At 68.6% G+C, this 55,107-nt stretch carries 59 protein-coding genes (2 of these 59 cut by a window edge); 46 read left to right on the plus strand and 13 right to left on the minus strand.

The window, feature by feature from the left end:
* From KTR66_RS11095 to KTR66_RS11190, 20 genes are all read left to right on the plus strand, one after another.
* A protein-coding gene (locus KTR66_RS11095; RefSeq protein WP_213612658.1) for an NADH-quinone oxidoreductase subunit D crosses the window boundary here: on the plus strand, window positions 1–625 show its 3' portion. It extends 608 nt beyond the left edge of the window; 625 of the gene's 1,233 nt are visible here — the last part of the coding sequence; the start codon falls outside the window, past its left edge; its stop codon occupies window positions 623–625.
* On the plus strand, window positions 622–777 hold the full coding sequence (locus tag KTR66_RS11100; RefSeq protein WP_213612659.1) for a hypothetical protein: 156 nt from the start codon (window positions 622–624) through the stop codon (window positions 775–777). The genes KTR66_RS11095 and KTR66_RS11100 overlap by 4 nt, the downstream gene beginning before the upstream one ends.
* 5 nt (window positions 778–782) lie before the next feature.
* Complete coding sequence (locus KTR66_RS11105; RefSeq protein ID WP_213612660.1) at window positions 783–1,385, plus strand: NAD(P)H-dependent oxidoreductase subunit E; 603 nt, start codon at window positions 783–785, stop codon at window positions 1,383–1,385.
* 3 nt (window positions 1,386–1,388) lie between these two features.
* Window positions 1,389–2,702 carry an NADH-quinone oxidoreductase subunit NuoF gene (gene nuoF / locus KTR66_RS11110; protein ID WP_213612661.1) on the plus strand — a complete coding sequence of 438 codons (1,314 nt, stop codon included), beginning with the start codon at window positions 1,389–1,391 and terminating at the stop codon, window positions 2,700–2,702.
* A 4-nt stretch (window positions 2,703–2,706) separates the two neighbouring features.
* Entirely contained in the window at window positions 2,707–4,728 is a 2,022-nt protein-coding gene (gene nuoG, locus KTR66_RS11115) for an NADH-quinone oxidoreductase subunit NuoG (protein ID WP_213612662.1), read from the plus strand.
* A 4-nt stretch (window positions 4,729–4,732) separates the two neighbouring features.
* On the plus strand, window positions 4,733–5,743 hold the full coding sequence (gene nuoH / locus KTR66_RS11120; RefSeq protein ID WP_213612663.1) for an NADH-quinone oxidoreductase subunit NuoH: 1,011 nt from the start codon (window positions 4,733–4,735) through the stop codon (window positions 5,741–5,743).
* On the plus strand, window positions 5,740–6,228 hold the full coding sequence (gene nuoI / locus KTR66_RS11125; RefSeq protein ID WP_213612664.1) for an NADH-quinone oxidoreductase subunit NuoI: 489 nt from the start codon (window positions 5,740–5,742) through the stop codon (window positions 6,226–6,228). The genes nuoH and nuoI overlap by 4 nt, the downstream gene beginning before the upstream one ends.
* The gene (locus tag KTR66_RS11130; protein ID WP_213612665.1) at window positions 6,225–6,905 is read left to right on the plus strand and encodes an NADH-quinone oxidoreductase subunit J; all 681 of its coding nucleotides are present in this window, start codon (window positions 6,225–6,227) and stop codon (window positions 6,903–6,905) included. Before nuoI ends, KTR66_RS11130 begins: the two co-directional genes overlap by 4 nt.
* A complete protein-coding gene (gene nuoK / locus KTR66_RS11135) occupies window positions 6,905–7,216 on the plus strand; it encodes an NADH-quinone oxidoreductase subunit NuoK (RefSeq protein WP_213612666.1) in 312 nt (103 codons plus the stop codon). The genes KTR66_RS11130 and nuoK overlap by 1 nt, the downstream gene beginning before the upstream one ends.
* A 4-nt stretch (window positions 7,217–7,220) precedes the next feature.
* Window positions 7,221–9,131, plus strand: coding sequence for an NADH-quinone oxidoreductase subunit L (gene nuoL, locus KTR66_RS11140; protein WP_213612667.1), 1,911 nt, complete (start codon window positions 7,221–7,223; stop codon window positions 9,129–9,131).
* A gap of 3 nt (window positions 9,132–9,134) precedes the next feature.
* A complete protein-coding gene (locus KTR66_RS11145; protein WP_213612668.1) occupies window positions 9,135–10,640 on the plus strand; it encodes an NADH-quinone oxidoreductase subunit M in 1,506 nt (501 codons plus the stop codon).
* A complete protein-coding gene (gene nuoN, locus KTR66_RS11150) occupies window positions 10,640–12,061 on the plus strand; it encodes an NADH-quinone oxidoreductase subunit NuoN (protein WP_213612669.1) in 1,422 nt (473 codons plus the stop codon). The genes KTR66_RS11145 and nuoN overlap by 1 nt, the downstream gene beginning before the upstream one ends.
* Window positions 12,058–12,792: a biotin--[acetyl-CoA-carboxylase] ligase gene (locus tag KTR66_RS11155; RefSeq protein WP_213612670.1), complete on the plus strand. Its 735-nt coding sequence runs from the start codon at window positions 12,058–12,060 to the stop codon at window positions 12,790–12,792. Before nuoN ends, KTR66_RS11155 begins: the two co-directional genes overlap by 4 nt.
* Entirely contained in the window at window positions 12,776–13,570 is a 795-nt protein-coding gene (locus KTR66_RS11160) for a type III pantothenate kinase (RefSeq protein WP_213612671.1), read from the plus strand. Before KTR66_RS11155 ends, KTR66_RS11160 begins: the two co-directional genes overlap by 17 nt.
* Window positions 13,571–13,584: 14 nt before the next feature.
* Entirely contained in the window at window positions 13,585–15,219 is a 1,635-nt protein-coding gene (locus KTR66_RS11165) for a ribonuclease J (RefSeq protein WP_213612672.1), read from the plus strand.
* 1 nt (window position 15,220) lies between these two features.
* The gene (locus tag KTR66_RS11170; RefSeq protein ID WP_213612673.1) at window positions 15,221–15,484 is read left to right on the plus strand and encodes a DUF1467 family protein; all 264 of its coding nucleotides are present in this window, start codon (window positions 15,221–15,223) and stop codon (window positions 15,482–15,484) included.
* 388 nt (window positions 15,485–15,872) lie between these two features.
* Window positions 15,873–17,186, plus strand: a complete 1,314-nt coding sequence (gene proS, locus KTR66_RS11175) for a proline--tRNA ligase (protein ID WP_213612674.1) — start codon at window positions 15,873–15,875, stop codon at window positions 17,184–17,186.
* Window positions 17,186–18,436 carry a lipoprotein-releasing ABC transporter permease subunit gene (locus KTR66_RS11180; protein WP_213612675.1) on the plus strand — a complete coding sequence of 417 codons (1,251 nt, stop codon included), beginning with the start codon at window positions 17,186–17,188 and terminating at the stop codon, window positions 18,434–18,436. Before proS ends, KTR66_RS11180 begins: the two co-directional genes overlap by 1 nt.
* Window positions 18,429–19,109 carry an ABC transporter ATP-binding protein gene (locus KTR66_RS11185; RefSeq protein WP_213612676.1) on the plus strand — a complete coding sequence of 227 codons (681 nt, stop codon included), beginning with the start codon at window positions 18,429–18,431 and terminating at the stop codon, window positions 19,107–19,109. Before KTR66_RS11180 ends, KTR66_RS11185 begins: the two co-directional genes overlap by 8 nt.
* A 49-nt stretch (window positions 19,110–19,158) precedes the next feature.
* Complete coding sequence (locus tag KTR66_RS11190; RefSeq protein WP_213612677.1) at window positions 19,159–20,295, plus strand: CaiB/BaiF CoA-transferase family protein; 1,137 nt, start codon at window positions 19,159–19,161, stop codon at window positions 20,293–20,295.
* Here KTR66_RS11190 and KTR66_RS11195 read toward each other — a convergent pair.
* Window positions 20,292–20,924: a GntR family transcriptional regulator gene (locus KTR66_RS11195; RefSeq protein WP_213612678.1), complete on the minus strand. Its 633-nt coding sequence runs from the start codon at window positions 20,922–20,924 to the stop codon at window positions 20,292–20,294. The genes KTR66_RS11190 and KTR66_RS11195 overlap by 4 nt on opposite strands.
* A 127-nt stretch (window positions 20,925–21,051) precedes the next feature.
* Between KTR66_RS11195 and KTR66_RS11200 the strand changes: the two genes are divergently transcribed.
* The 9 genes from KTR66_RS11200 to dnaE all read left to right on the plus strand — a co-directional run bounded on the left by KTR66_RS11200 (window position 21,052) and on the right by dnaE (window position 31,139).
* Complete coding sequence (locus tag KTR66_RS11200; RefSeq protein ID WP_213612679.1) at window positions 21,052–21,768, plus strand: TenA family transcriptional regulator; 717 nt, start codon at window positions 21,052–21,054, stop codon at window positions 21,766–21,768.
* A complete protein-coding gene (locus tag KTR66_RS11205) occupies window positions 21,768–22,064 on the plus strand; it encodes a 2Fe-2S iron-sulfur cluster-binding protein (RefSeq protein WP_213612680.1) in 297 nt (98 codons plus the stop codon). The genes KTR66_RS11200 and KTR66_RS11205 overlap by 1 nt, the downstream gene beginning before the upstream one ends.
* On the plus strand, window positions 22,064–22,363 hold the full coding sequence (locus KTR66_RS11210; RefSeq protein ID WP_213612681.1) for a ferredoxin: 300 nt from the start codon (window positions 22,064–22,066) through the stop codon (window positions 22,361–22,363). The genes KTR66_RS11205 and KTR66_RS11210 overlap by 1 nt, the downstream gene beginning before the upstream one ends.
* Window positions 22,360–22,689: a 2Fe-2S iron-sulfur cluster-binding protein gene (locus KTR66_RS11215; protein ID WP_213612682.1), complete on the plus strand. Its 330-nt coding sequence runs from the start codon at window positions 22,360–22,362 to the stop codon at window positions 22,687–22,689. Before KTR66_RS11210 ends, KTR66_RS11215 begins: the two co-directional genes overlap by 4 nt.
* Window positions 22,686–23,165: a heme-binding protein gene (locus KTR66_RS11220; RefSeq protein WP_213612683.1), complete on the plus strand. Its 480-nt coding sequence runs from the start codon at window positions 22,686–22,688 to the stop codon at window positions 23,163–23,165. The genes KTR66_RS11215 and KTR66_RS11220 overlap by 4 nt, the downstream gene beginning before the upstream one ends.
* Before the next feature lie 70 nt (window positions 23,166–23,235).
* Window positions 23,236–24,675 carry an NAD-dependent succinate-semialdehyde dehydrogenase gene (locus KTR66_RS11225; protein ID WP_213612684.1) on the plus strand — a complete coding sequence of 480 codons (1,440 nt, stop codon included), beginning with the start codon at window positions 23,236–23,238 and terminating at the stop codon, window positions 24,673–24,675.
* A gap of 110 nt (window positions 24,676–24,785) precedes the next feature.
* Window positions 24,786–26,471: a hypothetical protein gene (locus KTR66_RS11230; protein WP_213612685.1), complete on the plus strand. Its 1,686-nt coding sequence runs from the start codon at window positions 24,786–24,788 to the stop codon at window positions 26,469–26,471.
* Window positions 26,472–26,535: 64 nt separating this feature from the next.
* The gene (locus KTR66_RS11235; protein WP_213612686.1) at window positions 26,536–27,699 is read left to right on the plus strand and encodes a glycosyltransferase family 2 protein; all 1,164 of its coding nucleotides are present in this window, start codon (window positions 26,536–26,538) and stop codon (window positions 27,697–27,699) included.
* Window positions 27,700–27,719: 20 nt separating this feature from the next.
* Window positions 27,720–31,139 (plus strand): DNA polymerase III subunit alpha, encoded by a 3,420-nt coding sequence (dnaE, locus tag KTR66_RS11240; RefSeq protein WP_213612687.1) that lies wholly within the window; start codon window positions 27,720–27,722, stop codon window positions 31,137–31,139.
* A gap of 7 nt (window positions 31,140–31,146) precedes the next feature.
* On the opposite strand, the gene nhaA is transcribed toward dnaE, so the two are convergent.
* Complete coding sequence (nhaA, locus tag KTR66_RS11245) at window positions 31,147–32,328, minus strand: Na+/H+ antiporter NhaA (RefSeq protein ID WP_213612688.1); 1,182 nt, start codon at window positions 32,326–32,328, stop codon at window positions 31,147–31,149.
* 63 nt (window positions 32,329–32,391) lie between these two features.
* The gene (locus KTR66_RS11250; RefSeq protein ID WP_213612689.1) at window positions 32,392–32,922 is read right to left on the minus strand and encodes a TIGR00645 family protein; all 531 of its coding nucleotides are present in this window, start codon (window positions 32,920–32,922) and stop codon (window positions 32,392–32,394) included.
* Between the two features lie 44 nt (window positions 32,923–32,966).
* Here KTR66_RS11250 and KTR66_RS11255 point away from each other — a divergent pair, with 44 nt between their 5' ends.
* From KTR66_RS11255 to KTR66_RS11295, 9 genes are all read left to right on the plus strand, one after another.
* Window positions 32,967–33,317: a RidA family protein gene (locus tag KTR66_RS11255; RefSeq protein WP_213612690.1), complete on the plus strand. Its 351-nt coding sequence runs from the start codon at window positions 32,967–32,969 to the stop codon at window positions 33,315–33,317.
* On the plus strand, window positions 33,317–34,240 hold the full coding sequence (locus KTR66_RS11260) for a potassium channel family protein (protein WP_213612691.1): 924 nt from the start codon (window positions 33,317–33,319) through the stop codon (window positions 34,238–34,240). The genes KTR66_RS11255 and KTR66_RS11260 overlap by 1 nt, the downstream gene beginning before the upstream one ends.
* A 70-nt stretch (window positions 34,241–34,310) precedes the next feature.
* Window positions 34,311–35,333, plus strand: a complete 1,023-nt coding sequence (locus KTR66_RS11265; protein ID WP_371819093.1) for an NAD-dependent epimerase/dehydratase family protein — start codon at window positions 34,311–34,313, stop codon at window positions 35,331–35,333.
* Between the two features lie 64 nt (window positions 35,334–35,397).
* Window positions 35,398–36,552, plus strand: coding sequence for a DegT/DnrJ/EryC1/StrS family aminotransferase (locus KTR66_RS11270; protein WP_371819094.1), 1,155 nt, complete (start codon window positions 35,398–35,400; stop codon window positions 36,550–36,552).
* An 8-nt stretch (window positions 36,553–36,560) separates the two neighbouring features.
* Window positions 36,561–36,893, plus strand: coding sequence for a YnfA family protein (locus KTR66_RS11275; protein ID WP_213612693.1), 333 nt, complete (start codon window positions 36,561–36,563; stop codon window positions 36,891–36,893).
* A gap of 66 nt (window positions 36,894–36,959) precedes the next feature.
* Entirely contained in the window at window positions 36,960–38,276 is a 1,317-nt protein-coding gene (locus KTR66_RS11280; protein ID WP_213612694.1) for an alkaline phosphatase, read from the plus strand.
* A gap of 67 nt (window positions 38,277–38,343) precedes the next feature.
* A complete protein-coding gene (locus KTR66_RS11285; RefSeq protein WP_213612695.1) occupies window positions 38,344–39,111 on the plus strand; it encodes a hypothetical protein in 768 nt (255 codons plus the stop codon).
* Window positions 39,112–39,241: 130 nt separating this feature from the next.
* Window positions 39,242–40,192 (plus strand): tripartite tricarboxylate transporter substrate binding protein, encoded by a 951-nt coding sequence (locus tag KTR66_RS11290; protein ID WP_213612696.1) that lies wholly within the window; start codon window positions 39,242–39,244, stop codon window positions 40,190–40,192.
* A 60-nt stretch (window positions 40,193–40,252) separates the two neighbouring features.
* Entirely contained in the window at window positions 40,253–40,729 is a 477-nt protein-coding gene (locus tag KTR66_RS11295; protein ID WP_213612697.1) for an MOSC domain-containing protein, read from the plus strand.
* Window positions 40,730–40,792: 63 nt separating this feature from the next.
* Here the strand turns inward: KTR66_RS11295 and KTR66_RS11300 are convergent, their stop codons facing one another.
* Window positions 40,793–41,185 (minus strand): metallopeptidase family protein, encoded by a 393-nt coding sequence (locus KTR66_RS11300; RefSeq protein WP_213612698.1) that lies wholly within the window; start codon window positions 41,183–41,185, stop codon window positions 40,793–40,795.
* Window positions 41,186–41,226: 41 nt separating this feature from the next.
* On the opposite strand from KTR66_RS11300, the gene KTR66_RS11305 reads away from it, so the two are divergent.
* Genes KTR66_RS11305 through panC form a run of 6 tightly spaced genes read left to right on the plus strand, consistent with a single transcriptional unit; the run spans window position 41,227 to window position 45,159 of the window.
* Window positions 41,227–41,514 (plus strand): 4a-hydroxytetrahydrobiopterin dehydratase, encoded by a 288-nt coding sequence (locus KTR66_RS11305; protein ID WP_213612699.1) that lies wholly within the window; start codon window positions 41,227–41,229, stop codon window positions 41,512–41,514.
* Window positions 41,511–41,978, plus strand: coding sequence for an MmcB family DNA repair protein (locus tag KTR66_RS11310; RefSeq protein WP_371819095.1), 468 nt, complete (start codon window positions 41,511–41,513; stop codon window positions 41,976–41,978). Before KTR66_RS11305 ends, KTR66_RS11310 begins: the two co-directional genes overlap by 4 nt.
* 58 nt (window positions 41,979–42,036) lie before the next feature.
* Entirely contained in the window at window positions 42,037–42,345 is a 309-nt protein-coding gene (locus KTR66_RS11315; RefSeq protein WP_213612700.1) for a c-type cytochrome, read from the plus strand.
* Entirely contained in the window at window positions 42,342–42,902 is a 561-nt protein-coding gene (locus KTR66_RS11320; RefSeq protein ID WP_213612701.1) for a glutathione S-transferase family protein, read from the plus strand. The genes KTR66_RS11315 and KTR66_RS11320 overlap by 4 nt, the downstream gene beginning before the upstream one ends.
* 2 nt (window positions 42,903–42,904) lie before the next feature.
* Window positions 42,905–44,323 carry a M20 family metallopeptidase gene (locus tag KTR66_RS11325; protein WP_213612702.1) on the plus strand — a complete coding sequence of 473 codons (1,419 nt, stop codon included), beginning with the start codon at window positions 42,905–42,907 and terminating at the stop codon, window positions 44,321–44,323.
* Window positions 44,323–45,159, plus strand: coding sequence for a pantoate--beta-alanine ligase (panC, locus tag KTR66_RS11330; RefSeq protein ID WP_213612703.1), 837 nt, complete (start codon window positions 44,323–44,325; stop codon window positions 45,157–45,159). Before KTR66_RS11325 ends, panC begins: the two co-directional genes overlap by 1 nt.
* Before the next feature lie 12 nt (window positions 45,160–45,171).
* On the opposite strand, the gene KTR66_RS11335 is transcribed toward panC, so the two are convergent.
* Genes KTR66_RS11335 through recG form a run of 9 tightly spaced genes read right to left on the minus strand, consistent with a single transcriptional unit; the run spans window position 45,172 to window position 54,578 of the window.
* Window positions 45,172–45,798 carry a histidine phosphatase family protein gene (locus KTR66_RS11335; protein ID WP_213612704.1) on the minus strand — a complete coding sequence of 209 codons (627 nt, stop codon included), beginning with the start codon at window positions 45,796–45,798 and terminating at the stop codon, window positions 45,172–45,174.
* On the minus strand, window positions 45,795–46,559 hold the full coding sequence (locus KTR66_RS11340) for a TorF family putative porin (protein WP_213612705.1): 765 nt from the start codon (window positions 46,557–46,559) through the stop codon (window positions 45,795–45,797). The genes KTR66_RS11335 and KTR66_RS11340 overlap by 4 nt, the downstream gene beginning before the upstream one ends.
* Entirely contained in the window at window positions 46,560–47,543 is a 984-nt protein-coding gene (locus KTR66_RS11345) for a tripartite tricarboxylate transporter substrate binding protein (RefSeq protein ID WP_213612706.1), read from the minus strand.
* A gap of 37 nt (window positions 47,544–47,580) precedes the next feature.
* Window positions 47,581–48,021, minus strand: coding sequence for an NUDIX hydrolase (locus tag KTR66_RS11350; RefSeq protein WP_213612707.1), 441 nt, complete (start codon window positions 48,019–48,021; stop codon window positions 47,581–47,583).
* Window positions 48,018–49,010, minus strand: a complete 993-nt coding sequence (locus KTR66_RS11355; RefSeq protein ID WP_249732034.1) for a DUF4340 domain-containing protein — start codon at window positions 49,008–49,010, stop codon at window positions 48,018–48,020. Before KTR66_RS11355 ends, KTR66_RS11350 begins: the two co-directional genes overlap by 4 nt.
* A complete protein-coding gene (locus tag KTR66_RS11360) occupies window positions 49,007–50,938 on the minus strand; it encodes a Gldg family protein (RefSeq protein ID WP_213612708.1) in 1,932 nt (643 codons plus the stop codon). The genes KTR66_RS11355 and KTR66_RS11360 overlap by 4 nt, the downstream gene beginning before the upstream one ends.
* Window positions 50,939–50,942: 4 nt before the next feature.
* Window positions 50,943–51,674, minus strand: coding sequence for an ABC transporter permease subunit (locus KTR66_RS11365; protein ID WP_213612709.1), 732 nt, complete (start codon window positions 51,672–51,674; stop codon window positions 50,943–50,945).
* A complete protein-coding gene (locus KTR66_RS11370; protein ID WP_371819097.1) occupies window positions 51,671–52,432 on the minus strand; it encodes an ABC transporter ATP-binding protein in 762 nt (253 codons plus the stop codon). The genes KTR66_RS11365 and KTR66_RS11370 overlap by 4 nt, the downstream gene beginning before the upstream one ends.
* Window positions 52,433–52,487: 55 nt before the next feature.
* Complete coding sequence (gene recG / locus KTR66_RS11375; RefSeq protein ID WP_213612710.1) at window positions 52,488–54,578, minus strand: ATP-dependent DNA helicase RecG; 2,091 nt, start codon at window positions 54,576–54,578, stop codon at window positions 52,488–52,490.
* 19 nt (window positions 54,579–54,597) lie between these two features.
* Between recG and KTR66_RS11380 the strand changes: the two genes are divergently transcribed.
* Both KTR66_RS11380 and mfd read left to right on the plus strand, forming a co-directional pair.
* Window positions 54,598–54,903 carry a succinate dehydrogenase assembly factor 2 gene (locus tag KTR66_RS11380; protein WP_371819098.1) on the plus strand — a complete coding sequence of 102 codons (306 nt, stop codon included), beginning with the start codon at window positions 54,598–54,600 and terminating at the stop codon, window positions 54,901–54,903.
* A protein-coding gene (mfd, locus tag KTR66_RS11385; protein ID WP_213612712.1) for a transcription-repair coupling factor crosses the window boundary here: on the plus strand, window positions 54,900–55,107 show its beginning. Its footprint extends 3,233 nt past the window's final position; only the first 208 of its 3,441 coding nucleotides appear in the window; the start codon lies at window positions 54,900–54,902; its stop codon lies off the right edge, out of view. The genes KTR66_RS11380 and mfd overlap by 4 nt, the downstream gene beginning before the upstream one ends.

Consider the following 55,107-nt stretch of genomic DNA (forward strand, 5'->3'; position numbering starts at 1 on the left):
CGAGCTGGAAGGGCTGCTGACCAACAACCGCATCTTCAAGCAGCGCACGGTGGATATCGGCGTGATGACGGCCGAGCAGGCGATGGAATGGGGCTTCTCCGGCCCCTGCCTGCGCGCCTCGGGCGTCGCCTGGGATCTGCGCAAGTCGCAGCCCTATGACGTCTATGACCGCATGGAATTCGACGTGCCGGTCGGCCGCAATGGCGATTGCTACGATCGCTATCTGCTACGCATGCAGGAGATGCGGCAGTCGCTGCGCATCATCCGGCAATGCCTGGACCAGATGAAGCCCGGCCCCATCAAGGTGCTGGACAACAAGATCGTCCCGCCGACGCGCGGGCAGATGAAGCGCTCGATGGAAGCGCTCATCCACCACTTCAAGCTCTACACCGAGGGCTATCACGTGCCCGCCGGCAGCACCTACACGGTGACCGAGGCGCCCAAGGGCGAGTTCGGCGTGTATCTGGTCGCCGACGGGACCAACAAGCCGTATCGCTGCAAGATCCGCGCCCCTGGCTACGCGCATCTCCAGGCGATGGAGGTGCTGAGCAAGGGCCACATGCTGGCCGATGCGGTGGCCATCATCGGCAGCCTCGACATCGTCTTCGGCGAGATCGACCGGTGAGCGACAACGCCCTGATCAGCTTCATCGGCTTCTATGTGCCGGCGCTGGTCGCGGGCGTCCTGTTCCGTTGGCTGAAGCCCGCCTGGGGCTGGACGCCGCTTTGGCTGGCGGTGATCCTCACCGCGGCCGTTTTCTTCGTGCAGAAGCTGTAAGCCCCATGAGCGAGCCGACCTCCTTCGAATTCGACGCCGAGAGCGAAGCGCAGATCGCCAAGATCCTGCCGCGCTATCCGGCCGGCAAGCAGGCCAGCGCCGTCATGCCGCTGCTCTATGTCGCGCAGAAGCAGATGGGGCGGCAGACCGGCTCGGCCTGGGTGCCGCGCGTGGCCATGGATGTGATCGCGGCCCGCCTCGGCATGGCGCCGATGCGCGTCTATGAGGTCGCGACCTTCTACTTCATGTACAACACCAAGCCGATCGGGCGCTTCCACCTGCAGGTCTGCGGCACCACGCCCTGCTGGCTGCGCGGCTCGGATGACGTGCTGCGCGCCTGCAAGGATGCGGGCGCGCTCAAGGGCTATGGCGACACCAGCGCCGACGGCAACTTCACGCTGACGGAAGTCGAATGCCTGGGCGGCTGCGTGAACGCGCCGATCCTGCAGGTGGATGACGACTATTACGAGGACATGGACTACGACAGCACGGTGAAGCTGATCGAGGCGCTGAAGCGCGGCGAGCGGCCCAAGCCCGGCTCGATGATCGGGCGGCAGACCAGCGCGCCCATCGGTGGCCCGCAGGTGCTGAACGGGGCGGAGGACTGAACCATGGCGCTCTCCGACAAGGATCGCATCTTCACCAACCTCTATGGCACGCAGCCCTGGAATCTGGCTGCGGCGCGCATGCGCGGCGACTGGGACGGCACGAAGGACCTGCTCATCCGCGGACGCGATGCGCTGATCGAGGAAGTGAAGAATTCCGGCCTGCGCGGCCGCGGCGGCGCCGGCTTCCCGACCGGCATGAAGTGGTCCTTCATGCCCAAGGCGCCCGTCGAGGGCCGGCCCTCCTACCTCGTCGTGAACGGCGATGAGAGCGAGCCCGGCACTTGCAAGGACCGCGACATCATCCGCCACGATCCTCATAAGCTGGTCGAGGGCTGCCTGATTGCAGGCTTCGCCATGGGGGCGGTGGCCGCCTACATCTATGTGCGCGGCGAGTACTACAACGAGATCCAGGTGCTGCAGGCCGCGATCGACGAGGCCTATGACGCGGGGCTGATCGGCAAGAATGCCTGTGGCTCGGGCTATGATTTCGACGTCTTCGTGCATCGCGGCGCCGGCGCCTATATCTGCGGCGAAGAGACGGCGCTGATCGAGAGCCTCGAGGGCAAGAAGGGCATGCCGCGGTTGAAGCCGCCATTCCCCGCTGCCGTCGGCCTCTATGGCTGCCCGACGACCGTGAACAATGTTGAGACCATCGCGGTGGTGCCCACCATCCTGCGGCGCGGCGCCTCCTGGTTCTCCAGCTTCGGGCGGCCGAAGAATTCGGGCACCAAGATCTTCTGCCTGCAGGGCCACGTGAACAAGCCGTGCAATGTGGAAGCCGAGATGAGCATCCCGCTGCGCGAACTGATCGACCGTTATGCCGGCGGCGTGCGCGGCGGCTGGGACAATCTGCTGGCGGTGATTCCGGGCGGCTCCTCCACGCCGATGATCCCGAAGAGCGTCTGCGACGACGTGCTGATGGATTTCGACGCGCTGCGCGAGCACAAGACCGGCCTCGGCACCGCCGGCGTGATCGTGATGGACAAGTCCACCGACCTGATCAAGGCGATCCAGCGCCTCTCCGCCTTCTACAAGCATGAGAGCTGCGGCCAGTGCACGCCCTGCCGCGAGGGCATGGGCTGGGTGAACCGCGTGATGCTCCGCATGGTGGAAGGCCGCGCCGAGATCGAGGAGATCGACGTGCTCGAGCAGGTGACGCGGCAGATCGAGGGCCACACCATCTGCGCGCTGGCCGATGGCGGCGTCTGGCCGGTGCAGGGGCTGATCCGCCACTTCCGTCCGCTGATGGAAGAGCGCATCGCCGCCTACAAGGCGCGCAACAACCTGCCCCAGGGCTTGAACATGGCTGCGGAGTAAGGCGATGGCCAAGGTCACCATCGACGGCATCGAGGTCGAGGTCCCGAACGGGTCCTCCGTGCTGCAGGCCTGCGAGGCCGCGGGCAAGGAAATCCCGCGCTTCTGCTACCATGAGCGCCTCTCGGTCGCCGGCAATTGCCGCATGTGCCTGGTGGAGGTGGAGAAGGCGCCGAAGCCCGTCGCCTCCTGCGCCTATCCGGTCATGGATGGCATGAAGGTCTTCACCGACACGCCGGTGGTGCGCAATGCGCGGCGCGGCGTGATGGAATTCCTGCTGATCAACCATCCGCTCGATTGCCCGATCTGCGACCAGGGCGGCGAATGCGACCTGCAGGACCAGGCCATGTCCTACGGCAAGGATGGCAGCCGGTATCACGAGCAGAAGCGCTCGGTGAAGGACAAGTATGTCGGCCCGCTGATCAAGACGGTGATGAACCGCTGCATCCATTGCACGCGCTGCATCCGCTTCGCCGCCGAAGTGGCCGGCGTGCCGGAGATGGGTGCGACGGGCCGCGGCGAGAACATGGAAGTCGGCACCTATGTCGAGAAGGCGCTGACCAGCGAGCTTTCCGGCAATCTGATCGACCTCTGCCCTGTCGGCGCGCTGACCAGCCGGCCCTATGCCTTCGTCTCCCGCCCCTGGGAGCTGTCGAAGACGGACAGCGTGGATGTGCTGGACGCGACCGGGGCCGCCATCCGCGTGGATGTGCGCGGCGGCGAGGTGCTGCGCATGCTGCCGCGCGTGAATGATGATGTGAACGAGGAGTGGCTGGGCGACCGCTCGCGCTTCTCCTTCGATGGGCTCAAGCGCAAGCGGCTGGACCGGCCCTGGGTGCGGCGCGACGGCGTGCTGAAGCCGGCGAGCTGGGCCGAGGCGTTTGGCGCGATCGTGCAGAATGTGCGCGGCCAGCGCATCGGCGCCATCGCGGGCGACACGATGGATGCGGAGAGCCTCTTCGCGCTGAAGGCGATGCTGGCCGCCATGGGCAGCACGAACCTGGATGCGCGGCAGGATGGCGCGAAGCTCGATGCCTCGCGGCCGGACTACTATCTGTTCAATTCCAGCATCGCCGGGATTGAGGAGGCAGATGCCATCCTCATCATCGGCAGCAATCCGCGCGTCGAAGCGCCGGTCATCAATGCCCGCATCCGCAAGCGCTGGACGCTAGGCGGGATGCGGGTCGGCGTGATCGGCGAGGCGGTGGACCTGACCTATCCCGCCACGCATCTGGGCACGGGCCCGGCGGATTTCGCGGCCGGCGCGGAGTTCCTGAAGGGTGCCGCCAAGCCCATGGTGATCCTGGGCCGTGGCGCGCTGGCGCGGGAGGATGGCGCGGCCGTGCTCTCCTCCGCCTGGGAGATCGCCAAGGCGGCCGAGGCGCTGCGCGAGGATTGGCACGGCTTCAACCTGCTGCACCAGTTCGGTGGCCAGGTGGCGGCCCTCGACCTCGGCTTCGTTCCGGGGGAACGGGGCCTCGACATGGCCGGCATGCTGGCGGGTGGCGTGGATGCGCTCTGGCTTCTGGGGGCGGATGGCTTCGATGTGTCGCGCATCAAGCCCGGCACCTTCGTGATCTATCAGGGCCATCATGGCGAGGCCGCGGCCGCGCGGGCCGATGTGATCCTGCCGGGGGCCGCCTATACCGAGAAGGACGGCACCTACGTCAACACGGAAGGCCGCGTGCAGCGGGGCCGCATGGCCGTGCCGCCGCCGGGCGAGGCGCGGGAGGATTGGCGCATCATCCGCGCCGCCTCGCAATTCCTGGGCGTGACGCTGCCCTTCGACACGCTGGAGGCGCTGCGGGCCGAGATGGCGGCCGCACACCCGGTCTTCGCGCGGCTGGACCAGGCGCCGCTGCCGGGCTGCACCGATGATGCAGGGCCGGAAGTGACGGGCGGGCTGAGTGCGGCGCCCTTCGGCCTGCCGATCCGCAACTATTGGCAGGTGGACCCCATCACGCGGGCCAGCTCCACCATGGCGGAATGCGCGGCCACCTATCTGCGCCCGGCGCTGGCGGCGGAGTGAGGGCATGACGGATTTACTCAACTCCCCGATCGGCGTGCTGGCGCTCACCGTGGCGCAGGCGCTGGCGCTTCTGGTGCCGATCCTGGTCGCGGTCGCCTACCTCACCTGGGCCGAGCGCAAGGTGCTGGGTGCCATGCAGATGCGGCGCGGACCGAACGTGGTCGGCCCCTTTGGCCTGCTGCAGCCCTTCGCCGATGCGTTGAAGATGCTGATGAAGGAGACGATCATTCCTTCCGGCGCCTCTCGCGGGCTGTTCATCCTGGCGCCGATGCTCACCTTCATCCTGGCCATGATGGCCTGGGCGGTGATCCCGGTGAATGACGGCTGGGCGATCGCCGACATCAATGTCGGCATCCTCTACCTCTTCGCCATCTCCTCGCTGGGTGTCTACGGCATCATCATCGCGGGCTGGGCGTCCAATTCGAAATACGCCTTCCTCGGCGCGCTGCGCTCGGCGGCGCAGATGGTCTCCTATGAAGTCTCGATGGGCTTCGTGATCGTGACCGTGCTGCTCTGCGTCGGCTCGCTGAACCTGACGGAGATCGTCCGCGCGCAGGAGAACCTCTGGTTCGCCATCCCGCTCTTTCCGATGTTCGTCATCTTTTTCATCAGCACGCTGGCCGAGACCAACCGTGCCCCCTTCGACCTGCCCGAGGGCGAGAGCGAGCTGGTGGCGGGCTTCTTCGTCGAATACAGCTCGATGAGCTTCGCGCTGTTCTTCCTCGGCGAATACGCGAACATGATCCTCATGTCCGCGCTGACCACCATCCTCTTCCTGGGGGGCTGGTATCCGCCGCTCGACATCGCGCCGCTGAACTGGATCCCGGGCCCCGTGTGGTTCGCGCTGAAGGTGGCGGCGCTGCTCTTCGTCTTCATCTGGGTGCGCGCGACCTTCCCCCGCTATCGCTATGACCAGCTGATGCGGCTGGGCTGGAAGGTTTTTCTTCCGTTCAGCCTGGTCTGGCTCGTGCTCACAGCCGCGTTCCTCAAGCTGACAGGGTTGCTGCCCGCATGACCTCTCTGGACCGCTTTGCGCGCTCGTTTCTGCTGGCCGAGCTGGTCTCGGGCATGGCGCAGACCCTGCGGCAATTCTTCAGCCGCAAGGTCACGCTGAACTACCCCTACGAGAAGACGCCGCTCTCGCCGCGCTTCAAGGGCGAGCACGCGCTGCGCCGCTATCCCAATGGCGAGGAGCGCTGCATCGCCTGCAAGCTCTGCGAGGCGGTCTGCCCCGCCCAGGCCATCACCATCGAGGCCGAACCGCGCGAGGACGGCTCCCGCCGCACCACGCGCTACGACATCGACATGACGAAGTGCATCTATTGCGGCATGTGCGAGGAAGCCTGCCCGGTGGACGCCATCGTCGAGGGGCCAAACGCGGAATTCGCGACCGAAACCCGCGAGGAGCTGATGTACGACAAGGACCGCCTGCTCGCGAATGGCGACCGGTGGGAGAGCCTTCTCGCCAAGCGTCTCGAACTGGATGCGCCCTACCGATGATCGCCGGCCTCGCCTTCTACCTCTTCGCCTTCATCCTCATCGCCTCGGCGGTGATGGTGGTGACGTCGCGCAACCCCGTCTATTCGGTGCTCTACCTCATCCTCGCCTTCTTCAACGCGGCAGCGCTCTTCCTGATCGCGGGCGCGGAGTTCCTGGCGATGATCCTGGTCATCGTCTATGTCGGCGCGGTCGCGGTGCTGTTCCTGTTTGTCGTGATGATGCTCGACATCGGCTTCGCGCAGATGCGGGAGGGCTTCCAGCGCTATCTGCCGGTGGGCGCCGTGATCGGCGGCATCCTCTTCCTGGAGCTTCTGCTGGTGCTGGGCGCCTGGCGCTTCGCGGCCGATGTGGGTGACCTGCGGCTCTCGCCGACGCCCGCCGGTGTCTCCAACACGGAGGCGCTGGGGCGCGTCATCTACACGGACTACATCTACCTCTTCCAGGCTTCGGGCCTGATCCTGCTGGTGGCCATGATCGGCGCGATCGTGCTGACGCTGCGCGACAAGCCGCAGGCGAAGCGCCAGAACATCGCCGAGCAGATCGCCCGCTCCTCCGAGGTGGTGATGGCGCAGCCGGCCATCGGTGCCGGCATCAACCGCGCGGAGATCCTGCGGCCGCTGCCGCCGCCCGTCGCGGAGAAGCCCAAGCCCGTGGCGCATGACGGGGGGCACCACTGATGCTGACCATCGGCCTCGCGCATTACCTCACGGTGGGCGCCATTCTCTTCGTGCTGGGCGTGCTCGGCATCTTCCTGAACCGCAAGAACGTCATCGTGATCCTGATGAGCGTGGAGCTCATCCTGCTCGCGGTGAATTTGAATTTCGTGGCCTTCTCGGCCCGGCTCGATGATCTCACCGGCCAGGTCTTCGCCATGTTCATCCTGACCGTCGCCGCCGCCGAGGCGGCGATCGGCCTGGCCATTGTCGTCATCTACTTCCGAAACCGGGGCAGCATCGAGGTCGATGACGTCTCGGCCCTGAAAGGCTGACCCGATGTTCGTCGGAGCCATCTTCTTCCCCCTGCTGGGCGCCTGCATCAGCGGCTTCTTCGGCCGCTGGATCGGCGACCGCGCGGCCATGTGGTCCACCGTGCTCTGCATGGCGCTGGCCGCCATCTGCGGCAGCATGGCCTTCTTCCAGGTGGCGCTCGGCGGCCAGCCGGCCACCGTCACCCTCTTCACCTGGATGGATGTGGGCGAGCTCGAATTCGCCTGGGCGCTGCGCTACGATACGCTGAGCGCGATCATGGTCGGCATGGTGACGCTGATCTCCACGCTGATCCATCTCTACAGCATCGGCTACATGTCCCACGACGCGACGCCGAGCCGCTTCTTCGCCTACCTCTCCCTCTTCACCTTCATGATGCTGATGCTGGTGACGGCGGACAACCTCGTGCAGCTCTTCTTCGGCTGGGAGGGCGTGGGCCTCGCGAGCTACCTGCTCATCGGCTACTGGTATGAGAAGGACAGCGCCAATGCGGCGGCGATGAAGGCCTTCATCGTGAACCGCGTGGGCGACGTCTTCTTCATGCTCGGCATGGCGCTGACCTTCCTGATCTTCGGCAGCCTCGAGTTCAACACGATCTTCGCCGCCGCCGCCTCCAAGGTGGACGAGACCTTCCTCGGCCTGCCGGCGCTGGAGCTGATCGGCGTGCTGCTCTTCCTCGGCGCCTGCGGCAAGTCGGCGCAGCTTGGCCTGCACACCTGGCTGCCGGACGCGATGGAGGGGCCCACGCCCGTCTCCGCGCTGATCCATGCGGCGACGATGGTGACGGCGGGCGTCTTCCTGATCTGCCGCATGTCGCCGGTGATGGAGTACGCGCCGGTGGCGCTCGCCATCGTGACGGTGGTGGGCGCCTCGACCGCGCTGTTTGCCGCGACGATCGGCTGCGTGCAGAACGACATCAAGCGCATCATCGCCTACTCGACCTGCTCGCAGCTCGGCTACATGTTCTTCGCCGCCGGCGTGGGTCTCTATCAGGCCGCGATGTTCCACCTCTTCACCCACGCCTTCTTCAAGGCGCTGCTCTTCCTGGGCGCCGGCAGCGTGATCCATGCCATGTCGGACGAGCAGGACATCCGGAAGATGGGCGGCATCTGGAAGAAGATCCCGGTCACCTATCTGGTGATGTGGATCGGTTCGCTCGCCCTGGCGGGCATCCCGATCTTCGCCGGCTACTACTCGAAGGATGCGATCCTGGAAGGCGCCATCGCGGCGCATAGCGGGGTTGGCGCCTATGCCTTCGCCTGCGGTGTGATCGCCGCCTTCCTCACGGCCTTCTACTCCTGGCGCCTGCTGATCCTGACCTTCCACGGCAAGCCGCGGGCGGATCACCACACCATGGAGCATGTGCATGAAAGCCCGCTCGTCATGCTCGTGCCGCTGGTCGTGCTCTCAGTCGGTGCCATCACCACGGGCTTCGTCTTCGCGCCCTATTTCATCGGCGACAACGCGACGGCCTTCTGGAACGGCGCCATCTTCAACCTGCCGGCCAAGCACATGATGGAGGCGCTGCACCACGCGCCGCATTGGGTGCCGACGCTCGCGAAGACGGTTGCCATCAGCGGCATCGCGCTGGCTGTGGTCATCTATGGCTTCATGCCGCAGCTGCCCGGCCGCGTCGCCGCCATGGCCCCGCGCGCCTATCAGTTCCTGCTGAACAAGTGGTATTTCGACGAGCTGTATGACCGCATTTTCGTCCAGCCGGCGCGCCGCATGGCGGTCCAGCTCTGGCAGGTGGGCGATGTGCGGATCATCGACGGCATGCCCAATGGCGCGGCCAGCATGGCAGCGACCACCGCGCGTGGCGTGGTGCGGCTGCAGACGGGGAGGGTGGCGAACTACGCCTTCGCCATGATCATCGGCCTCGTCCTCTTCGTCTCACTCTATCTGATGGGGCGCTGAGCGATGGGCTTCCCGCTTCTCTCCCTGATCACCTTCCTGCCCCTGCTGGGTGCGGCCATCATCATGTGCGTGCGCGGCGAGGAACAGGTCGTCGCCAGCAATGCGCGCTGGACGGCGCTCTGGACCAGCCTCATCACCTTCGGCCTCTCGCTCATTCTCTGGGCACAGTTCGACAAGACGAGCGTGGATTTCCAGTTCGTCGAGCAGCTCTCCTGGCTGCCGGAGTTCGGCGTCTCCTACATCATGGGCGTGGACGGCATCTCCGTGCTGTTCATCCTGCTTTCCACCCTGCTGACGCCCATCTGCGTCCTCGCCTCATGGGAGAGTGTGCAGAACCGTGTGCGCGAATACATGGTCGCCTTCCTCATCCTCGAGACGATGATGGTGGGCATGTTCGCGGCGCTGGACTTCATGCTCTTCTACATCTTCTTCGAGGCCGTGCTGATCCCGATGTTCCTGATCATCGGCATCTGGGGCGGTGCGCGGCGGGTCTACGCCTCCTACAAGTTCTTCCTCTACACGCTGCTCGGCTCGGTGCTGATGCTGCTGGCCATCATCGCGCTCTGGTACCAGGCGGGCACGACGAACATCGCGGAGCTGGCGGAGTACGACATTCCGTTCAACATGCAGGTCTGGCTGTTCCTGGCCTTCTTCGCCTCCTTCGCGGTCAAGGTGCCGATGTGGCCGGTCCATACCTGGCTGCCGGACGCCCACGTGGAAGCGCCGACGGCGGGCTCGGTCATCCTGGCCGGCGTGCTGCTGAAGATGGGCGCCTATGGCTTCCTGCGCTTCAGCCTGCCGCTGCTGCCCGAAGCCAGCTTCTACTTCGCGCCCTTCATCTATGTGCTGAGCATCGTGGCGGTGGTCTACACCAGCCTCGTCGCACTCGCGCAGACCGACATGAAGAAGCTGATCGCCTATTCCTCGGTCGCGCATATGGGCATCGTCACGCTCGGTATTTTTACCTTCAACCAGCAGGGCATCGAGGGCGCGCTCTTCACCATGCTCTCGCACGGCGTGGTCTCCGGCGCGCTCTTCCTCTGCGTGGGCGTGCTCTATGACCGCGTGCACAGCCGTGAGATCGCGCGCTATGGCGGCGTGGCGAAGATCATGCCGGCCTATGCGCTGATCTTCATGCTCTTCACCATGGCCTCGGTCGCGCTGCCGGGCACGGCGGGCTTCCCGGGCGAGTTCCTGGTGATCCTGGGCGCCTGGGCGGTGAACCCCTGGGTCGCCTTTGGCGCCGCACTCGGCATGATCCTGGGCGCGGCCTATATGCTGTTCCTGTATCGCCGCGTGGCCTTCGGCCGGATCATCCGGGACGACCTGAAGTCCCTGCTCGATCTCAGCCCGCGCGAATATGCCATCTTCGCGCCGCTCATCGCGCTGACGCTCTGGATGGGCATCTACCCGCAATCCTTCCTCTCCTTCTTCTCGGTGACGGTGGCGGAGCTGGTGCAGGAGCACCAGGCCGCGATCGGCGCCGCTTCGCGTCTGGCAGGCCTCTGATGAACTGGACCCTCGCCCTCCCGGAACTGGCGCTGGCGCTTTCGGGCCTCGCGATCCTCGTCTTCGGCGTGATCCCCAAGCGCGACACGACCTTCCCCTGCACCATGCTGGTGCTGGGCGCCTTCCTGCTGGCCGGCGTGCTGGTGCTGGCCCAGGGCGAGGGCACGGCCTTCGCCGGGCAGTACGTGGCCGATGCCTTCTCGGGCTTCATGAAGCTGCTGGCGCTGGCCGCCGCGGCCCTCGGCCTGCTGCTGGCGCTGGACTGGAACGAGAAGGAGCGCCTCTCGCGCTTCGAATTCCCGGTGCTCGTCCTCTTCGCCACGCTCGGCATGATGGTCATGATCTCGGCGAATGACCTGATGAGCCTTTATCTCGGGCTCGAGCTGCTCTCCCTGCCGCTCTACGTGCTCGCCTCCTTCGACCGGGACAATGGCCGCTCGGCCGAGGCGGGGCTCAAGTATTTCGTGCTGGGCGCGCTGGCCTCGGGCCTGATGCTCTACGGCGCCTCGCTGGTCTATGGCTTCGCGGGCACCACGAATTTCGATCGCCTGGCCGATGCGCTCTCGAGCCCGCAGGATGTGTCGAACGGCGTGGTGGTGGGCATCATCTTCATCATCGCCGCCATGGCCTTCAAGATCGCGGCCGTGCCCTTCCACATGTGGACGCCCGATGTTTATGAGGGCGCGCCCACGCCGGTGACGGCCTTCTTCGCCTCCGCGCCCAAGGTGGCCGCCGTGGCGCTGCTGGTCCGCATCCTGGCCGGGCCCTTCAGCGATGTGGTCGGCCAGTGGCAGCAGGTGATCGTGCTGGCCTCGCTCGGCTCCATGATCCTCGGCGCCTTCGCCGCGATCGGGCAGACCAACATCAAGCGGCTGATGGCCTATTCCTCCATCGGCCATGTCGGCTTCACCCTGATGGGCCTGGCCGTCGGCGGCGAGAGCGGTCTGCGCGGCGTGCTGGTCTACATGGCCATCTACATCGCCATGAACATCGGTGCCTTCGCCGTGCTCATCGCCATGCGGCGCGATGGCCGCGCGGTGGAGGGCGTGGAGGACCTGGCGGGCCTGGGCCGGAGCGACCCCGGCATGGCGCTGGCCATGGCGATCTTCATGTTCTCCATGGCGGGTATTCCGCCGCTGGCCGGCTTCTTCGCCAAGCTCTACGTCCTGCTGCCCGCGATCGAGCAGGGCTTCTGGCTGCTGGCGGTGGTGGCCGTGCTCTGCTCGGTGGTTTCAGCCTATTACTATCTGCGCATCGTGAAGGTGATGTATTTCGACGCGGCGAAGCCGGGCTTCGATGCGCGCCCCACCGGCGTTTCGGTGGTGCTGGCCGGCACGGGCGCCTTCACGCTCTTCTTTTTCCTGTTCCCCGCGCCGCTCCTCGCGGCCGCGCGGCAGGCGGTGGCGGCGCTGATCGGGTGACGGGCGGCTTTCGCCTCGAAATCCACGATCTTCTCCCCAGCACGCAGAGTCTCCTCACCGAGAAGGCGGGGCAGGGGGAACCTGCCGGGCTCGCCATCCTGGCCCGCCGGCAGAGCGCGGGCAGGGGCCGGGCGGGCCGGCCCTGGCTCTCCGACCCGGGCAATTTGCACATCTCCATCCTGCTGCGGCCGGGCGGGCCTGCCCGGGACATCGCGGGCTATGCCCTTCTGGCCGCCGTCGCGCTGCATGACGCCGCCTGCCACCACGCGCCCGGCCGGGCGCTGCGGCTGAAATGGCCCAACGACCTGATGGGGGAGGGGGCCAAGCTCGCCGGCATCCTTTCCGAGGCGGCATTGGATGACCAAGCCAGGGTCGCCCATCTGATCTTCGGCATCGGCGTGAACCTGGCCCATGCGCCGCCGGTGCCGGGGAGGGAGGTGACCTGCCTTGGCCCCATTCCGCCCGAGGGATTCGCCGCGACCCTGCTGGACCGCCTGGCGCATTGGCTGGCGCTGCGGGAGGCCCAAGGCTTCGCCCCCATCCGCGCTGCCTGGATGGAGCGTGGCCCTCAGCGCGGCTCTCACATGACGTTGCGGCAAGGCGACAATCCCGTCACGGGAAGCTACGAAGGGCTCGCCGAGGATGGCGGGCTCATTCTCGCCACGGCCGGAGGCCCGCATGTCTTCCATGTGGGCGAGGTGATGGAACGACCCGATGCTTCTCGCGATTGACGCCGGCAACACCAATGTCGTCTTCGCCGTGCATGACGGCACGGAGTGGCGCGGCCGCTGGCGGATCGCGACGGACCCCAATCGCACCAGCGACGAATACGCCGTCTGGCTGCTGGCGCTGATGCAGCATGCGGGGCTGCGCCCGGCCGATGTGCAGCGCTGCGTCATCGGCACCGTCGTGCCGGTCGCGCTCTACAACCTCCGCCGACTCTGTCGCGACTGGTTCGGCAATGAGCCGCTGGTGGCGCGTTCGGTCCTGGACTGGGGCTTCCAGATCAAGGTGGATCAGCCGCAGGAGGTGGGCGCGGACCGCCTGCTGAACGCACTGGCGGCGCATCACCATTACCAGGGGCCGCTCATCGTCATTGATTTCGGCACGGCCACCACCTTCGACGTGGTGGATGGCACGGGCGCCTATCTGGGCGGCGTGATCGCGCCTGGCATCAATCTCTCCATCGAGGCGCTGCACCGCGCCGCGGCCCGTCTGCCCCGCATCGGCATCGGACGGCCGCAGGCGGCGATCGGCCGCAACACGGTCTCCGCCATGCAATCGGGCATCTTCTGGGGTTATGTCGGCATGATGGAAGGCATCGTCTCGCGCATCCGCGCCGAGGTGGAACTGCCGCGCATGAAGGTCATCGCGACCGGCGGCCTGGCTCCCCTGCTGGCCGAGGGCACCACCCTGATCGAACGCATCGACCCTGACATCACGCTGGAGGGGCTTCGCCTGTTGGCGGAACGCAACCCCAGCCCCATCTCTCAAAAAGACCTTTTGTGAAATCAACAGACACCATGGACGACTTTGCCTTCATCCCGCTCGGTGGCACCGGCGAGATCGGGATGAACCTCAATGTGTACCGCTGCGACGGGAAATATCTCGCCGTGGATTGCGGCATCGGCTTCGGCGGGGCGGAAAACCCGGCCGTGGATGTGATGGTGCCCGACCCGGCCTGGCTGTCCGAACGCAGCAAGGATCTGGTGGCGCTGGTCATCACCCATGCGCATGAGGACCATATCGGGGCCGTGGCCCATCTCTGGCCGAGCCTGAAATGCCCGGTCATCGCCGGGCCCTTCGCCAGCAACGTGCTGCGCCGCAAGCTGGCCGAGGCGGGCCTGGGCCAGGATGTGAAGATCATCACGCACGGGTTGCCAGGGACGCATGAGGTCGGGCCCTTCGGCCTCGAATTCATCCGCGTCACGCATTCCGTGCCGGAAGCCTGCGCGCTGGCCATCCGCACGCGGCATGGCCTCGTCGTGCACACGGGCGATTGGAAGCTCGACCCCCAGCCGCTGATCGGCCCGCCCACGGACGAGGCCGCCTTCGCGCGCCTGGGCGCCGAGGGCGTGCTGGCCATGGTGTGCGACAGCACCAATGCCATGGTGGAGGGCCATTCGGGCAGCGAAGCCGAGGTTCGCCGCAACCTCAAGGCGCTGATCGGCGGGCTGCGCGGGCGCGTGGCCGTCACCTGCTTCTCCACCAACCTGGCGCGCATCGAATCCATCGCGCTGGCCGGTCAGGCGGCGGGGCGGGAGGTGGCGCTGTTCGGCCGCTCGCTGCGCAACGCCGTGCAGTCGGCGCGGGATTGCGGCTACCTCTCCTCCGTGCGGGACTTCATCAGCGAGGAGGAGGCGGACCGCCTGCCGGATGATGAACTCCTCATCATCTGCACCGGCAGCCAGGGCGAGGAGCGCAGCGCGCTCGCCAAGATCGCGGCCGATACCCACCCCAACATCTCGCTGGGGGAGGGGGATACCGTCATCTTCTCCTCGCGCATGATCCCGGGGAATGAGCGCGGCATCCTGCATGTCCAGGATGAGCTGACGCGGGCCGGCTGCCGGGTGATGACGGCCGATGACCACGCCGTCCATGTCTCGGGCCACCCGGCGCGGGATGAACTGAAGAAGCTCTACGCCCTGGTGAAGCCCAAGGTGGCCATCCCGGTGCATGGCGAATGGCGGCACCTCTCGCAGCACGCCGACCTCGCGCAGGAATGCGGCGCCGAGCCGATCCTGGTCGAGGATGGGGATGTGGTGCGCCTCGGCCCGGGCAAGCCGAAGATCGCCGAGAGCGTGCCGACCGGGCGCCTCGCGGTGGATGGGCCACGCCTGCTGCCCATGGAGGGCGGTGTGATCGGGGCACGCAAGCGCATGCTGTTCAACGGCATCGTGGTTGCCAGCCTGGCGGTGGATGAGGCCGGGCGCGTCATCGGCCGCCCGCGCGTCTCCGCACCTGGGCTCTTCGAGGCGGAGGGGCCGGAATCGGGGCAGCTCGAGGATGAATTGGCGCGCGGCGTCGGCGAATTGCCAAAGGGCCTGCGCCGCGAGGACGACGCCCTGACCGAGGCCGCGCGCGCCGTGCTGCGAAAGGCCGTGGGGCGGCGGCTGAAGAAGCGGCCCAATGTCGAAATCCACCTCTTAAGAGTCTGATATGGGCTGGTTTCTCGGTTTCGTCGTCTATGCGCTGATCTGGTGGACGGCGCTGTTCTGCGTCCTGCCCATCGGCGTGCGGCCGGATGCCAAGGGCGATGTGGAGGCGGGCGGCTGGCGCGGCACGCCGACGAAACTGCATCTCGGCCGGAAGCTGATCGGGACCACGATTCTCTCGGCCGTGCTCTGGCTGGGGGTCTATGCGCTGGTCGAGAGCAACTGGATCAGCTTCCGGGACCCCTGGCTCTCGATCCCCGATCGGTGACCTGCACAAAGAAAAGGCGACTGTCCGGGTTTCCCTGGACCGCCGCCTGCGTTTTGAGCATCCGTTGGCCGGACGCTCGTTTTTTCGCCGTCTACAGCACCGATTGGCGTTGAGGCTTCCCGGCCTTTTGCGGCAATCTTCACTTCAGAGAGAGGATTTTCCTCTTTCTGCCGTGTGACTGGCGTTTCCTCCCTAAACTTGGGCCGCTCCCGTTCGGGGGTGGCCCTTTCTTTTTCTTAAGCCATTTCGTTCACACCTATCAAGACATTTTCGAGCCTTCCGGACATGTTGCGGCGCAGCATTGTTGCGCGTCCGTGCGGGCGGTTTCGGCCAAACCCGTTCTCGGTTAGGTTCCGCGCCGACCCCCGACCGGTAAGGAATTCTGGCCTTGCGTCTCACCCGCGCCTTTCTGCCCACCCTCAAGGAAACCCCGGCCGAGGCGCAGATCGTCTCGCACCGGCTGATGCTGCGCGCGGGGCTGATCCGGCAGACCTCGGCCGGCATCTATGCCTGGCTGCCGGCGGGCTGGCGCGTGCTGCAGCGCGTGACGCAGATCGTGCGCGAAGAGCAGGACCGCGCCGGCGCCCAGGAAGTGCTGATGCCGACCATCCAGTCGGCCGAGCTCTGGCAGCGCTCCGGCCGCTATGAGGATTACGGCAAGGAGATGCTGCGCCTGAAGGACCGGCATGAGCGCGACATGCTCTTCGGGCCGACCAATGAGGAGATGATCACGGACATCTTCCGCGGCTATGCCACCAGCTACCGCGACCTGCCGCGCAACCTCTATCACATCCAGTGGAAGTTCCGGGACGAGGTGCGCCCGCGCTTCGGCGTGATGCGTGGCCGCGAATTCCTGATGAAGGACGCCTATTCCTTCGACATGACGGTGGAGGGCGCCCAGCATTCCTACCGCCAGATGATGCTGGCCTATCTGCGCACCTTCCAGCGCATGGGGCTGAAGGCCGTGCCGATGCGCGCGGATACCGGCCCCATCGGCGGCAATCTCAGCCACGAATTCATCATCCTGGCCGAGACGGGCGAGAGCACCGTCTTCTACGACAGCGAATTCGAAAGCCGCGACTGGGCGGATGCGAGCCTCGGCTATGACGATGTGCCGGCTCTGCAGGGCTTCTTCGACCAGGTCACTTCCATGTACGCGGCGACCGAGGAGATGCATGACCCGGCCGCCTGGGAGGGCGTGCCTGAGGCGCGCCGGCGCGAGGGCAAAGGCATCGAGGTCGGCCACATCTTCTATTTCGGCCAGAAGTATTCCGCGACGATGGGCCTCTCCGTCGCGGGGCCCGATGGCGCGAATGTGGTGCCGGAGATGGGCAGCTACGGCATCGGCGTCTCGCGCCTCGTCGCCGCGCTGATCGAGGCGAACCACGACGATGCCGGGATCAAGTGGCCGGATGCGGTCGCACCCTGGAAGCTCGCCATCCTGAACCTGAAGGTGGGCGATGCGGCGTGTGACGCGCTCTGCGAAAAGCTCTACGCCGCCTTCCCCGACCAGGCCGTGTATGACGACCGCGCCGAGCGCGCCGGCGTGAAGTTCAACGATGCCGACCTGATGGGCTTCCCCTGGCAGGCCATCATCGGGCCCCGCGGCGCGGCCGCCGGGAAGGTGGAGCTGAAGCGCCGCATGACGGGTGAGCGCGTGGAGTTGTCTCTCGAGGACGCGCTCGCGAAGCTCAACGCTTGATGTTCAACGCCTTCGAACGCACCGTCGCCGCGCGCTATCTCATGTCGCGCAAGAGCGACCGCTTCACCTCGGTGATCGCGGGCTTCTCGCTCATCGGCATCATGCTGGGCGTGGCGACGCTCATCATCGTCATGTCGGTCATGGGCGGCTTCCGGCAGGAATTGCTCGGGCGCATCCTGGGCCTGAACGGGCATCTCGGCGTCTATGCGGCCGATCGCGGCAATCTGCGCGATTTCGACGCCATCGCCGCCACCATCCGCCGCCTGCCCAATGTCGTCTCCGCGACCCCCATCGTGGAGGGCCAGGTGCTGCTGACCGGCGCGGGGGCGACGGCCACGGGCGGCCTCGCGCGCGGCATCCGGCCGGATGATCTCCGCGCGCGACCTATCATCGCGCAGAACATCCGCGCCGGCTCGCTCGCGAATTTCGAAGGGGAGGATGCGGTTGCCATCGGCACGCGCCTCGCTTTCCGGCTGGGGCTGTCCATCGGCGACAAGATCACGCTGGTGAGCCCGCAGGGGCGTGCGACGGTGATCGGCACCATCCCGCGGCTGCGCGCCTATACCGTTGCCGCGATCTTTGAAGTCGGCATGAACGAGTATGACAGCACCTATGTCTTCATGCCGCTGAGCGCCGCGCAGATCTATTTCCAGACGGGCGATGCGGCCTCCCAGGTCGAAGTGTTCGTGGCGGATCCGACGCGCGTGCGGGCCGTGAACCGCGAGATCCGAGCCGCACTCAGCCAGCCGGTCCGCATTCTCGACTGGCAGGACGCCAATTCCAGCTTCTTCGCGGCGGTGCAGGTGGAGCGGAACGTGATGTTCCTGATCCTGACCCTCATCATCATCGTCGCCGCCTTCAACATCATCTCCTCCCTCATCATGCTGGTGAAGGACAAGGGGCGGGACATCGCGGTGCTGCGCACCATGGGCGCCACGCGCGGCGCCATCATGCGCATCTTCCTGATGTGTGGCGCCTGGATCGGCGTGGTCGGCACGCTGGCGGGCTTCCTCGTCGGCGTCGTCTTCTGCCTGAACATCGAGAGCATCCGGCAATTCATCCAGATGCTGAGCGGCACCGAGCTGTTCAGCGCCGAGATCTACTTCCTCACGCAACTCCCCGCCGTGCTGAACTGGACCGAGGTGGCGCAGGTGGTGGCGCTGGCCCTCTCACTCGCGCTGCTGGCGACGATTTATCCGAGCTGGCGCGCGGCGAAGACGGACCCTGTCGAGATGCTGCGCAATGAGTAGCCCGCCGCTGGAGCTGCGCGCCGTCGAGCGGCGCTACAAGACCGAGGCCGGCGCGCTCACGGTGCTGCGCGGCGCGGACCTGACCTTGCAGGCTGGCGAGATCGTGGCGCTCGTCGCCCCCTCGGGCACGGGCAAGTCCACGCTGCTGCATGTGACCGGCCTGCTGGAGCGCCCGGATGGCGGCGAGGTCTTCGTCGAAGGGGCGGCTGCCGGCACGCTCAGCGATGATGCGCGCACGGCGATCCGCCGCAACACCATCGGCTTCGTCTACCAGTTCCATCACCTCCTCCCCGAATTCACGGCGGAGGAGAATGTGATGCTGCCCCAGCTCGCCGCCGGCACGCCGCGCGGCACGGCCAAGGCGCGGGCGGCGGAGATCCTGGGCCAGTTCGGCCTGGCCGCGCGGCTGCAGCACCGGCCGGGCAAGCTCTCGGGTGGCGAGCAGCAGCGTGTCGCCATCGCCCGCGCGCTGGCCAATGCGCCGCGCCTGCTGCTGGCGGATGAGCCGACCGGCAATCTCGACACCGGAACCGCGAACCTGGTCTTCGAGGAGTTGCTGCGCGAGGCGCGGGGCAGGGGCCTCGCCTGCCTCATCGCCACGCACAACCCGGAGCTTGCTGCGCGCATGGACCGCACCGTCACGCTGCGCGAGGGCCGCGTCGTCCCCGGGTAGCGCGGTACGCGGCAGCGCCTAAACTGCGCCCCGACAGGAGGGACGCAAGATGGATCTGCCGCTGACGGGGCTCACCGTGATCGAAGTGGGCCAGGCGCTGGCCGGGCCCTTGGCCGGCGTGGTGCTGGCCGATATGGGCGCCGATGTGATCAAGGTGGAAAAGCCCGATGGCGGGGATGATGCCCGCCTTTGGGGCCCGCCCTATGGGCCGGACGGCGTCACCTCGCTCTATTTCCACGGGCAGAACCGCTCCAAGCGCTCCATCACGCTCGACCTCAAGAAGCCCGAGGACGTGGCCGAGCTGCATCGGCTGTGTGAGAGCGCCGACATCCTGATCCAGAACCTGCGCCCCGGCGTGGTGGAGGAGATCGGCATCGGGCCGGAGGCGATGCTCGAGCGGCATCCACGCCTGATCTACTGCTCCATCTGGGCCTTCGGTTTCGAGGGGCCGATGAAGATGAAGCCGGGCTTCGACCCGCTGCTCCAGGCCTATGGCGGGATGATGAGCGTGACCGGCCAGCCCGATGGCCCGCCCACCTTCTGTGGCGCCTCGATCAACGACAAGGCGACGGGGCTCTTCATCACCATCGGGGCACTTGCGGCGCTGCGCTGGCGCGACCGCACGGGAAAGGGCTGCCTGGTGGATGGCAGCCTCTTCGAGACGGCGGCCTTCTGGGTGGAGGGGCAGATCAACAACCACCTGGCCACCGGCGACATCCCGCAGCGGCACGGCACGGGGGCGGCGGTGATCGTGCCCTACCAGGTCTTCGACACGGCGGACCGGCCTCTGTGCCTCGCCGCCGGCAACAATCGGCTCTTTGCCCGCGCGGCCAAGGTGATGGGGCATCCCGAATGGGCGGAGGATCCGCGCTTCGCCACCGGCGGCAACCGCGTGCGCAACAAGGATGCGCTGATCCCGCTGATCAAGGCCGTGCTGCTGACGCGCCCGCGCGACGAATGGCTGGCCGAGCTGGATGCCGTCGGCGTGCCGAGCGGGCCGGTGAATGACATCGCGGAGGTCACGGCCAGCCCGCAAATGGCGGCGGTGGATCTGATCCAGGACCTGCCGGGCGGCGGCCCGAAGGTCATTGGCCTGCCGCTCTCCTTCAACCGGCAACGCCCGAAGCCGCGCAGCGATTCGCCCAAGCTCGGCGCGCATAACCGCGAGATCCTGGGGCGGGATTAGCCGTCCTGCCGGCGGCCCGCGCGGCGCACATGCCGCGCGGCGAGCAGGGCGGCGAGTTCCTCGTCGCCCTCGGAGACGGCCTCCAGGATCATCGCGTGCTCCTGCCAGTCGCGCACGGCGCGTTCGGTGCTGTTGCGGCGAAAAACGAGCTCGGTGCGTTCGCGCAGCGGGCGCATCACCTCACGCAGGGCCTGGTTGGTGCCGGCGAGCGCCAGCAGGTCATGGAATTCGGTGTTGAGCGCGGCCAGCTGCTCGGCATCGCGCTGCGGGGCCGCGGCGAGTGCGGCGCCGCGTTCCAGCAGCGCCTCGATCTCGGCTTGCGTCTTCGCGTTGCAGTGGCGCGCGGCGAGGCGTGCGGTCAGCCCTTCCAGCACGGCGCGCACCTCGATCAGGTCCCGCGCGAAATCCTCCGTCATCACCGCGACCTGCGCGCCGCGCGTGCCTTCGGCGGGCACGGCGAGGCCCTCGGCGATCAGCTGCTGGATGGCCTCGCGGATCGGCACGCGGGACATGCCGAGCTCGGCCGAAAGGCGTTCCTCCACAAGCCTTTCGCCGGGCTGGAGTGCGCCGGAGAGGATGGCGGCGCGCAGGCGCTGCAGGGCCTGGCGGCTGAGGGGTTCGCGGGTCATGGGTTCATTGTATACGAAAAGGGCGCGATATGCGTCTGATCTTCCCTAAATCGGGAAGGTTTCGTTTGACTCCGGCACTTCTCGTATACCATGCTCGCATCCTCCCCACCGCAGGAAGGACGCGCCCATGACCGCCCTGATGACCCATGACGAGTTCCGCACCGCGCTCGAGAACGCCATCAAGGGCAAGGCCGCGACCGCCTCGCCCTTCAGCATCGCCTGGGCCAATGGCACGCTGACGCGCGAGCATCTCTGCCGCTGGGCCGAGAACCACTACCACTATGTCGGCCCCTTCGCCGACTACCTCGGCTACGTCTATGCCCGCATGCCCGCGCACATGACCGAGGCCAAGGATTTCCTCCTGGCCAACATGTATGAGGAGGAGATCGGCGGCGATCGCCACACCGACCTCTTGATCCGCTTCGCCGAGGCCTGTGGGACCACGCGGGAGCGCGTGCAGAACCCCGACAACATGTCCCCCACCACCCGCGGCCTGCAGAGCTGGTGCTATGCGGTGGCGATGCGCGAGGACCCGGTGGTGGCCGTGGCCGCGCTGGTCGTCGGCCTCGAATCCCAGGTGCCCAGCATCTACCGCAAGCAGACGCCGACGCTGCGTGAGAAATACGGCTTCACCGACGAGGAGGTGGAGTTCTTCGACCTGCACATCGTCTCGGATGAGATCCATGGCGAGCGCGGCTACCAGATCGTCCTCGAGCATGCGAACACGGTCGAGCTGCAGCAGAAATGCCTGCGGATCTGCGAGATCGGCGCCGAGATGCGGCTGCTCTACACCACGGCGCTGTATCACGACTATGTCGAGCGCCGCCTCGCCGCCGCGGCCTGATGCCGAAGGTCACCTTCCACAAGGCGGGCGAGGTGCATGAGGGCGAGGTGCCGGAGAAGGGCAACCTCGTCGTCCGCGCCGGCATCAGGAAATACCCCTGGCCGCATCTGCGCTATGGCTGCGGCATGGGCAAATGCGGCAAATGCGCCTGCCGCGTGCTGGCGGGCGGCGACGCGCTGCCCGAGCCCAATTGGAAGGAAGTGAAGCAGCTGGGCGAGCGCATCGGCGAGGGCTACCGGCTGATGTGCCAGCTCTGGCTCGAGCATGACATCACCCTGGAACAGGATGCGGCCTGATGCCCCAATATGTGATCCTGACCAGCAAGCCCGGCCAGTTCCGCACCGAACTGACACCCGGCCTGGTTCCGGTCGAGACCTATGACTACCAGGCTCAGGGCAAGCTGCGCGCGCAATTCGTGATCGCGGAATTGCAGCACGAGACCAAGCTGCGCGTGGTGGATCTGGCCGGCGAGCCGATCCTGAACCTGGTGCCCAGCAAGTTCCTGCCCCGCTTCGCCGATCTCGATGCGGCGCGGGCGGAGCTCTCGCATCTCACCCGCTTCCGCAGCGTCGAGGCCGAGCTGGTTCGTCAATGAGCGAGGCTGAGGCGCCGCGCATCCGCGTGACCTTCGTGAGCAATGACGGCAAGCAGGTGGAGGCCGCGGCCGGTGGCAGCCTGCTGCGCATCTCCATCCGCGAGAAGGGCGGCATTCCCTTCAAATGCGGCGGCGGGCATTGCGGCACCTGCCGCTGCCGCTTCGAGGCCGGCCTGGAACACGCCTCCGCCGTCACGGCCAAGGAGCGCAAGCATCTGACGGAGGAGGAATTCGCCGCCGGCTGGCGCATGGCCTGCCAGACCTTCGTGAACGGCGATGCCAGCATCTCCTGGCCGCCCAAGCCTGCTCAGGGAACCGCTGCATGAAATCCGCCCTGAAGCTCGAAACCCGCGAGGCGCGGGCGATGGTGGCCGGCGCCACGGCCAAGGCGCTGGAGATCGGCGTGCGGCAGAGCGTGTGCATCGTGGATGAGGGCGGCGTGCCCATCCTGCTGGAGCGCATGGATGGCGCCCGCATCACGGGGCCCCAGATCGCCTGGAACAAGGCCTTCACCGCGGCCGGGCACAAGCGCTCCACCCATCTGTTCAACACGCCGCCCAACGGGCCGGCTCTGCCGGGCAATGAGGCCTTCGGCATCCAATGGAGCTTCGAGGGGCGCTTCGCGGTCTTCGTCGGCGGCTTTCCCATCGTGCTGAACGGCGAAGTCGTCGGCGGCATCGGCCTCTCGGGTGGCAATGGCGAGCAGGACATCGCCTGCGGCGTGGCCGGCCTCCAGGCCCTGGCCGAGCTTCTGGGCCCCGAGGGGCATGTCGTGCAGGTCGCGGCCGACCTGAAGCTCTGACGCCGCCCCCTGGGTTGTGCCTTCGGCGAAGCTGCCCCACCTTCTCGCCAAAGCAACCGGAGAGACCCCCATGGCCGATTATCCCAACACCCTGCTGCACATCGCCGGCGAATGGCGCGAGGGCGAGGGCGGTCGCAAGATCGACGTCCTGAACCCCGCCAATGAGGAGGTGATCGGCACCGTCGCCCATGCCTCGATCAAGGATCTGGACGCGGCGCTGGCGGCCACCGAGCGCGGCTTCGCGGCCTGGCGCAAGGTCGGCACCTATGACCGCTCCAAGATGATGCGCAAGGCGGCGGACCTGATGCGCTCCCGCGCCGATGAGATCGCCAAGCTCATGACGATGGAGCAGGGCAAGCCGCTGGGCGAGGCCAAGGTCGAGATCATGGGTGGTGCGGACACCATCGACTGGTTCGCCGAGGAAGGCCGCCGCGCCTATGGCCATGTCATCCCGGCCCGCGCCCCCGGCGTCTACCAGATGACGATCAAGGAGCCGGTCGGCCCCGTCGCCGCCTTCACGCCCTGGAACTTCCCGATCAACCAGATCGTCCGCAAGCTCTCGGCGGCGCTGACCACCGGCTGCTCGATCATCGTGAAGGCGCCGGAAGAGACGCCGGCCAGCCCGGCCGCGCTCATCAAGTGCTTCCTCGATGCCGGCGTGCCGGGCGATGTGATCGGCCTGGTCTACGGCGTGCCGAGCGAGATCAGCTCCTACCTCATCGCGAGCCCGATCATCCGCAAGGTGACGTTCACCGGCTCCACCCCCGTGGGCAAGATGCTGGCCGCCATGGCCGGCCAGCACATGAAGCGCGTGACGATGGAATTGGGCGGCCATGCGCCGGCGATGGTCTTCGACGATGCCGATGTGGAGCACGCGGCCAAGACGCTCGCTTTCGCCAAGTTCCGCAACGCCGGCCAGGTCTGCGTCAGCCCGACGCGCTTCCTGGTGCAGGAGCGCGTCTATGACCAGTTCGTCGCGAGCTTCGTGGGCCATGCCAAGGCGCTGAAGGTCGGCAATGGCCTGGAGGCCGATACCCAGATGGGCCCGATGGCCAATGAGCGCCGCGTGCCGCAGATGGAGGTGCTGATCGCCGATGCCAAGCAGAAGGGCGCCGAGGTCGTCACCGGCGGCAACCGCATCGGCAACAAGGGCTATTTCTTCGAGCCGACAGTGGTGGCGGGTGTCACCACCGACATGCGCGCGATGAACGAGGAGCCCTTCGGCCCCGTCGCCCTGATGCGCCCCTTCAAGACGCTGGACGAAGTGGTGAGCGAGGCGAACCGCCTGCCCTTCGGCCTCGCCAGCTACGCCTTCACCGGCAGCGGCAAGACGGCCTCCGCGCTCGCGGCCGGCGTCGAGGTGGGGATGATGACCATCAACCACCTGGGCCTCGCCATCCCCGAAGTGCCCTTCGGCGGCGTGAAGGACAGCGGCTACGGCACCGAGGGCGGCGATGAGGCGATCGAGGCCTACCTCAACACCAAGTTCGTGACCCAGGCCGGCCTGTAAGGCTCAGCCTCCGCCCATGATGAGCCCGCCGTCCGGCAGAGGCCGGGCGGCGGGCTTTCTCGTTTCGAGCTCGGGTTGCTGGCGCCCTGGCGCTGGGCTACCCCGCGCGCATGCCAAGCCGCCCCTGGATCCTGCCCTACGGCCTGCTGCTGGCCGGCTTCGCCTGGGTCTGGGCCAGCCTGCCGCTGATGGCCATTCCCAATGCGGGCGTGGATGACGCGCTCTTCGTCCGCCATGCGGCGCTGATCCTCAGCGGCCAATGGCTCGGCCCCTACACGCAGTTCACCCTGGCCAAGGGGGTCGGCTATCCGCTCTGGCTGGCGCTGACGGGCGGGCTGGCCATCCCCGCCCTGCTGGCCCAGGCGCTGCTCTATGCGGCGGCCGCGCTGCTGCTGGTGCGGGCGCTTTCGCGCTGGATCCCGCAGGAGGGCGCGCTGTTTGCTCTGCTGGTCCTGCTGCTGGCCAACCCAGGCCTCTATGGCACCGAGAACCTGCGGATCATCCGCGAGGGCTTCTACACGCCCACCCTGCTGATGATCCTGGCCCTGCTGCTCTGGTGGGTGCGCTGGTCGGGCGAGGGGCTCGCGGCGCGGCTCAGCCTCGCCGCGGCGCTGGGCCTTGCCCTCGGCCTCTTCCACCTGACGCGCGAGGAGGGGGTCTGGATCCTGCCCTTCCTGCTGGGCTGCCTGCTGCTGCGCGGCCTCGCCTTCTGGCGCGGCTGGACGCCCGCCTCCTGGCGGGCCGAGGCGGTGGCGCTGCTGGCCTGCGGCGTCATGGCCGTGCTGCCGGTGCTGGCGGTGAGCGCCATGAACGCCCGGGTCTATGGCGTCTTCCGCACCGTGGAGTTCCGCGACCCCGCCTTCATCGCCGCCTATTCGGCGCTGGCCCGCCTGGGGCCCGAGGAGCCCTCGCTCATCGTGCTGCCCCGGGCGCGGCTGCCGGAATTGTTCGCGGCGAGTCCGGCGGCGGCCGAGCTTGCCCCCTATTTCGAGGGCACCCGCGGGCAGGACTACCTCAATGTCGGCTGCCAGACCTACCGCATCACCCCCTGCGACGCCGAGTTCCGCGCCGCCTGGTTCATGTGGGCGCTGCGCGATGCCACCGTGGTCGTCGCCGGCCACACCGATGCCGTCGCGGTCCAGCGCTTCAACCTGCGCCTGGCCGAGGAGGTGAACGCCGCCTGCGCCAGCGGCCAACTCGCCTGCCTGCCGGCGCGCCACAGCCTGGCCCCGCGGTTTCGCGCCGCCTATATCCTGCCCACGCTGGGCGCCGCCTGGCAGGTCTGGACCACCGGTCTCGCGCCGGTCGGGCTGCCCGATCCGCGGCGGCTGCGCTCGGTCTATTTCTCCGGCGGGGAGCTGGAACCCCGCGGCTCGGCCTTCCTCGACGTCGTGCGCGGAGACCTCTTCGTGGACGTGCTGCGGCCGGAGGCGACGCCGCCCTATCCCTTCCCCTCGCTCGCCGTGGAGCGCGCGACACGATTGCTGCGCGGGTTGGAGGGGTGGATGCGCGTCTGGGGCATCCTGGGGCCGCTGCTGCAGGTGGCGGCGCTGCTGGCGCTGCTGGCGCTGCCCTGGCTCTGGCGCGCCCGGCCGGAGCGCGCCTGCTGGCCCATGCTGGCGCTCTGCGCGGGGGCCTATCTGATCTATGCCACCCGCGTGGCGCTGCTGGCCTATCTCGACACGGTCGCCATCCCGAGCGTGAACATGCTCTACCTCTCGCCCGCCATGCCCGCGCTTCTGCTGGGCCTCGCCTTGCCGCTGATCCTGCTGTGGCGGACGCTCCGCCGGGGCTGACCGGGTTCCCGGGCCGCGCATCACCCCATATATGGCCCCAGCCGGGACCGGCCGAGGAGAATCCATGACCGCCGCGTCGCTCGAACTCACCATCCTGATGCCCTGCCTGAACGAGGCGGAGACGCTCGCCACCTGCATCCGCAAGGCGATGGGCTACCTGGCGCGCAGCGGCGTCCAGGGCGAGGTGCTGATCGCCGACAATGGCAGCACCGATGGCAGCCAGGCGATCGCGGAGAGCCTCGGCGCGCGGGTGCTGCCGGTGCCCGAGCGCGGCTATGGCGCGGCGCTGATCGCGGGCATCAAGGGCGCGCGCGGCCGCTTCGTCATCATGGGCGACAGCGATGACAGCTATGACTTCGAGAACCTCGACCCCTTCGTGGCCAAGCTGCGCGAGGGCCATGACCTCGTCATGGGCAACCGCTTCAAGGGCGGCATCAAGCCCGGCGCCATGCCGCCTTTGCACCGCTACCTCGGCAACCCGGTGCTGACGACGATCGGCCGCGTCTTCTTCGGCAGCCCGAGCGGCGATTTCCACTGCGGTCTGCGCGGCTTCAACCGCGACGCCATCCTCGGGCTCGACCTGCGCGCGCCCGGCATGGAATTCGCGAGCGAGATGGTGGTGAAGGCCACGTTGCAGAAGCTGCGCATCACCGAGGTGCCGACGACGCTCTCCCCCGATGGCCGTTCCCGTCCGCCGCATCTGCGCTCCTGGCGGGATGGCTGGCGGCATCTGCGCTTCCTGCTGGTCTTCTGCCCGCGCTGGCTCTTCCTCTATCCGGGGCTGATCCTCTTCCTGGGCGGCCTCTTCGGCATGGGCGCGCTGCTGACCGGGCCGGCAAAGCTGGGTGGTGTCACGCTCGACGTGCACACGCTGCTCTACGCCTCGGCGGCGGTGAGCATGGGCTTCCAGCTCATCCTCTTCTGGGCCTTCGCCCGCATCCATGGGGCGCGCGAGGGGCTGGTGCCGGAGCAGCCCTTGCTCACCGCCTTCCTGGCGCGCTTCGGGCTGGAGCCCGCGCTGCTGACGGCGTTGGGCTTGTTCGTGCTCGGCCTGCTGCTGGGCCTGGCGGCGGTGGTGATCTGGGGATCGGTCAGCTTCGGCGAGATCGGAGGGCATGGGACGATGCGGCTGGCCATCGCCTCCATGACGGCCATGCTGCTGGGGTTGCAGTTGGCCATGGGCGCCTTCTTCATCGCGGTGCTGGACATGGTGCGCGCGCGGCGGTGAAGGCGCGCTAAACTCGCGCCATGGCCGATTCCTTCATCCACCTGCACACCCATTCGTCCTATTCGCTGAGCGAGGGCGCCATCAAGGTGGACAAGCTGCCGGGCCTCGCCTTGGCCGCCGGCATGCCGGCCGTGGCGCTGACGGATACGGCGAACCTGTTTGGCGCCCTGGAATTCGCGCAATACGCCTCGGGCAAGGGCATCCAGCCCATCATGGGCTGCCAGCTCTGGCTCTCCCGCGCCGCGACCGGCGAGGAGCGGCCCGAGGCGCTGCGCGCCGGTGCGGATGCGGTGGTCGCACTCGCCATGAACGCGCAGGGGCTGGAGAACCTGCAGCGCCTCTCCTCGCTGGGCTGGCTGGGCGAGGATGTCTCGGGCAAGCCCGCCCTTTCTCTGGAGCAGCTGCTCTCCCACGCGCCTGGCCTGATGCTGCTGACGGGCGGCGATCACGGCCCGCTCTCCCGCCTGTTGGCCGAGGGGCGGCGGGAGGCGGCGGTGCGGCTTCTGAAGGAACTGGGCGAGGCCTATGACGGGCGCCTGGTGGTGGAACTGATGCGCCACCACACGGACCGGCAACAGGCGCTGGAGCCCGGCCTGCTGCGCCTCGCGGATGAGGCCGGCCTGCCGATCGTCGCCACCAATGACGTCTACTTCGCCGAGGAGAAGACGCATGTGGCGCATGACGCGCTGCTCTGCATCGCCGAGGGCCGCCTGGTGGCCGAGCAGAATCGCCGCCGCGTCACGCCGCATCACTGGTTCAAGCCGGCAGATGCCATGCGCGCCCTCTTCGCCGACCTGCCGGAGGCCTGCGACAACACCCTCGCCATCGCGCGCATGTGCGCCGTGATGGCGGAATCGAAGAAGCCCGAGCTGCCGATCTGCCCGAAAGTCCTGCCCGGCCGCACCGAGGCGGAGACGGTGGCCGACATGGCGCGCGAAGGCCTGAAGCGCCGCTTCCCCGACGGCGTGCCCGCCGAGCATGCCGAGCGCCTGGAATACGAGCTCGGCGTCATCGAGCAGATGGGCTTCTCCGGCTACTTCCTGATCGTGGCGGACTTCATCCAATGGGCGAAGCAGCACGATATTCCGGTGGGGCCGGGCCGTGGCTCGGGTGCCGGTTCCGTCGCGGCCTGGGCGCTCTCCATCACGGATCTCGACCCGCTGCGCTTCGGGCTGCTGTTCGAGCGCTTCCTCAATCCCGAACGCGTCTCGATGCCGGACTTCGACATCGATTTCTGCCAGGACCGGCGCGATGAGGTGATCGACTATGTCCGCCGCGAATATGGCGCGGATCGCGTCGCGCAGATCATCACCTTCGGCAAGCTGCAAGCGAAGGCGGCGGTGCGCGATGTGGGGCGCGTGCTGGGCATGCCCTATGGCCAGGTGGACAAGATCGCGAGCCTGATCCCGAACAACCCGGCCAATCCCGTCAGCCTCGCCGATGCCATCAAGGGCGAGCCCAAGCTGCAGGAAATGCAGGAGACGGACGAGGCCATCGCCAAGCTGCTGGACACGGCGCTCCAGGTGGAGGGGCTTTATCGCAACGCCTCCACCCATGCGGCCGGCGTGGTCATCGGCCGCAAGCCGCTGATCGAGATCACCTCGATCTACCGCGACCCGCGCTCGCCCTCGCTCATCACCCAGTACTCGATGAAATATGTCGAGCAGGCGAGCCTGGTGAAGTTCGACTTCCTGGGCCTGAAGACGCTGACGGTGCTGCAGCGCGCGGTGCAGCTGCTCAAGGCACGCGGCATCGAGGTGGACCTCGACAAGCTGCCGCTGGATGACGAGCGCACCTACGCCATGCTGGCCAAGGGCGATGCGGCCGGCGTGTTCCAGTTCGAAGGCCAGGGCATGCGGGACTGCCTGCGCTCCATGCGCCCCGACCGCTTCGAGGACCTGATCGCCGCCGTCTCGCTCTACCGGCCGGGCCCGATGGAGAACATCCCGGCCTATTGCGCCCGCAAGCATGGCGAGAAGTGGGAGGCGCCGCACGCCTCCATCCACCACATCCTGGCCGAGACCTACGGCATCATGGTCTACCAGGAGCAGGTGATGCAGATCGCCCAGGTCATGGCCGGCTATTCGCTGGGCGGCGCCGACCTGCTGCGGCGCGCCATGGGCAAGAAGGACGCTGCCGCGATGGCGAAGCAGCGCGCCATCTTCTGCGAGGGCGCGGCGAAGAACGGCGTGCCGGCCGAGAAGGCGGGCGAGGTCTTCGACCTCATGGAGAAATTCGCCAATTACGGCTTCAACAAATCGCACGCGGCGGCCTACGCCTTGGTCGCCTATCACACGGCCTGGCTGAAGGCGAACCATCCGGTCGCCTTCCTAGCCGCTTCCATGTCGCTCGATCTCGACAAGACGGAGAAGCTCGCCTCGCACATGCAGGAGGCGGCGCGCCTGGGCATCAAGGTGCTGCCGCCCGACATCAACAAGAGCGGCGCCGAATTCACCATCGAGGATCGCGAGGACGGCCCGGCGATCCGCTTCGCGCTCGCCGCCATCAAGCGCGTGGGGCTGCAGGCCATGCGGGATCTCGTGGCCGCGCGCGATGCGCCCTTCACCAGCATCGCGGATTTCGCGGCGCGGGTGGACCCGAAGCTGCTGAACAAGATGCAGCTGGAGAACCTCGCCAAGGCCGGCGCCTTCGACAGCCTGGAGGGCAATCGCGCGCGCCTCGTGGCCGGCGCGGAGACCGTGCTGCGCCGCGCCCAGGCGACGGCCGAGGATCGCGCCAGCAACCAGATCGGCCTCTTCGGCGAGGTGGAGCAGGGGCCGCCCCTGTTGCGCCTGCCGGAGATCCCGGATTGGCCGCAGCTCGACAAGCTCGGCTTCGAGGCGGAGGCGGTCGGCTTCCACCTCTCGGCCCATCCGCTCGACGAGTACAAGGGCGCGCTGCGGCGGCTGGGCGCGACACCCTCCGCCCTGATCGGGGACCGCGCGCGCGCCGGCTCCACCCGCCTGAAGCTCGCCGGTACGGTGAATGCGAAGAAGGAACGCAACACGCGCACCGGCAGCCGCATGGCCTGGATCAGCCTCTCCGACCAGGCGGGCAGCTATGAGGTGACCTTCTTCAGCGAGGTGCTGAACCGCTCCCGCGACATGCTGGAGGAAGGCACGGCGCTGCTCATCACCGCCGAGGCGAAGCTGGAGGGCGAGGCGCTGCGGCTGACCGCCATGGATGTCGAGCGGCTGGACAAGGCGGCGGCCGGCGTGGGGCAGGGGATGCGCATCTTCATCGATGCGGCGACCGCCGTGCCCGATATCCGCGCCATCCTGGAGCGCGACGGCCGAGGCAAGGGGCGCGTCAGCCTGATCCCCCGCCTCGCCCCGGGCCAGGAGGTGGAGGTGACGCTGCCCGGCGGCTGGAACGTCTCGCCGCGCATGATGCAGGCGATGAAGCTGGTCGCCGGCGTCGCCAGCGTGGAAGAGGTCTGAGGCGGCCTCAGCCAGGGCGGGGCTTCGGCGCGGCCAGCACCAGCAGGATCGCGCCGCACAATGCCGAGAGCAGCGAGCCCGCCAGCACGCCGATCTTCACCGCGGCCTGCAGCGCCTCCGACTCGTCGAAGGCGAGCATCCCGATGAAGAGGCTCATGGTGAAACCGATGCCGGCCAGCAGCGCCACGCCATAGATCTGCGCGAAGCTGGCGCGCGCCGGCTTCTCGGCCAGGCCCAGCCGGATGGCGAGCCAGGTGATGCCGAAGACGCCCACCTGCTTGCCGAGGAAGAGGCCCGCCGCGACGCCGATCGGCACCGGCGCCAGCAGCGCGGCCCAGCTCATCCCCGCGAGGGAGACGCCGGCATTGGCGAAGCCGAAGACGGGCACGACCAGGAAGGCCACCCAGGGATGCAGCGCGTGCTCCAGGATGTGCAGCGGAGAATCCGCAGCGTCCGGCGCGGCCGGGGAGGGGGTGAGCGGAATGGTCAGTGCCAGCGCCACGCCGGCCAGCGTCGCGTGCACGCCGGACTTCAGGACCAGGAACCACAGCACGGCGCCGACCAGCAGATAGGGCAGCAGCGCCATCACCTTGAGGCGATTGAGCAGGACCAGCGCCAGCAGCGCCCCACCCGCGAGGCCGAGCCAGAAGAGCGACAACTCCTCCGTGTAGAAGAGCGCGATCACGATCACCGCCAGCAGGTCATCGATGATGGCAACGGCGGTGAGGAAGACCTTCAGCGAAAGCGGCACGCGCTTGCCCAGAAGCGCCAGCACGCCGAGCGCGAAGGCAATGTCGGTCGCGGCTGGAATCGCCCAACCGCGCAGCGTCTCGGGATTGCCGGCGTTGAAGGCGACATAGATCAGTGCCGGCGCCACCATGCCGCCCACGGCGGCCAGGCCCGGCAGGATTCGCTGCGACCAGCGCGAAAGCTGCCCGTCCAGGAACTCGCGCTTGATCTCGAGGCCCACCAGCAGGAAGAACAGCGCCATCAGCGCGTCATTGATCCAGTGGTGGATGCTGAGGCCCGCGACATAGGTCTTGAGCACGGCGAAATAGGCCGGTGCGAGCGCGGAATTCGCGACGATGAGGCCGAGGGCCGCCGCGATCATCAGGGCGATGCCGCCGCTCGCTTCGCCCTTGAGGAAGCTGCGGAAGAGGGAGGGGGGACGCTGCGCCGAAGATGTCATAATGTTCATCTTCTCGACGCCGCGAGGCAGGGTGTCAACGAAAACCGGGGCGCCTCGGTTTCGTCAGCCTTCCTTCGGCTTTGAGCCCTTGGCGATCAGCTTGGTCTGTGCCTGCATCTTGTCGATGAAGGCCAGCACCAGCGCGCCGACCACGAAGCACATGTGGATGATGACGCCCCAGGTCAGCGCCCGGTCATCCAGGCTGTCCACATTCATGAATTTCTGCAGCAGGTGGATCGAGCTGATGGCGATGATGGCGAGGCCCACCTTCAGCTTCAGATTGCCCGGATCGAGGTTGGAGACCCATTCGATCTCGGACTTGCCCTGCTCATTGATCAGGCGGGAGACGAGGCTGTCATAGGAGGAGATGGCCACCATCGCGACGAGCGACGCCACCAGCGCGCTGTCCACGAGGTAGAGGATGCTGAGGAGGATCTGGTTGTCATCCGTCTCGGTCAGGATGGTGGTCGCGAATTTCCAGACCTTGAACCCGAACTTGACGGCATAGGCGGCCAGCGCCACGGCAAGCCCGAGGTAGAAGACCGCCAGGATGTAGCGGCTGGCGATCATCGCACGGTCGAGTAGAGTCTGCATGGCGCGCTATGTGGCTCAACCGGGGCGCGGAAAAAAGGGGTGATGTGATGATCCGACGTCTGGCGGAGGAGGGGCGGCTTTCGGGCGCCGTGGTGCATGGCGGGCTGGTCTGGCTCGCGGGCCAGGTGGCCGATGACGCGACACTGGACGCCGAGGGCCAGACGGCCGATATCCTGGCCCAGATCGACGCCCTGCTGGCCGAGGCCGGGACCAGCAAGGCGAATCTGCTCAGCGTGCAGATCATCCTGCGCGACATCGCGGATGCGCCAGCGATGAACCGCGCCTGGGACGCGTGGCTCGATCGGGGCAACAAGCCCGCGCGCATGACCATCCAGGCGCCGCTGGTGGATCCGGCCTGGCGCGTCGAGATCACCGGGGTCGCGGCGCTGCCCTGATGGAGGTGCCCTCGCCCCGCCGCCGCGCCCTGCTGGCGACGGGGCTGACGCTGGCCTTCATGCTGCTGGTGGCCATGGGCGTCTCCGACCAGGGCTGGATCTTTTCCATCGTCACGCTGCTGATCGCGAGCCTCGCGCTCGGCGGGCTACACTTCATTTTCCCGCATGGGCTGATGTTCGCGCTGGGCGCCGCAAATGGGCTCGCGATCTACGTGAGCCTTTTCGTGGTGATCGGCCAGGCCTCCTTCCCGGCAGCGGCGGCCTGGTCGCGCTCGGTCGCCTTCCTCCTGCCGGTGCTGGCCTTCGTGCTGGCTTGCTGGGCGCGGCGGGACGTGCTGGCCGCCGCCGCCTCGGCCGAGGGCGGCGCGGACCTCCGCCACTTTCCCCGCGCCGTCCGCTGGCTGCTGCCGACGGGCATGATCGGCATCGTCTCGCTCTCCGCACCGATCAACCGGGCCATGCCGGAGTGGCAGACCCTGGCCCTGCTGCTGGCCATGGCCGGCATCGCCATCATCGGCGCCGTCTCGGTCGGCCATATCGTGCGGCTGCTCGTGGATATCTCGGCCATCCTGCGGCGGGTCGGCATGCGGCTGCAGTTCCTCGCCGTGCCGATCGCCACCTATGTCAGCCTCTTCGCGCTGCTCTCGGTCGCCTTCGCCTGCTTCTACCGGATCGCCGATGAGTTCTCGCGGGGCGAGATCTTCATCCTGATGGGCCAGCCGGGGCGGCTCGCCTTCTCGGATGCGCTGCATTTCAGCATCGTCACGCTCTCGACGGTGGGCTATGGCGACATCCAGCCCGCCGATGACGGCATCCGGCTGCTGGCGGCGATCCAGATGATCCTGGGCCAGCTGCTGCTGCTCTTCGGCTTTGCCGAGATCATGCGCAGCCATGGCGGGGGCACACGGGCGACGGATAAATGATACCACGCCGCTGGCGTGATTCCGCCGCAATGCGGGCCATGATGAGGGACGTCGAACACAGGTGGCGAACGTGAGTTCTGGTTTGGGTGATCCGGGCTTCTGGCGCCGGAAGCGGGTTCTGGTGACGGGTGGGGCGGGCTTCCTCGGCAGCAATCTCTGCCATGCCCTGGCGGGTCTCGGCGCGCGCGTCACGGCGCTCGATGCCATGCTGCCCGATGGCGGCGCCAACCCGGCCAATCTCGAAGGGGCCGGCGTCATGCTGGTGCGCGGCGACCTGCGCGACACGGAGCTCGCGACCCTCTGCCAGGGCGTGGACGTGCTGTTCAACATGGCGGCCCAGACCAGCCACATGGGCGGCCAGAAGGACCCGGTCTTCGACATCGCCATCAATGCCGTGGCCCAGGTGCGCCTCGTGCAGGTGATGCGCGAGGCCGCGCCCAAGGCGGCCGTGATCCATGCCTCGACGCGCCAGTTCTACGGGCGCCCGATCAGCCTGCCGGTGAACGAGCTGCACCCGGTGAACCCGCCCGATGCCAATGGCGTCTCCAAATGGGCGGGCGAGCAGTACTGGATGCTGGAGAACCGGGTGCTGGGCCGGCCCGTCGTCTCGCTGAGGCTCACCAATTGCTACGGTCCGCGCCTGCGCATCGCCGATGCGCGGCAGACCTTCCTCGGCATCTGGCTGCGCCGCCTGCTGGAGAATGAGCCCTTCGAGGTCTGGGGCGGCGCGCAGCTGCGCGACCTCGCCTATGTGGATGATGTGACGCGCGCCTTCCTGGTGGCGGCCGAACAGGCCGGCAGCCCCGATGTGGCCGGCCATGTCTTCAACCTGGGCGGTGCGCCGCCCGTCTCCCTGCTCGACCTCGCGCATCTGGTCATCGCGGCCAATGACGGCCAGGGCCGCTTCACCACGCGGGAATTCCCGGCCGACCGCGCGCCGATCGACATCGGCAGCTATCACGCCGATGACCAGGCCTTCCGCGCCGCCACCGGCTGGGCGCCGCAGGTCAGCCTGGAGGAAGGGCTGCGCCGGAGCCTGGACTGGTATCGGGAGCGCATGAGCGACTACATTTTCAGCGACGCGCCGAAATGAGGGCCGCCCGCCCCATCACACCGCCGAAGGCCGCCGGGGCCGAGGCGAACCGCCATCAAGAGCCATGCCGATGAACGCCTCCCCCGCCATCCTCCCCTTCGCCGATCCCGGCGCCGGCTACCGGGCCCTGCAGCCGGAGATCGACGCCGCCGTCGCCCGTGCGCTGGCCTCGGGCTGGTACATCCTAGGCCGCGAGGGCGAGGCCTTCGAGGCGGAATTCGCCGCCTGGCTCGGCGACCAGCCGGGCGCGCCCGCCATGCATGCGGTGGGCTGCGCCAATGGCACGGATGCCATCATGCTCATCCTGCGCGGCATGGGCATCGGCGAGGGCAGCACGGTCGTCACCGTGAGCCACACCGCGGTCGCGACCGTCGCCGCCATCGAGATGGTGGGCGCCACGCCCCTGCTGCTCGACATCGACCCCGACACCTACACCATGGACCCGGATGAGCTGGCCTCGGTCCTGGCGGACCCGCCGCCCGGCCTGCCGCCGATCCGCGCCGTGATTCCGGTGCATATCTACGGGCAGGCGGTGGATCTTGGCCCCATCAAGGCGGCCTGTGACGAGGCGGGCGTCTTCCTCATCGAGGATTGCGCGCAATGCCATGGCGCGATGCTGGGCGGCGCCAAGCTTGGCACCATCGGGCATGCGGCGGCCTTCAGCCTCTATCCGACCAAGAATCTGGGCGCCCTGGGCGATGGCGGCATCCTGGCCACGCCGGACCCGGAGCTTGCGGCGCGGATCGGCGCGATCCGGCAATATGGTTGGAAGCGGCGCTATATCAGTGATCTGCAGGGGGTGAACTCCCGCCTGGACGAGGTGCAGGCCGCCATCCTGCGGGTGAAGCTCCAGCACCTGGACCGGCAGAATGACCGCCGCCGGCAGATCGCCGCCGCCTATGACGCGGCGCTGGCCGGCACGGCGCTGACGCCGCCGGTGCGGCGCGAGGGCGCGCATCACGTCTTCCATCTTTACGTGCTGCGCCACCCGAAGCGCGATGAGTTCATGTTCGCGCTGAAGGCGCGCGGCATCGGCACCGGCATCCATTACCCCATGCCGGTGCACAGCCAGCCCGCCTATGCCGGCCGCGTGCCGCTCGGCCCCGCCAATTGCGCCGAGACGGCGCGCGCGGCGGAGGAGGTGTTCAGCCTGCCCATGTATCCCGAACTGACGGATGAGCAGGTGGCGCGGGTCTGCGAAGCGCTATCGGGCCTCTGACCGCCCCTTTGGGCGCCGGGCTGATCTTCGCGCTGGCGGCGGTCTTCGAGATCGCCGGCTGCTTCGCGTTCTGGGCGGTGCTGCGCCAGGGGGCGTCCGTGCTCTGGCTGCTGCCGGGCGTGGGCGCGCTCATCGCCTTCGCCTGGCTGCTCACGCTGGTTCCGGGCGAGATCGCGGCGGGGCGGGCCTTCGCGGCCTATGGCGGGATCTATGTCGCGGCGACGCTCGCCTGGCTCATGCTGGCGGAAGGGCTGCGGCCGACCGCCTGGGACCTGGCGGGCGTGGCGCTGTGCCTGGTGGGCACGGCGGTGATCCTGCTGGGCGCCGCCCGGCAGGTTTAACGTCGCTGTCGCTGGCCAATCGGGCGGGGCGGCATTACCTCAGGAGCAAACGCCCGGGAGCACCGCATGAACCGCCGCAGCCTCTTCGCCTCCACCGCCGCCCTGGCCTTGGCCGCGCATGGCCCTGCCGCGGCGCAAGGCGCGCCCCGGCCGACCAATGTCATCTTCTTCCATCCTGACGGCTTCGGCGTCGCCGCCTGGGGCGCGGTGCGCATGGTGAGCGTGGGCCCCGATGGCCGGACGGAGTGGGACCGGCTGCCGCACAGCGCCGTCTATCTCGGCCACATGAAGGACGGGCTGACCAGCACCTCGCATGGGGGCGCCACCACCCATGCCTTCGGCCGGCGCGTCCAGGCCGACAGCTTCGGCATGGATGGCGACCAACCGATCCGCGGCCTCTCGGGCTTCGAGGGCTCGATCGCGAAGGAGGCGCTGGCGCGCGGCAAATGGGTCGGCCTCGTGCAGACGGGGGCCGCCTACGAGCCGGGGACGGCGGCCTTCGTCGCCAGCACGCCGCGCCGCAACAACCTCGCCGAGATCACCCGCCTCGTCGTCGAATCCGGCGTGCAGCTGCATCTGGCGGGCGGCGAGCGCTGGTACCTGCCGCGCGGCATGCAGGGCCGCTTCGGCGAGGGGGCGCGCGAGGATGGGCTGAACCTGATCGAGCTGCTGCGCCAGCGCGGCTACACCATCGTCTTCACGAAGGAGGAGCTGGCCGCGGTGCCGGCCGGCACGGAAAAGCTCTGGGGCATCTTCGCGCATGACCACAGCTTCCATGACCGCAACGAGGAAACCCTCGCCCGCGAGAACCTGCCGCACTACGTCCCCAGCGCCCCCAGCATCGCCGAGATGAGCGAGGCGGCGCTGCGCTTCCTCTCCCGCGCGCCGGACGGGTTCTTTCTGGTGGCCGAGGAGGAGGGGACCGACAATTTCGGCAATGTGAACAATGCGGCCGGCGCAATCGAGGCCGGCATCCGCGCGGATGCGGCGATCGGCGTCTTCCGGCGCTTCGTGGCGGCCAACCCGAACACGCTGATGCTCACCACCTGTGACTCCGATGCGGGCGGCATGCAGGTGATCGGCCCCGGGCGGCAGCAGAACGTGATCCGCGAGGGCGCCAACCTGCCCGAGCGCGACCGCAACGGCGCGCCGCTGGATGGCCAGCGCGGCACGGCCACCACCGCCTGGCTCTCCGCGCCCGATCGCAACGGCGTGCGGCATCCTTTCGCCATCGCCTGGTCGACCCTGACCGACGTCTCGGGCGCCATCCTGGTGCGAGCGGTGGGTTTGAACGCCGAGCGGGTGAGCCAGGCCGGGACGATGGACAATGTCGATGTCTATCGCCTGATGTACCGGACGCTGTTCGGGCGTGACCCCGGCTGATTTGTCCGGAGGAGTTGTCGCCGCCCTGGGCCGGGCCTAGATTTTCCGGCGTCCAGGGAGAAAAGCCATGCCCATCGCCGCCTCCGCCGAGGCCGTCCGCCCGACGCGCCGGCCCGTCACCGCCAATGGCGTGCCGATCCACACCACCACCTATATCGGCACCAACTGGACCAACCGCACGGCCGACAGCCCGCCGCCGCCCGCGCCCGGCACCTATTACCCCATGGCCTTCCTGGTGGAGCAGCCGCCCGGTTCCGTCGTGCAGTCGCATTTCCATGCGGCCGACCAGTTCCAGGTGGTGGTGGCCGGCGGCGGCCATCTCGGCCGGCACCCGGTGCGGCCGGTGACGGTGCACTACACCAATGCCCACACCGCCTATGGCCCGATCACGGCGGGCGAGGAGGGGCTGCACTATTTCACGCTGCGCAACGGCTATGACCCGGGCGCCCGCTACGTGGCGCAGGAGGCGGCGGCGCTGAAGGCCATCCCGGGGCGCAGGCCCTGGCAGACCACCACGGCGCCGGTCGAGCCCATGCCCGCCATCGCCGGCCCGGCGCGCGTGGAGGAAATGCTGGAGCCGCGCGCCGATGGGCTCCATGCTGATGGATTGGGCGCCTGGCGCCACATCCTGCCGCCCGGCGCGCGCCTCACGGGGCCGGACCCGGCGGCCGGGAGGGGCCAGTTCTGGGTGGTGACGGCCGGGAGCCTGGACGGCATGCCGCCGCTCTCGCTCGTCTATGTGCATCCCGAGGACGCGGCGCGCGAGGCCGAGGCGGGGGCGGAGGGGGCTGACCTGCTGATCCTGCAATACCCACGGCGGACGGCCGACGCCTGACCCCTGGCGGGCAGCCGGCGCATCATCTTTGGGCAGGGCGCGGCTGGCGTCGCCGCTTTCGTCGCATGCGATGCTGGCGGCCGCGGCCGGGCTGTCCGAGGCTGAGGCCCTGGATGCAAGGGGAATGGGCATGCTGACACGTCGAACCCTGCCGGCCGCCGCGATCCTGCTGGCCGCGCCCGCGCTGCGTGCGCAGACGCGCGTGATCCGTCTGGTCATCCCTTTCGGTGCGGGCGGCATCACAGACCTCGTCGCCCGCATCCTGGCCGAGCGCGCGGCGGCGGAACTGGGTGTCACCATCGTCGCCGAGAACCGGGCCGGGGCGAATGGAAACATCGCGGGCGAGTATGTGGCGCGCGCGGCACCGGATGGCACGACGCTGCTCATGGCCTCGCTCGCCATGTTCTCCGTCAATCCGGTGATCTATCCCCGCATGAGCTATGATCCACTCACGGATTTCGCGCCCGTGGCGCTGGCGGCCAGCACGCCGCATGTGGTGGTGGCGCATCCGGGCAGCGTGCCCGCGGGCTTCGCCGCCATGCTGGCCGCCGCCCGCGCCCGGCCCGAGGGGCTGAGTTGGGGCACGGCGGGGGCGGGGAGCAGCCCGCATCTCACGCAGATCCTGCTGCAGTCTCTGGCCGGGGTCAGCTTCCTGCCGGTTCATTTCCGCAGCGGTGCGGCCAGCGTGCAATCGGTGATCGCGGGGCAGGTCGCGTTGACAGCCGAAGCGACGCCCATCGTCGCCGAGCATGTGCGCGCGGGCACGCTCAGCGCGCTCGCCGTCGCCTCGCCCGAGCGGCTGGCCCTGCTGCCCGATGTGCCGACGGCAACGCAGGCCGGGCTGCCGGGGCTGGAGAATGGCTCCACCTCGGCCATCGTCGCGCCCCGCGGCACGCCCGATGCGGTGCTGGCGCGCCTGGCCGAGGGCTTTCGGGCGGCACTCGCAGCACCGGAGACGCGCGCCCGCCTCAGCCAGCAGGGGACCATCCCGCTGGGCGGCACGGGCGCCGAGTTCACCGGCCTCATCACGCGGGAAGTCACCCGCTGGCGCCCTCTGCTCACCGGCATCCAGCCCGGATAGCGGCGCGCGCGCAACCATGGTCACATCCTGCCAACAGCATCGCCTGATCGGAGAGCTTCCTTGAGCGAATTCACCTGGGCCGGGCGCCTGCTCGCCATCCACATCACCGAGCAGGCCGCGGCCGACATGCAGGAGTTGCGGGAGGCGAAGCTCATCGTCGGCGTCGGCATCGAGGGCGACCGCTACGCCACCGGCCGCGGCACCTACAGCAAGAAGCCACAGCCCGAGCGCCAGGTGACGCTCATCGAGATCGAGACTCTCGAAGCCATCCAACGTGATCACAAGATCGAGCTGCCGCCGCATGAGACGCGCCGCAACCTGCTGACGCGCGGCGTGCCGCTGAACCATCTGGTGGGCAAGGCGTTCCGCGTGGGCGAGGTGGAGCTCTTCGGCGGGCGGCTGAACGTGCCCTGCGTCTATCTCGACAAGCTGTTGGGGAAGCCGCTCTTCGGGCCGCTGACCAACCGCTCCGGGCTGAACTGCGTGATCACGAAGGGCGGCGTGATCCGGCCGGGGGATGCGATCACGCCTCTCTGAGGCCATCAAGCGCCGGGCGCGGCCTCTGCCGCTTCGCTTTGGCCCCCTGGGCGGCCGCTGGTCCTAGTCCTCGTTCTCCAGCCGCTCGATATCCTCGTCCGAGAGGCCGAAATGGTGCCCCACCTCGTGCAGCAGCACGTTGCGGACGAGGCGGAACAGATCCTCCCCCGTCTCGATCCATTCGAGCAGGATGGGCTCGCGGTAGAGCAGGATGGTGTCGGGCTCGGCCGGCGTGTCCTGCGTGGATTTGTGGGTGAGCGGCGTGCCGCGATAGAGGCCGGTCAGCTCCCAGGGGCTTTCCAGGCCGAGCTCGGCCACCACCTCATCCTCCGGGACCTCTTCCACGATGATGGCGGTCCCGCGCACCATGTCGCGCAGCGGGCGGGGGATGGCGGCGAGGGCATCCTCGGCCATCTCCAACAGGTCTTCCAGGCTGGGGGGCGTGGTCGGGCGCATGGGGGCTTGTGCCATGCGGCGGGCGGAAAGGGGAGGGGCGGATGATCGAGCGGCTGGATGAGGGGGCGCGGGCGGAACTGGCCCAGCGCCTGCCGGATTGGGAGATGGTGCCGGGGCGTGACGCCATCCGGCGGCGCTTCCGCTTCCAGGATTTCAGCGCCGCCTGGGGCTTCATGAGCCGCGTCGCGCTGCTGGCGGAGGCGCAGGACCATCACCCCGAATGGTCCAACATCTACAATCGCGTCGACATCATCCTCACCACCCATGACGCAAGCGGGCTTTCGGCACGGGATGTCCGCATGGCCCTGGCCATCGACGCGCTGCTGTGACGCTCGACGCACCCCAGCGGACCTTCGCCGTGACGCGCTCGGCCATGCGCTATTGCCTCGCCTGCGCCTGGTCGCCGCTGGCCGAGGTGCCGCTGCCCGATGGCAGGCGCGCGGACATTCTGGCCCTCCGCCCCGACGGCGGCTTCGTGATCATCGAGGTGAAGTCCTGCGCGCGGGATTTTCTCAGCGACGGCAAGTGGCAGGATTACCGCGACTTCTCCGATGAACTGCACTTCGCGGTGGACCTGGATTTCCCACAGGAGCTGCTGCCCGGCGATGTCGGGCTGCTGGTCTGCGACGGCTATGAGGCGAGCCCCTTGCGCGCGGCGCCTGCCCACCCGCTGGCCCCGGCCAGGCGCCGCGCCCTGCTGCACCGCTTCGCCACGCTTGCCGCCACGCGCTTGGCCACCGTGAACGACCCGGTGGGCCTGGCCGAGCGGCGGTCTGCGCTACGGCTCGACTGAAGCTTCCATTGCCGAGAGGGTCTGGCCAGGACACGATCCGGGCCTGGAGGACTCGGACATGCTCAGATACCTGGTTCCGCTCGCCCTCATGGCCGGGCCGGCCGCCGCGCAACAGCAGCCCATGGCGGGCGAGGGGCTGCGTGTCGCGCGGCAATGGTGCGCCGCCTGCCACGTCATCTCCCGCGACATGCCGCCGCCGGCCGCCGATGCCGCGCCAAGCTTCCCCGGCATCGCCGACCGCGCGAACACGACCGAGACCGGCCTGCGCGCCTTCCTGCAGACGCCGCATGCCAACATGCCCAACTGGCAATTGAGCCGGGCGGAGCTGGACGCGGTGGTGGCCTATATCCTCTCGCTCCGCCGATGATCCTCTACTTCGCGCCGGGCAGCCCCTTCGCGCGCATCATCCGCATCCTGGCGCGCGAGCGCGGCCTGGCGCTGGATGAGGTGGAGACGCCCCTGCGCGACCCCACCGCGCCGCAACTCGCCCACAACCCAGCCGGGCGTGTGCCCGCGCTGCTGGATGGCGGCGCGCTGATCTGCGAGACGCCGCTGATCCTGGCCCATCTGGGCTGGCTGCCGCGCGAGCCGGCGGCGCTTTCCCGCCTCGGCCAGGCTTGCGCCTTCATCGATGGCATCGCGGTCTGGAACCGTGACCTGCGGCGGCCGGAGCATGAGCGCTCGCCGGGCTTCCAGGCGTTGGAGCGGGTGCGGGCCAATCGCATCCTGGATGCGCTGGACCTCGATGCCCACGCGCCGCATTCGGTCGAGGCCGTCGCGCTCGCCTGCGGGCTTGGCTATTGCGACCGGCGGCATACCGTCTTTGCGTGGCGGGAGGGGCGCCAAGCCCTCACCCTGTGGTATGACGCCATGACCGCGCGGCCGGCCTTCGCCGAGACCGTCCCTCCTGTTTCCGGGATTTGACCATGCAGAACACCGAACCCGTCTGGCGCATCGTGGATGAGAAGGCGCAGCCCGCCATCGAGCTGAGCGACCGCGTCTGGGGCATGCCGGAGTTGGCCTATAACGAGCACAAGTCCGCCGCCGAACACACCGCCTACCTCCATGCCGAGGGTTTCCGTGTGACGGAGCAGCTTGCCGGCATCCCAACGGCCATGATGGGCGAGGCGGGCGAGGGCGGCCCGGTCATCGCGATCCTGGGCGAATTCGACGCGCTGCCGGGCCTCTCCAATGAGGCCGGGGTCGCCGAGCACCGCCCCGTGCCGGGCGACGGCAATGGCCATGCCTGCGGCCACAACCTGCTGGGCGCGGCCTCGCTGCTCGCCGCCACCGCGGTGAAGGATTACCTCAAGGCCAACGGCATCGAGGGCCGCGTGCGCTATTACGGCTGCCCGGCCGAGGAGGGTGGTGCGGCCAAGGGCTTCATGGCCCGCGCCGGCCTGTTCGACGATGTGGACATCGCCATCTCCTGGCATCCGGGCAGCTTCGCCTCGGTGAATGAGCCGATCTCGCTGGCCAATACGCGCATCGACTTCACCTTCCATGGCCGCGCCAGCCATGCCGCCGCCTCGCCCCATCTGGGCCGCAGCGCGCTGGATGCCGTCGAGCTCATGTCGGTCGGCGTGAACTATCTGCGCGAGCACATCCCGCAGGAAAGCCGCATCCACTACGCCTATCTCGATGCCGGCGGCGTGGCGCCCAATGTGGTGCAGGCCAAGGCGAAGGTGCGCTACCTGATCCGCGCGGCCGATGTGAAGGCGCTGAACAGCCTGGTGGCGCGCGTGCGCAAGATCGCCGATGGCGCGGCGCTGATGACCGATACGCGCGTCGAGACGCAGGTCATTTCGGCCGTGTCCAACCTGCTCGGCAACACGCCGCTCGAGAAGCTGATGCAGGATGCGCTGGACCGCCTGGGCCCGCCGCCCTTCGACGCCGAGGACCGCCAGCGCGCTGCCGAATTCCAGGCGACGCTCTCGGAGGAGGACATCGCCGCCGCCTTCCGCAAGGTGGGCATGCCGCGCAATGACGACCCGCTGCCGACCAGCATCGTGCCGCTGGATTCCAAGCGCGCGCCGATGATCGGCAGCACGGATGTGGGTGATGTCTCCTGGGTGGTGCCGACGGTGCAGGCGCGCGGTGCGACGCACGCCATCGGCACGCCCCTGCATTCCTGGCAGGCGACGGCGCAGGGCAAGCTGCCGCATGCGCACAAGGGCATGGTGCATGTGGCCAAGGTGATGGCGAGCACGGCGGTCGAGGCGCTCACGAAGCCCGAGATCATCGCCGCCGCCAAGGCCGATCACGCGGCGCGCGCGGGCGGGGCCTATGTCTGCCCGCTGCCGGAAGACGCCAAGCCGCCGATCGGGATGTCGCTGGCCGTCTGATGCTTGTCATTCGGGACGCGGCCGCACTTCGCGCCGCCACCCAGGGTTGGAAGAACCAGGGCGAGCGCATCGCCCTGGTGCCGACCATGGGCTATCTGCATGCGGGCCATCTGGCCCTGGTGGCGCGCGCCCGCGAGCTCGCGCCGCGCGTGATCGCGACCATCTTCGTCAATCCCACGCAATTCGCGCCGCATGAGGATCTCGGCCGCTATCCGCGCGACGAGGCGGGGGACATCGCGAAGCTCGAGGCGGCAGGCTGCGACCTGCTCTTCGCGCCGGATGTCGCGACGGTCTATCCGCCGGGCTTCGCGACCCGCATCACCATGGCCGGGCCCGCGGAGGGGCTGGAGGGCACGCATCGCCCGCAGATGTTCGGCGGCGTGGCGCTGGTCTGCACGCGGCTTTTCGGGCTTTGCGCGGCGGATGTGGCCGTGTTCGGCGAGAAGGATTGGCAGCAGGTGATGGTGGTGCGGCAGGTGGCCCGCGACCTCGCGCTGCCGCTGACCATTGAGACGGTGCCGACGATCCGGGCGGAGGATGGCTTGGCGCTCTCTTCGCGCAACGCCTATCTCGACGCCGAGGCACGGCAGCGGGCGACGGTGCTGCACGCCGCACTTCAGCATGCGGCGACGCGTCTGCGGGCGGGCGCCGGGGCGGAGGAGGCCTGCAGCGAGGCCGAGGCGCGGCTCAGCGAGGCGGGCTTCCGGCAGGTGGATTACGTGGCGCTGCGCCGCGCCGAGGACTTCGCGCAGATGGCGCGGTTGGAGGCGCCGGGGCGGCTGCTGGGCGCCGCTTGGCTCGGCCAGGTGCGGCTGATCGACAACATCCTGGTCTGAGAGCCGCTGCCGTCAGCAGCCGTGGAAGCCACCGCCGGGCAGCTTCACGAATTCCACGATGCCGAGCGGCTGTGCTGCGCCGGGCTCGATCACCAGCGCGGCACCTTCCGGGAAGGCGGTGCCGCCCACGCTCTGGCCGTAGATCATGATGGCGGGCGTTCGGTGACCCACCAGCACGCGGTTCACGCCCGCCGGCAGCGGCGCGTTGAACAGGCGGCGATGCTCCGCCAGCACCCAGTCCAGCCGCGCACCGGCATAGTCATCGGCGAGCAGGCTGTCGGTGACTTGCACGCGCGCTGAACCCCAGGCCTCCTCCGCCGTGTCGCGGGCGCGATAGACGGGGCCGGCCAGCACCGGGAACTGCACGGGAATGCCAAGCTCCGCGAAGCGCTGGCCGATGCGCCGGGCCTGCGCGCGCCCGCGCGGTGAGAGGTTGCGCTGGCCGGCGCGGTCCCCCAGGCGGTAGCTGCGATCACAAGGCTCGCCCGCCGTGTCGGCGTGCCGGAAGAAGAGAACGAGGCCGCCCGCGCGCAGCCGTGGCAGCAGGGCCGAGCCATCCACTTCCCCAGGCACCATCTGCTGCGCTGCGGCGGGTGCCGCGAGCGTCAGTCCCAGCAGGGCGCGGCGCGTCGTGCTCAAAATTTGAAGGTCAGGCCCGCGATCACGCGCGCCGTGCAGACATCCTGCTGAACGCCTTGGCCGCTCAGGCACTGGTTGCGGGGGATGGTCGTGTCGAAATAGTTCACGCTGGCCGTGAAGGTGCCCACACCCGCGATCTCGAAATCACGGCTCACGGCCAGGCCCCACCAGGTGTAGTCCGGCGTGCCGTAGCGTGGGTTCTTCTCGATGAACTGGTAGCCGAGCCGCGCGCTGAGCGTGAGGTCCCAGAAGGCCGTATCCCAATCCGCCCCGCCCTCGACATAGACGCCAAGCCCGGTCGCATCGAAGTAGTTGGGCGAGACGTTGATCGAGGCCATGAGCTTCACCGGGCCGAATGAGCGGTTCACGCGCAGATAGGCCTCGCCGTAATCCACCGCGTCGCTGGCGCGGCCGCTGGAGTAGCTCGGGTAGAAGGTGCCGATGCCGCCGATATCGAAGTTGGTGTCGCCCCAGGTGAAGCGGAAGCCGGCGAGGAGATCGATTTCTTCCCGCGCATCGGTGCCCGCGAAGCGCACATTGCCGATGAAGCCGCCGATATAGACGCCGCTCTCATGCGCCAGCTCGCCGCTGGCCTGGTAGGCCATCCGCCCCATGGTCTGGCTGATGCCGCGCGAGACATAGTCGCTGGCGAGGGTGCCTGTGCCGCTGATCGTCCAGCCGCTCTCACCGATTGCCACCTGCGCCCGCACGGGCAAGGCGAGGCACAGCAACGCCAGGAGGAGCGGAACCGCGCGCCGCATCTATTCGAGGCGCGCGCCCGAGAGCTGCACCAGGCGTTGCCAATTGGGCGTGTCGCGCTCGATCAAGGCGGTCAGTGCGGCCGGGGTCGCGCTGGTCACGGTGCCGTAGCCCAGCGGCTTCAACCGCTCCACGAAATCCGCCTGCGCACCCACGCTGCGGATCGCGCCATGCAGGCGCTGGATATGCTCGGGTGGGGTGCCGCCCGGCGCCATCACCGCGTTCCAGGTGACCACATCGTGCCGGCCGAGGCCGAGATCGGCGAAATCCGCCATGCCCGGCACCTCGGGCAGGATGGAGAGGCGCGCGGCCGAACTCACCGCCAGCGGCAGGAAGCGGCCAGCGGTCACATGCGGCATCAGGGCGGGCATCACGTCGAACATCATGTCGATCGTGCCGGCCAGCAGGTCCGTGATGGCGGGGCCGCCGCCGCGATAGGGCACGTGAAGGATCTTGGCGTTGGCCTCGGCGTTGATCGCCTCGATGTTGATGTGGCTCGTCGTGCCCGTGCCGCTGCTGCCCATCTTCAACTGCTCGGGGTTCGCCCGGCTCCAGGTGATCAGGCGACGGAAATCGCTCCAGCCCTGCTGCCGTGCCTTTTCGGCGTTCACGACGCAGAGCAGCGCGCCATCGGTGATCTGCGTGACGGGGGCGAGGTCTGTGCGCGGGTTGAAGGGCAGGCGGGAGGTCATGAAGGGGAAGGCGCAGAGCGTGGTGACGCTGATGAGGCCGATCATCGTGCCGTCACGGTCGCCCTTGGCCAGCGCATCGGCGCCGATCAGCCCGCCGGCACCGCCGCGGTTCTCGACGACGACGGGCGTGCCGAGTGCTGAGGGCAGCCGCTCGGCCAGGACGCGGCCCAGGATGTCCACCGCGCCGCCGGGCGGGAAGGGCACGATGATCCGCAGCGGGCGCCCCTGCGCGAGAGCCGGTGCGGCGAGCGGCAGGGAAGCGGCGCCGAGGATGAGGCTGCGTCGTTGGGTCATGGAGCGTTTCTCCCGGGTTACCGTGCGAGATTGCGGCTCATGCCGGGGCTTCCGCAAGGCGCTTGCGGGAAAGCGCGATCACCGCCTGCGCTTCGCGTGTCAGGGCATATTTCGGGAGCTCATCGGGGCGCGCCCAGGCGACGGCGCTGACATCGTCACCTGCCCGCGCCTCGCCATCCACCCATTCGGCGCAGTAATCCACGATGGTGTAGTGGTAGCGCACGGCGCCAGCCTCATCGCGCGTGACGGAATCGATCACGTCGGCGAGCAGGAGTGGGCCGACGGTGATGCCCGTCTCCTCCAGCAATTCGCGCCGCGCGGCTTCCTGCGCGCCCTCGCCCACATGCTGCGCGCCGCCGGGCAGCGACCATGAGCCGATGCGGGGCGGCTTGCCGCGTTGGACCAGCAAAACCTCCTCGCCGCGGAAGACGATGACGCCGATGCCGATCCATGGGCGGTCGGGATATTCCCGGGTCACGAAACGACCAGGTCCTCGAGACGCGGGACCATCGCCTTCTCCTTCCAAAGACCGAGCTGGAAGGCCCAGCCCTGGAAGCGCGCGTTGAGCCGCTGCGCCTCCTCACTGCCTTCCGCGCCGAGGCGCACCCAGAAGAGCTCTCCCTCGCGATGCGCGTGGAGCGTGATCGTGACCTCATCCGTGTAGTGGAAGCGCGCCTCGCCCAGCGCCTCGCCGGGCGCGTCGGTGCGGACCTCGATGAAGGTGAGCCCGTCGAAGGCGCGGCCCACCTCGTCCAGCGCGATGCGGTCGGCCACTGGGTGTTCGGCGGGGGTGATGATGTCGAGCGGCGCATCCACCTCGCCCGCGCGGGCCAGCACGAGCGGCGGCTGGCCGCTGCGGTTGACCTCGACGCGGCGCAGGCGGGCGGGGGCGAGGCTCGCGAGATCGCGGTCGAGCCAGAGCGAGGGGTCGGCATCGGCGCCGAGGCGCCCTTCGGCCAGCCACGCGCGGTTCTCACCGGGGCGGCGGGCATAGATGCCCTCGGGCTGGTTGCCCTGGGTGCGGACGCGGCGGCGGCCGAGGATCATCTCGGCGAGCGGCCTCCCCTCGGCGTCGAAGACGCGCAGCAGGGTCGCGGTGCTGCCGGGGGCGGCGGGATCCTCCACGCCCAAGCGCGGCCATTGTGCTGGGTCGCTGCTGCGCTCCTCCGTCAGGCGGAGTTCGGTGAGGCCCACCAGGGTTTCGCGCACGCGTTCGGGCCGGGCGGGATAGCCCTGGAATTCGGCGATACGCCAGGTCTCGCCCTCGCGGATCAGGGTGGTGCCCTGCGCGCCGCGCCGAAGTTCGATGCGGCGCGCGCCGGCGAGCCGCGTGGCGAGGCCCGGGAAGGCCAGGCTGCCTTCGCTGATGCGCCCCTCCACCTCGCCCTCCGGCCGCAGCAGCAGGGCGGCACCGAGGCTTGCCACCGCGGCACCACCAAGGGCGATCAATCCGCGCTTGCCGATCATGCGCGGGCCTTGGCGCGGCGGCGGGCGCGCAGCACGCCGATGACGATGGCGAGGATGGTCAGCAGCACCGGCACGAAGGCGATGTTGAAGATGCGCAGCCATGTCTCCAGCGCCTCGATGTCACGCCGCAGCTCAAGCTGCACCGCGCGGAGCTGGCGGCGAGTGGCGGCGATCTCCTCGCGCGCGCGGTCGATTTCGGCGCGCTGCTCGGGCGTGATCACGGTCTGGTTGGTGTTCCGCGCCCCAGCTTCGCCCCCTGGGCCGCCCGTGCCCTGGCGCAGCTCACGCAGGCGGCGCTCGGTGGCCTGGAGGCGTTCGGTCAGCTGCTGCTCGCTCTGGCGGAACTGGGCATCGGCCTGGCGGCGGATATCCTCCACCAGCTCGAAGGGCCGCTGGGATTCGCCGCGCGAGCGCAGGCTGATCATGGCGTCCGAGCCCGCCAGCGTATCGGCGATGTTCACGACGAAGCTGCCATTGCCCGAGAAGGGATTGGCGACGGGCTGGCCGAAGAACTCCTGAACGCGCACCCAGAAGCGGTCCTCCAGGATATCCGTGTCATGCACGACGACGACATTGGCTGGGCCGGTGCTGCGCGGGAGATGCGCGGGGAAATCGGCCGGGCGCTCCACACCCTCGGCCGGGGCGGGGGCGCCTTCCTGGAAGGCGCTGCGCAGATTGCCGCGGATGCGGGCCGCGATGACACGGCGCTGACCATCGGCGCGGAACTCGGCCAGGATACGCGTGGGCGAAGGGTCGGTCCGCACGCGCGCCGCGTCCACCAGCATGGATTGCGACGAGCTGGTCAGCAGCGGGATGAACTCGATGCCCGCATTGGGTCGCGGCGCGAGATAGCCGGAGGAAGCCACCGTCACCTGCTCCAGCAGGGCTGTGGCCACTTCCTGGCGGTTGATGCTGTCGCCCTGCAGGTTGAACCAGGCGATGTAATCCACCGCCTGCACGCGCTCATTGGGCGCGGCGCGCACGCGCCAGGCGCCGCGCAGGTCGAGCACCACCTGATCGGCCGGTGCTTCCACGCCCCAGGCCTCCAGCAGGCGCGGCAGGACGGAGGCGGTGTTGGCCGGCGGACGCCCGCCCGGGCCGGGCCGCGAGGCCTGGAACTCGCTGTGCGGGTCGATCATCAGGAAGAGGCGGCCGCCGCGCATGACGAACTGGTCCACCGCGTATTGCGCGGCCTCCGGCAGGTCCTGCGGGTGAGCCAGCAGCAGGATCTGCACATCGGCGGGGATCACCTGCACGTCGAAGCCGAGGTCGCGCACCGTGAAGCCCTCGCGCAGCTGGCGCATCACCACCTGCGGCTGGGCCAGGGCGGGCTGGCGCATCATCATCGCGCGCGGATCGCCATTCAGCGGCAGCGGCGACATGACGCCGAGCACCGGCTTGGTCGGGTTGGAGAGCTCGAAGATCAGGCGCGTCAGGTCGGCTTCCAGGAAGCGCTCGCGCTCCGGCTGGAAGAAGGGGATGTTCCGTTCGTCATCCACCTGGTTGCTGCCGGAGAGGCCGAAATAGACCTGCTCGCCGGCCTGATCGAGCGGCACGCCCTGCATGCCGAGCGAGACGGCGCGGTCCTCCACCTCGGAGAAGGGTTCGGGGTCGAAGATCTCGAGGCGCAGCTTGCCGCGGGCGGCGACCACGTATTCGCGCAGCATCTCGCGCACGCGCTCGGCATAGGCGCCGAATTGCGGGGCCTCCGCACCCAGCTTGCGCGAGTAGAAGAAGCGCAGCGTGATCGGGTCCTGCAGGCCTTCCAGCACCTGCCGCGTGCCGGGCGAGAGGGTGTAGATGCGGTTCTCGGTCAGGTCCACGCGGGCGGAGGCGAGCAGCCGGTCGGCCAGCATGTTGACGCCGACGGCGAGTGCGAGGGCGGCGAGGATGCCGAGGGAGGAGTAGAGGAGGCGGGAATTGCGCATGGTCTCAATCCGCCTTCTTCAGCTCGAGGATCACGGTGTTCACGAAAAGCCAGAAGGCGATGAAGCTGGCGAAGAAGACGAAATCCCGCGCCGAGATCACGCCGCGGGTGAAGCCGTTGATCCGCTCGCTGACGGAGATGCCGCGGGCGACTTCCGCCAGGACCGGGAATTGCGAGGAGAGAAACTCCGTCACCACGGGCGAGCCGGCGGCGGCGAAGAGGAAGCAGCCGGCCACCGCCAGCACGAAGGCGATGACCTGGTTGCGCGTGACGGCCGAGATGGCAGCCCCCACGGCGAGATAGGCGCCGGCGACCAGGAAGCAGCCGAGATAGCCGGTGAGAATCACGCCATTATCCGGCTCGCCCAGCAGGTTCACCGTGAGGACCAGCGGGAAGGTCAGCGCCAGCGCCACCGCGCAGAAGGCCCAGGCGGCGAGGAACTTGCCCACCACTGCCTGGCCGGCCGTGATGGGCAGCGTCAGCAGCAATTCGATGGTGCCGAGGCGGCGTTCCTCCGCCCAGAGGCGCATGGTCAGCGCGGGGACGAGGAACAGGAAGAGCCAGGGGACGAAGCTGAAGAAGGGAATGAGGTCCGCCTGGCCGCGCCCGAAGAAGCCGCCCAGCGTGAAGGTGAGCGCGCCCGAGAGCACCAGGAAGATCACGATGAAGACGGTGGCGACGGGCGTCGCGAAATAGGCCGCGAATTCGCGCCGCGCGACTGTCAGGGCGGCCTTCATGCGGCGGCTCCCAAGGTCAGCGAGCGGAAGACTTCCTCCATGCTGCGCCCGTCCGCCACCAGCGCGGCGGGCGTGGCATCGGCCAGCACGCGGCCGCGCGCGATCACGATGGCGCGGGTGCAGACGGCCGCCACCTCCTCCAGGATGTGGGTCGAGATGATGATGGCCTTCTCCGGCGCCATGGCGCGAATGAGCTCCCGCACCTCGTGCTTCTGGTTGGGGTCCAGGCCATCCGTCGGCTCGTCCAGCACCAGCACGGGGGGCGAGTGGAGCAGCGCCTGGGCGAGGCCCACGCGGCGCTTGAAGCCCTTGGAAAGCGTCTCGATCGGCTGCAGCCGCACGCCTTCGAGCTGCGTCAGCGCCATGGCATGGGCCACGCGCTCCTCCCGCTCGGCGCCGCCGAAGCCGCGGATGCGGGCGCAGAAATCGAGGAAATCGGTGACACTCATCTCGGGATAGGTGGGGGCACCCTCGGGCAGGAAGCCCAGGTTGCGCTTGGCGGCCACGGGGCTCTTCACCACATCCTCGCCGCAGATGCGCGCCGTGCCCGCGGTGGGCAGCATGAAGCCGGCCAGCATCCGCATGGTGGTGGATTTGCCGGCGCCATTGGGGCCCAGGAAGCCCACCACCTCGCCGCGTTTCACAGAGAAGCTGACCCCATCCACGGCGGTGAAGCTGCCGAACCGCTTGGTCAGGCCCTCGATCTCGATCAGGCCCGCGCTTTCGCCCGGCCCTTCCATGTCGTTTGGCGAAGTCACCAACAATTCTCCCGGTTCGGCCAGCCGATTTAAAAAAAACGACAGGGAATTCAAGTCACCCGGCCGCCAGGAGCGCCACCGCGCCCTCCTTGTCAAACAGGCGCAGCAGGAGGCGCGCGGCCTGGCCGCGGGGCGAGGCGAGCGCCGGGTCCCGCGTCAGCAGCACCTCGGCATCCTGGGCCGCCATCTCGATCAGCGCGTTCTGGCGGTTGGCAGCGCGCTGGGCCGCGGCCTCATCCTCGCCGCGCAGGCCCAGGCGGAACTGAACCTGGCCGGCCTGGCGCGTGCCCAGCGCCTCGCCGCCGCCGCGGATGCGCAGATCCTCCTCGGCGATGACGAAGCCATCCTCCGTGTCCCGCAGGATCAGCAGGCGTTCGCGCTCGCGCTCCGACAGCGCCTCGGAATGCACCAGCAGGCAGGAGGAGGGCTTGGAGCCGCGCCCCACGCGGCCGCGCAGCTGGTGCAGGGCGGAGAGGCCGAAGCGCTCGGCCTGCTCGATCAGGATGATGGTGGCTTCCGGCACATCCACGCCGACCTCGATGACCGTGGTGGCGACCAGGATCTGCGTGCGGCCCTCGGCGAAGTCGCGCAGGGCGCCTTCACGGGTTTCCATCTCCAGTTCGCCATGGGCAAGGCCGACCTGGCCGGGAAACAGCTCGGAGAGCTCGGCGAAGCGGGTTTCGGCGGCGATGCTGTCGTCATGCTCGCCGCCGGTGATGGCGCGCACCACCCAATAGGCGCGCTCGCCCCGGGCCAGGGCCTGGCGGAGGCGGGCGATGATCTCGGGCAGGCGGGCGCTGCTGGCGATGCGGGTCGCGATGGGCTGCCGGCCGCGCGGCTTGCCCGCGATGCGGCTCACCTGCATCTCGCCCCATTGGGTGAGCTGCAGCGTGCGGGGGATGGGGGTCGCCGTCATCACCAGCATGTCCACCTGCGCGCCCTTGCCGGCCAGTTCCAGCCGCTGCGCCACGCCGAAGCGGTGCTGCTCATCCACCACGGCCAGCGCCAGGTCGCGGAACTCGACCCCCTGCTGGAAGAGCGCATGCGTGCCGATGGCGATGGGGATGGAGCCATCCGCGAAGCCCTTGAGCACGCGCCGCCGCTCCGCCCCCTTCACCGAGCCGGCCAGCAAAGCCACGGGCACGGGGGAGAGCCTTTCCAGGGTGCGCAGATGCTGCCGCGCCAGGATTTCCGTGGGCGCCATGATGGCCGCCTGCGCCCCGGCCTCGACGGCTTGGAGCATGGCGAGGATGGCGACCAGCGTCTTGCCCGAGCCCACATCGCCCTGCAGCAGGCGCAGCATGCGGCGGGGCGCGGCGAGGTCGCGGGAGATTTCCGCCAGGGCCTGGGCCTGGTCGGGCGTCGGTTCATGGCCGAAGGCGGCGAGTGCCTGGGCGCGCAGGCTGCCATCGCCGGTGAGCGCGCGGCCCGGCGCCTCGCGGTTGCGGCGGCGGAGCAAGGCGAGGGCGAGTTGGCCCGCCAGCGCCTCGTCATAGGCCAGGCGCTCCCAGGGCTTGGCGTCCGGGCGCGTTTGGGGGGCGTGGAGGGCGCGCAGTGCCGCGGCGAAGCCGGGCCAGGCCTCGCGGGCCAGGAGGGGCGCGTCCTGCCACTCCGATGGGTCGGGCAGGCGCTTGAGGGCCGCCATGACGGCGGGTGCCATATGGCCGCGCTTCAGCCCCTCGGTGAGGGGCCAGATGGCCTCCAGCGCCGGAAAGCCCGCCTCATTCGCCGACACATCGGGGCTGATGCAGGACCAGCCATCGCCCTCGGGGCGGATGCGGCCGGAGATCCAGCGCGGCTCGCCCCTGGGCAGCAGCCGCTCGATCCAGCCCAGGTTGGATTGCATGAAGCGGAGGGTGACTTCCTCGGCCGTGCGCACCTCCACGTAGCGGCGGCGCGTCGCGCGGCTCATGGCGCTGCGAGTCGCAACGGGCGTCACGCGCAGCACGCACTCGGTCTCCGGCGGCGCCTCGGCGGGATGACTGATCTGCGTGCGGCTCGCGATGCGGTCGGGCAGGTGGAAGAGCAGATCGAGGATGCGCGGCCCGCCGCAGGCCTTGGCGATGAGTTCAGCGCGCTTGGGCCCGACCCCCGGCAGGGTTTCGAGGGAATCAAACAGGCTCTGGAGGCTGACACTCTGGCTCACACGCGCCTATATGCCACCCGTGACGAGTCCTGACGAAACCCCCGAACTCCCCCACCGCCAACGCCGCCTCCTGTTTCGGGCGCTGCATCGCGGCACCAAGGAATGCGACCTGATGCTGGGCGGCTTCGTGCGCCGGCATATCGGCGCGCTCTCGCCACCCGAATTGGATGAGCTGGAAGCCATCATGGAATTGCCGGATGTGGATTTGGCCGATTGGTTTTCCGGCCGCCGCGCGGCGCCGCCCGAGGTGCGCGGGCCGCTGTTTGACCGGATCGCGGCCGAGAGCGCGGCACCCGGCGCGGGCGTGCCGGAACACTTGCGATGACGCTGCGCGTCTACGGCGCCCCCGAGGGCTATGACGCGCTCCTGCTGCGCCAGCGCCGGGCCGAGACCCAGGCGCCTGTTCTGCATGTCTGCCGCGATGATGCCCGCATGGCCCGCATGGCCGATGCGCTGGCCTTCTTCATGCCCGAGGCCGAGATCCTGCGCCTGCCGGCCTGGGATTGCCTGCCCTATGACCGCGTCTCGC

Source organism: Roseococcus sp. SDR (genome assembly GCF_019083995.1).
In the GTDB taxonomy this organism is placed as follows: domain Bacteria; phylum Pseudomonadota; class Alphaproteobacteria; order Acetobacterales; family Acetobacteraceae; genus Roseococcus.

What these genes read in the sequence shown, in the direction of transcription:
- KTR66_RS11105 (WP_213612660.1), top strand. Translation starts at nt 783, where the DNA reads ATGAGCGAGCCGACCTCCTTCGAATTCGACGCCGAGAGCGAAGCGCAG.
- nuoF (WP_213612661.1), top strand. Translation starts at nt 1,389, where the DNA reads ATGGCGCTCTCCGACAAGGATCGCATCTTCACCAACCTCTATGGCACG.
- nuoG (WP_213612662.1), top strand. Translation starts at nt 2,707, where the DNA reads ATGGCCAAGGTCACCATCGACGGCATCGAGGTCGAGGTCCCGAACGGG.
- nuoH (WP_213612663.1), top strand. Translation starts at nt 4,733, where the DNA reads ATGACGGATTTACTCAACTCCCCGATCGGCGTGCTGGCGCTCACCGTG.
- nuoI (WP_213612664.1), top strand. Translation starts at nt 5,740, where the DNA reads ATGACCTCTCTGGACCGCTTTGCGCGCTCGTTTCTGCTGGCCGAGCTG.
- KTR66_RS11130 (WP_213612665.1), top strand. Translation starts at nt 6,225, where the DNA reads ATGATCGCCGGCCTCGCCTTCTACCTCTTCGCCTTCATCCTCATCGCC.
- nuoK (WP_213612666.1), top strand. Translation starts at nt 6,905, where the DNA reads ATGCTGACCATCGGCCTCGCGCATTACCTCACGGTGGGCGCCATTCTC.
- nuoL (WP_213612667.1), top strand. Translation starts at nt 7,221, where the DNA reads ATGTTCGTCGGAGCCATCTTCTTCCCCCTGCTGGGCGCCTGCATCAGC.
- KTR66_RS11145 (WP_213612668.1), top strand. Translation starts at nt 9,135, where the DNA reads ATGGGCTTCCCGCTTCTCTCCCTGATCACCTTCCTGCCCCTGCTGGGT.
- nuoN (WP_213612669.1), top strand. Translation starts at nt 10,640, where the DNA reads ATGAACTGGACCCTCGCCCTCCCGGAACTGGCGCTGGCGCTTTCGGGC.
- KTR66_RS11160 (WP_213612671.1), top strand. Translation starts at nt 12,776, where the DNA reads ATGCTTCTCGCGATTGACGCCGGCAACACCAATGTCGTCTTCGCCGTG.
- KTR66_RS11165 (WP_213612672.1), top strand. Translation starts at nt 13,585, where the DNA reads ATGGACGACTTTGCCTTCATCCCGCTCGGTGGCACCGGCGAGATCGGG.
- KTR66_RS11170 (WP_213612673.1), top strand. Translation starts at nt 15,221, where the DNA reads ATGGGCTGGTTTCTCGGTTTCGTCGTCTATGCGCTGATCTGGTGGACG.
- KTR66_RS11180 (WP_213612675.1), top strand. Translation starts at nt 17,186, where the DNA reads ATGTTCAACGCCTTCGAACGCACCGTCGCCGCGCGCTATCTCATGTCG.
- KTR66_RS11185 (WP_213612676.1), top strand. Translation starts at nt 18,429, where the DNA reads ATGAGTAGCCCGCCGCTGGAGCTGCGCGCCGTCGAGCGGCGCTACAAG.
- KTR66_RS11190 (WP_213612677.1), top strand. Translation starts at nt 19,159, where the DNA reads ATGGATCTGCCGCTGACGGGGCTCACCGTGATCGAAGTGGGCCAGGCG.
- KTR66_RS11195 (WP_213612678.1), bottom strand. Translation starts at nt 20,924, where the DNA reads ATGACCCGCGAACCCCTCAGCCGCCAGGCCCTGCAGCGCCTGCGCGCC.
- KTR66_RS11200 (WP_213612679.1), top strand. Translation starts at nt 21,052, where the DNA reads ATGACCGCCCTGATGACCCATGACGAGTTCCGCACCGCGCTCGAGAAC.
- KTR66_RS11205 (WP_213612680.1), top strand. Translation starts at nt 21,768, where the DNA reads ATGCCGAAGGTCACCTTCCACAAGGCGGGCGAGGTGCATGAGGGCGAG.
- KTR66_RS11210 (WP_213612681.1), top strand. Translation starts at nt 22,064, where the DNA reads ATGCCCCAATATGTGATCCTGACCAGCAAGCCCGGCCAGTTCCGCACC.
- KTR66_RS11215 (WP_213612682.1), top strand. Translation starts at nt 22,360, where the DNA reads ATGAGCGAGGCTGAGGCGCCGCGCATCCGCGTGACCTTCGTGAGCAAT.
- KTR66_RS11220 (WP_213612683.1), top strand. Translation starts at nt 22,686, where the DNA reads ATGAAATCCGCCCTGAAGCTCGAAACCCGCGAGGCGCGGGCGATGGTG.
- KTR66_RS11225 (WP_213612684.1), top strand. Translation starts at nt 23,236, where the DNA reads ATGGCCGATTATCCCAACACCCTGCTGCACATCGCCGGCGAATGGCGC.
- KTR66_RS11230 (WP_213612685.1), top strand. Translation starts at nt 24,786, where the DNA reads ATGCCAAGCCGCCCCTGGATCCTGCCCTACGGCCTGCTGCTGGCCGGC.
- KTR66_RS11235 (WP_213612686.1), top strand. Translation starts at nt 26,536, where the DNA reads ATGACCGCCGCGTCGCTCGAACTCACCATCCTGATGCCCTGCCTGAAC.
- dnaE (WP_213612687.1), top strand. Translation starts at nt 27,720, where the DNA reads ATGGCCGATTCCTTCATCCACCTGCACACCCATTCGTCCTATTCGCTG.
- nhaA (WP_213612688.1), bottom strand. Translation starts at nt 32,328, where the DNA reads ATGACATCTTCGGCGCAGCGTCCCCCCTCCCTCTTCCGCAGCTTCCTC.
- KTR66_RS11250 (WP_213612689.1), bottom strand. Translation starts at nt 32,922, where the DNA reads ATGCAGACTCTACTCGACCGTGCGATGATCGCCAGCCGCTACATCCTG.
- KTR66_RS11260 (WP_213612691.1), top strand. Translation starts at nt 33,317, where the DNA reads ATGGAGGTGCCCTCGCCCCGCCGCCGCGCCCTGCTGGCGACGGGGCTG.
- KTR66_RS11270 (WP_371819094.1), top strand. Translation starts at nt 35,398, where the DNA reads ATGCCGATGAACGCCTCCCCCGCCATCCTCCCCTTCGCCGATCCCGGC.
- KTR66_RS11280 (WP_213612694.1), top strand. Translation starts at nt 36,960, where the DNA reads ATGAACCGCCGCAGCCTCTTCGCCTCCACCGCCGCCCTGGCCTTGGCC.
- KTR66_RS11285 (WP_213612695.1), top strand. Translation starts at nt 38,344, where the DNA reads ATGCCCATCGCCGCCTCCGCCGAGGCCGTCCGCCCGACGCGCCGGCCC.
- KTR66_RS11290 (WP_213612696.1), top strand. Translation starts at nt 39,242, where the DNA reads ATGCTGACACGTCGAACCCTGCCGGCCGCCGCGATCCTGCTGGCCGCG.
- KTR66_RS11300 (WP_213612698.1), bottom strand. Translation starts at nt 41,185, where the DNA reads ATGCGCCCGACCACGCCCCCCAGCCTGGAAGACCTGTTGGAGATGGCC.
- KTR66_RS11305 (WP_213612699.1), top strand. Translation starts at nt 41,227, where the DNA reads ATGATCGAGCGGCTGGATGAGGGGGCGCGGGCGGAACTGGCCCAGCGC.
- KTR66_RS11315 (WP_213612700.1), top strand. Translation starts at nt 42,037, where the DNA reads ATGCTCAGATACCTGGTTCCGCTCGCCCTCATGGCCGGGCCGGCCGCC.
- KTR66_RS11320 (WP_213612701.1), top strand. Translation starts at nt 42,342, where the DNA reads ATGATCCTCTACTTCGCGCCGGGCAGCCCCTTCGCGCGCATCATCCGC.
- KTR66_RS11325 (WP_213612702.1), top strand. Translation starts at nt 42,905, where the DNA reads ATGCAGAACACCGAACCCGTCTGGCGCATCGTGGATGAGAAGGCGCAG.
- panC (WP_213612703.1), top strand. Translation starts at nt 44,323, where the DNA reads ATGCTTGTCATTCGGGACGCGGCCGCACTTCGCGCCGCCACCCAGGGT.
- KTR66_RS11340 (WP_213612705.1), bottom strand. Translation starts at nt 46,559, where the DNA reads ATGCGGCGCGCGGTTCCGCTCCTCCTGGCGTTGCTGTGCCTCGCCTTG.
- KTR66_RS11345 (WP_213612706.1), bottom strand. Translation starts at nt 47,543, where the DNA reads ATGACCCAACGACGCAGCCTCATCCTCGGCGCCGCTTCCCTGCCGCTC.
- KTR66_RS11355 (WP_249732034.1), bottom strand. Translation starts at nt 49,010, where the DNA reads ATGATCGGCAAGCGCGGATTGATCGCCCTTGGTGGTGCCGCGGTGGCA.
- KTR66_RS11360 (WP_213612708.1), bottom strand. Translation starts at nt 50,938, where the DNA reads ATGCGCAATTCCCGCCTCCTCTACTCCTCCCTCGGCATCCTCGCCGCC.
- KTR66_RS11365 (WP_213612709.1), bottom strand. Translation starts at nt 51,674, where the DNA reads ATGAAGGCCGCCCTGACAGTCGCGCGGCGCGAATTCGCGGCCTATTTC.